Origin of the sequence: Enterobacter pseudoroggenkampii (assembly GCF_026420145.1) — a bacterium.
GTDB lineage: Bacteria > Pseudomonadota > Gammaproteobacteria > Enterobacterales > Enterobacteriaceae > Enterobacter > Enterobacter pseudoroggenkampii.
Genome location: NZ_JAPMLV010000001.1, coordinates 570,177 through 626,870 on the forward strand (window position 1 = coordinate 570,177; position 56,694 = coordinate 626,870).

At 57.2% G+C, this 56,694-nt stretch carries 59 protein-coding genes (2 of these 59 running past the window's edge); 34 read left to right on the plus strand and 25 right to left on the minus strand.

The window, feature by feature from the left end:
- A protein-coding gene (gene dacC / locus OTG14_RS02750) for a serine-type D-Ala-D-Ala carboxypeptidase (protein ID WP_047653218.1) crosses the window boundary here: on the plus strand, positions 1–139 show its 3' portion. The gene continues 1,067 nt to the left of window position 1, outside the view; the window shows 139 of its 1,206 coding nt (coding positions 1,068–1,206); its start codon lies beyond the left edge, outside the window; it ends in the stop codon at positions 137–139.
- 67 nt (positions 140–206) lie between these two features.
- On the opposite strand, the gene deoR is transcribed toward dacC, so the two are convergent.
- From deoR to OTG14_RS02765, 3 genes are all read right to left on the minus strand, one after another.
- Positions 207–965: a DNA-binding transcriptional repressor DeoR gene (gene deoR, locus OTG14_RS02755; RefSeq protein WP_008503427.1), complete on the minus strand. Its 759-nt coding sequence runs from the start codon at positions 963–965 to the stop codon at positions 207–209.
- Between the two features lie 67 nt (positions 966–1,032).
- Positions 1,033–1,641 carry an undecaprenyl-diphosphate phosphatase gene (ybjG, locus tag OTG14_RS02760; RefSeq protein WP_024908675.1) on the minus strand — a complete coding sequence of 203 codons (609 nt, stop codon included), beginning with the start codon at positions 1,639–1,641 and terminating at the stop codon, positions 1,033–1,035.
- 7 nt (positions 1,642–1,648) lie between these two features.
- Positions 1,649–2,377, minus strand: coding sequence for a phosphatase PAP2 family protein (locus OTG14_RS02765; RefSeq protein WP_267214545.1), 729 nt, complete (start codon positions 2,375–2,377; stop codon positions 1,649–1,651).
- Positions 2,378–2,545: 168 nt separating this feature from the next.
- Between OTG14_RS02765 and OTG14_RS02770 the strand changes: the two genes are divergently transcribed.
- Positions 2,546–3,778, plus strand: a complete 1,233-nt coding sequence (locus OTG14_RS02770) for an MFS transporter (RefSeq protein WP_032649341.1) — start codon at positions 2,546–2,548, stop codon at positions 3,776–3,778.
- Between the two features lie 486 nt (positions 3,779–4,264).
- On the opposite strand, the gene OTG14_RS02775 is transcribed toward OTG14_RS02770, so the two are convergent.
- Positions 4,265–5,077 carry a Cof-type HAD-IIB family hydrolase gene (locus tag OTG14_RS02775; RefSeq protein WP_267214546.1) on the minus strand — a complete coding sequence of 271 codons (813 nt, stop codon included), beginning with the start codon at positions 5,075–5,077 and terminating at the stop codon, positions 4,265–4,267.
- A complete protein-coding gene (locus tag OTG14_RS02780; RefSeq protein ID WP_267214547.1) occupies positions 5,067–6,281 on the minus strand; it encodes an MFS transporter in 1,215 nt (404 codons plus the stop codon). The genes OTG14_RS02775 and OTG14_RS02780 overlap by 11 nt, the downstream gene beginning before the upstream one ends.
- Before the next feature lie 81 nt (positions 6,282–6,362).
- Here OTG14_RS02780 and OTG14_RS02785 point away from each other — a divergent pair, with 81 nt between their 5' ends.
- Positions 6,363–6,914: a TetR/AcrR family transcriptional regulator gene (locus OTG14_RS02785; protein WP_267214548.1), complete on the plus strand. Its 552-nt coding sequence runs from the start codon at positions 6,363–6,365 to the stop codon at positions 6,912–6,914.
- Here OTG14_RS02785 and OTG14_RS02790 read toward each other — a convergent pair.
- The 5 genes from OTG14_RS02790 to OTG14_RS02810 all read right to left on the minus strand — a co-directional run bounded on the left by OTG14_RS02790 (position 6,911) and on the right by OTG14_RS02810 (position 11,833).
- Entirely contained in the window at positions 6,911–7,681 is a 771-nt protein-coding gene (locus tag OTG14_RS02790; protein WP_267214549.1) for an SDR family NAD(P)-dependent oxidoreductase, read from the minus strand. The genes OTG14_RS02785 and OTG14_RS02790 overlap by 4 nt on opposite strands.
- A 118-nt stretch (positions 7,682–7,799) precedes the next feature.
- Positions 7,800–8,231 carry a glutaredoxin-dependent arsenate reductase gene (arsC, locus tag OTG14_RS02795; protein WP_267214550.1) on the minus strand — a complete coding sequence of 144 codons (432 nt, stop codon included), beginning with the start codon at positions 8,229–8,231 and terminating at the stop codon, positions 7,800–7,802.
- A 12-nt stretch (positions 8,232–8,243) separates the two neighbouring features.
- Positions 8,244–9,533: an arsenic transporter gene (locus OTG14_RS02800; protein ID WP_267214551.1), complete on the minus strand. Its 1,290-nt coding sequence runs from the start codon at positions 9,531–9,533 to the stop codon at positions 8,244–8,246.
- Positions 9,534–9,573: 40 nt separating this feature from the next.
- Positions 9,574–9,894 (minus strand): metalloregulator ArsR/SmtB family transcription factor, encoded by a 321-nt coding sequence (locus OTG14_RS02805; protein WP_193540338.1) that lies wholly within the window; start codon positions 9,892–9,894, stop codon positions 9,574–9,576.
- A 253-nt stretch (positions 9,895–10,147) separates the two neighbouring features.
- Positions 10,148–11,833, minus strand: coding sequence for an aspartate:alanine antiporter (locus OTG14_RS02810; protein WP_014169303.1), 1,686 nt, complete (start codon positions 11,831–11,833; stop codon positions 10,148–10,150).
- Between the two features lie 273 nt (positions 11,834–12,106).
- On the opposite strand from OTG14_RS02810, the gene OTG14_RS02815 reads away from it, so the two are divergent.
- Positions 12,107–12,481, plus strand: a complete 375-nt coding sequence (locus OTG14_RS02815) for an inner membrane protein YbjM (protein WP_061715676.1) — start codon at positions 12,107–12,109, stop codon at positions 12,479–12,481.
- A 35-nt stretch (positions 12,482–12,516) separates the two neighbouring features.
- Here the strand turns inward: OTG14_RS02815 and OTG14_RS02820 are convergent, their stop codons facing one another.
- On the minus strand, positions 12,517–12,786 hold the full coding sequence (locus OTG14_RS02820) for a GrxA family glutaredoxin (RefSeq protein ID WP_006809455.1): 270 nt from the start codon (positions 12,784–12,786) through the stop codon (positions 12,517–12,519).
- 184 nt (positions 12,787–12,970) lie between these two features.
- On the opposite strand from OTG14_RS02820, the gene nfsA reads away from it, so the two are divergent.
- The 11 genes from nfsA (at position 12,971) to OTG14_RS02875 (ending at position 23,650) form a co-directional block, all read left to right on the plus strand.
- Positions 12,971–13,693: a nitroreductase NfsA gene (gene nfsA, locus OTG14_RS02825; protein ID WP_157188826.1), complete on the plus strand. Its 723-nt coding sequence runs from the start codon at positions 12,971–12,973 to the stop codon at positions 13,691–13,693.
- Positions 13,694–13,762: 69 nt separating this feature from the next.
- The gene (rimK, locus tag OTG14_RS02830; protein WP_024907857.1) at positions 13,763–14,665 is read left to right on the plus strand and encodes a 30S ribosomal protein S6--L-glutamate ligase; all 903 of its coding nucleotides are present in this window, start codon (positions 13,763–13,765) and stop codon (positions 14,663–14,665) included.
- A gap of 63 nt (positions 14,666–14,728) precedes the next feature.
- Positions 14,729–15,205, plus strand: a complete 477-nt coding sequence (locus tag OTG14_RS02835; protein ID WP_003858385.1) for a YbjN domain-containing protein — start codon at positions 14,729–14,731, stop codon at positions 15,203–15,205.
- A gap of 351 nt (positions 15,206–15,556) precedes the next feature.
- Positions 15,557–16,669: a spermidine/putrescine ABC transporter substrate-binding protein PotF gene (gene potF / locus OTG14_RS02840; RefSeq protein WP_024907856.1), complete on the plus strand. Its 1,113-nt coding sequence runs from the start codon at positions 15,557–15,559 to the stop codon at positions 16,667–16,669.
- 102 nt (positions 16,670–16,771) lie between these two features.
- Entirely contained in the window at positions 16,772–17,905 is a 1,134-nt protein-coding gene (gene potG / locus OTG14_RS02845; protein ID WP_148768830.1) for a putrescine ABC transporter ATP-binding subunit PotG, read from the plus strand.
- Between the two features lie 9 nt (positions 17,906–17,914).
- Complete coding sequence (gene potH / locus OTG14_RS02850) at positions 17,915–18,868, plus strand: putrescine ABC transporter permease PotH (protein WP_061715675.1); 954 nt, start codon at positions 17,915–17,917, stop codon at positions 18,866–18,868.
- Entirely contained in the window at positions 18,865–19,710 is an 846-nt protein-coding gene (gene potI, locus OTG14_RS02855) for a putrescine ABC transporter permease PotI (protein ID WP_008503447.1), read from the plus strand. The genes potH and potI overlap by 4 nt, the downstream gene beginning before the upstream one ends.
- A gap of 65 nt (positions 19,711–19,775) precedes the next feature.
- Positions 19,776–20,249: a YbjO family protein gene (locus OTG14_RS02860; RefSeq protein ID WP_024907853.1), complete on the plus strand. Its 474-nt coding sequence runs from the start codon at positions 19,776–19,778 to the stop codon at positions 20,247–20,249.
- Between the two features lie 40 nt (positions 20,250–20,289).
- Positions 20,290–21,417, plus strand: a complete 1,128-nt coding sequence (rlmC, locus tag OTG14_RS02865) for a 23S rRNA (uracil(747)-C(5))-methyltransferase RlmC (RefSeq protein WP_267214552.1) — start codon at positions 20,290–20,292, stop codon at positions 21,415–21,417.
- 72 nt (positions 21,418–21,489) lie between these two features.
- A complete protein-coding gene (locus OTG14_RS02870; RefSeq protein ID WP_024907851.1) occupies positions 21,490–22,197 on the plus strand; it encodes a response regulator transcription factor in 708 nt (235 codons plus the stop codon).
- A complete protein-coding gene (locus OTG14_RS02875; protein WP_267214553.1) occupies positions 22,181–23,650 on the plus strand; it encodes a sensor histidine kinase in 1,470 nt (489 codons plus the stop codon). The genes OTG14_RS02870 and OTG14_RS02875 overlap by 17 nt, the downstream gene beginning before the upstream one ends.
- A 79-nt stretch (positions 23,651–23,729) precedes the next feature.
- Here the strand turns inward: OTG14_RS02875 and artJ are convergent, their stop codons facing one another.
- From artJ to OTG14_RS02905, 6 genes are all read right to left on the minus strand, one after another.
- Positions 23,730–24,461 carry an arginine ABC transporter substrate-binding protein ArtJ gene (gene artJ / locus OTG14_RS02880; RefSeq protein WP_021240923.1) on the minus strand — a complete coding sequence of 244 codons (732 nt, stop codon included), beginning with the start codon at positions 24,459–24,461 and terminating at the stop codon, positions 23,730–23,732.
- A 173-nt stretch (positions 24,462–24,634) separates the two neighbouring features.
- Positions 24,635–25,303 carry an arginine ABC transporter permease ArtM gene (artM, locus tag OTG14_RS02885; protein ID WP_024907847.1) on the minus strand — a complete coding sequence of 223 codons (669 nt, stop codon included), beginning with the start codon at positions 25,301–25,303 and terminating at the stop codon, positions 24,635–24,637.
- Positions 25,303–26,019, minus strand: coding sequence for an arginine ABC transporter permease ArtQ (gene artQ / locus OTG14_RS02890; RefSeq protein WP_024907846.1), 717 nt, complete (start codon positions 26,017–26,019; stop codon positions 25,303–25,305). Before artQ ends, artM begins: the two co-directional genes overlap by 1 nt.
- 6 nt (positions 26,020–26,025) lie before the next feature.
- Positions 26,026–26,757, minus strand: coding sequence for an arginine ABC transporter substrate-binding protein ArtI (artI, locus tag OTG14_RS02895; protein ID WP_048990934.1), 732 nt, complete (start codon positions 26,755–26,757; stop codon positions 26,026–26,028).
- A gap of 19 nt (positions 26,758–26,776) precedes the next feature.
- Complete coding sequence (gene artP / locus OTG14_RS02900) at positions 26,777–27,505, minus strand: arginine ABC transporter ATP-binding protein ArtP (RefSeq protein ID WP_023310942.1); 729 nt, start codon at positions 27,503–27,505, stop codon at positions 26,777–26,779.
- A 226-nt stretch (positions 27,506–27,731) separates the two neighbouring features.
- Positions 27,732–28,250: a lipoprotein gene (locus OTG14_RS02905; protein WP_023335076.1), complete on the minus strand. Its 519-nt coding sequence runs from the start codon at positions 28,248–28,250 to the stop codon at positions 27,732–27,734.
- Between the two features lie 97 nt (positions 28,251–28,347).
- Between OTG14_RS02905 and OTG14_RS02910 the strand changes: the two genes are divergently transcribed.
- The 3 genes from OTG14_RS02910 (at position 28,348) to OTG14_RS02920 (ending at position 30,390) form a co-directional block, all read left to right on the plus strand.
- Entirely contained in the window at positions 28,348–28,671 is a 324-nt protein-coding gene (locus OTG14_RS02910) for a heavy metal-binding domain-containing protein (RefSeq protein WP_023310944.1), read from the plus strand.
- Positions 28,668–29,498: an N-acetylmuramoyl-L-alanine amidase gene (locus OTG14_RS02915; protein WP_267214554.1), complete on the plus strand. Its 831-nt coding sequence runs from the start codon at positions 28,668–28,670 to the stop codon at positions 29,496–29,498. Before OTG14_RS02910 ends, OTG14_RS02915 begins: the two co-directional genes overlap by 4 nt.
- Positions 29,499–29,766: 268 nt before the next feature.
- Complete coding sequence (locus tag OTG14_RS02920) at positions 29,767–30,390, plus strand: helix-turn-helix domain-containing protein (RefSeq protein ID WP_267214555.1); 624 nt, start codon at positions 29,767–29,769, stop codon at positions 30,388–30,390.
- On the opposite strand, the gene OTG14_RS02925 is transcribed toward OTG14_RS02920, so the two are convergent.
- Together OTG14_RS02925 and OTG14_RS02930 are read right to left on the minus strand one after the other, a co-directional pair.
- Entirely contained in the window at positions 30,391–31,020 is a 630-nt protein-coding gene (locus OTG14_RS02925; protein ID WP_267214556.1) for a hypothetical protein, read from the minus strand.
- Positions 31,020–32,570, minus strand: a complete 1,551-nt coding sequence (locus OTG14_RS02930; protein ID WP_267214557.1) for an ExeA family protein — start codon at positions 32,568–32,570, stop codon at positions 31,020–31,022. The genes OTG14_RS02925 and OTG14_RS02930 overlap by 1 nt, the downstream gene beginning before the upstream one ends.
- A gap of 300 nt (positions 32,571–32,870) precedes the next feature.
- On the opposite strand from OTG14_RS02930, the gene gspC reads away from it, so the two are divergent.
- The 15 genes from gspC (at position 32,871) to OTG14_RS03005 (ending at position 49,015) form a co-directional block, all read left to right on the plus strand.
- A complete protein-coding gene (gene gspC, locus OTG14_RS02935) occupies positions 32,871–33,602 on the plus strand; it encodes a type II secretion system protein GspC (protein WP_267214558.1) in 732 nt (243 codons plus the stop codon).
- Positions 33,603–33,615: 13 nt separating this feature from the next.
- Positions 33,616–35,541 (plus strand): type II secretion system secretin GspD, encoded by a 1,926-nt coding sequence (gene gspD, locus OTG14_RS02940; protein WP_267214559.1) that lies wholly within the window; start codon positions 33,616–33,618, stop codon positions 35,539–35,541.
- Between the two features lie 15 nt (positions 35,542–35,556).
- On the plus strand, positions 35,557–37,035 hold the full coding sequence (gene gspE / locus OTG14_RS02945; protein WP_090417574.1) for a type II secretion system ATPase GspE: 1,479 nt from the start codon (positions 35,557–35,559) through the stop codon (positions 37,033–37,035).
- A complete protein-coding gene (gspF, locus tag OTG14_RS02950) occupies positions 37,035–38,243 on the plus strand; it encodes a type II secretion system inner membrane protein GspF (protein WP_090417572.1) in 1,209 nt (402 codons plus the stop codon). Before gspE ends, gspF begins: the two co-directional genes overlap by 1 nt.
- A gap of 3 nt (positions 38,244–38,246) precedes the next feature.
- Entirely contained in the window at positions 38,247–38,696 is a 450-nt protein-coding gene (gspG, locus tag OTG14_RS02955; protein ID WP_024907836.1) for a type II secretion system major pseudopilin GspG, read from the plus strand.
- Complete coding sequence (gspH, locus tag OTG14_RS02960) at positions 38,696–39,181, plus strand: type II secretion system minor pseudopilin GspH (protein ID WP_267214560.1); 486 nt, start codon at positions 38,696–38,698, stop codon at positions 39,179–39,181. The genes gspG and gspH overlap by 1 nt, the downstream gene beginning before the upstream one ends.
- Positions 39,174–39,554, plus strand: a complete 381-nt coding sequence (gene gspI / locus OTG14_RS02965; RefSeq protein WP_048990951.1) for a type II secretion system minor pseudopilin GspI — start codon at positions 39,174–39,176, stop codon at positions 39,552–39,554. The genes gspH and gspI overlap by 8 nt, the downstream gene beginning before the upstream one ends.
- Positions 39,551–40,162 carry a type II secretion system minor pseudopilin GspJ gene (gene gspJ / locus OTG14_RS02970; RefSeq protein WP_267214561.1) on the plus strand — a complete coding sequence of 204 codons (612 nt, stop codon included), beginning with the start codon at positions 39,551–39,553 and terminating at the stop codon, positions 40,160–40,162. The genes gspI and gspJ overlap by 4 nt, the downstream gene beginning before the upstream one ends.
- Positions 40,159–41,169 carry a type II secretion system minor pseudopilin GspK gene (gene gspK, locus OTG14_RS02975; protein ID WP_267214562.1) on the plus strand — a complete coding sequence of 337 codons (1,011 nt, stop codon included), beginning with the start codon at positions 40,159–40,161 and terminating at the stop codon, positions 41,167–41,169. The genes gspJ and gspK overlap by 4 nt, the downstream gene beginning before the upstream one ends.
- Before the next feature lie 15 nt (positions 41,170–41,184).
- Positions 41,185–42,318 (plus strand): type II secretion system protein GspL, encoded by a 1,134-nt coding sequence (gene gspL / locus OTG14_RS02980; protein ID WP_267214563.1) that lies wholly within the window; start codon positions 41,185–41,187, stop codon positions 42,316–42,318.
- Positions 42,315–42,800 (plus strand): type II secretion system protein M, encoded by a 486-nt coding sequence (gspM, locus tag OTG14_RS02985; RefSeq protein WP_267214564.1) that lies wholly within the window; start codon positions 42,315–42,317, stop codon positions 42,798–42,800. The genes gspL and gspM overlap by 4 nt, the downstream gene beginning before the upstream one ends.
- On the plus strand, positions 42,797–43,594 hold the full coding sequence (locus OTG14_RS02990; protein ID WP_267214565.1) for a prepilin peptidase: 798 nt from the start codon (positions 42,797–42,799) through the stop codon (positions 43,592–43,594). The genes gspM and OTG14_RS02990 overlap by 4 nt, the downstream gene beginning before the upstream one ends.
- Before the next feature lie 257 nt (positions 43,595–43,851).
- Positions 43,852–46,545 (plus strand): glycosyl hydrolase family 18 protein, encoded by a 2,694-nt coding sequence (locus OTG14_RS02995; protein WP_267214566.1) that lies wholly within the window; start codon positions 43,852–43,854, stop codon positions 46,543–46,545.
- 105 nt (positions 46,546–46,650) lie between these two features.
- On the plus strand, positions 46,651–47,091 hold the full coding sequence (gene iagB, locus OTG14_RS03000) for a type III secretion system invasion protein IagB (protein WP_024907827.1): 441 nt from the start codon (positions 46,651–46,653) through the stop codon (positions 47,089–47,091).
- A gap of 133 nt (positions 47,092–47,224) precedes the next feature.
- Positions 47,225–49,015: a glycoside hydrolase family 19 protein gene (locus OTG14_RS03005; protein WP_267214567.1), complete on the plus strand. Its 1,791-nt coding sequence runs from the start codon at positions 47,225–47,227 to the stop codon at positions 49,013–49,015.
- A 137-nt stretch (positions 49,016–49,152) separates the two neighbouring features.
- Here OTG14_RS03005 and OTG14_RS03010 read toward each other — a convergent pair whose 3' ends face one another.
- The 4 genes from OTG14_RS03010 to poxB form a co-directional block, all read right to left on the minus strand.
- Positions 49,153–50,166, minus strand: coding sequence for an NAD-dependent epimerase/dehydratase family protein (locus OTG14_RS03010; protein WP_024907825.1), 1,014 nt, complete (start codon positions 50,164–50,166; stop codon positions 49,153–49,155).
- Between the two features lie 92 nt (positions 50,167–50,258).
- On the minus strand, positions 50,259–51,695 hold the full coding sequence (locus OTG14_RS03015) for an SDR family oxidoreductase (RefSeq protein ID WP_267214568.1): 1,437 nt from the start codon (positions 51,693–51,695) through the stop codon (positions 50,259–50,261).
- Between the two features lie 10 nt (positions 51,696–51,705).
- A complete protein-coding gene (gene ltaE, locus OTG14_RS03020) occupies positions 51,706–52,707 on the minus strand; it encodes a low-specificity L-threonine aldolase (protein WP_048990963.1) in 1,002 nt (333 codons plus the stop codon).
- Between the two features lie 38 nt (positions 52,708–52,745).
- Positions 52,746–54,464 carry a ubiquinone-dependent pyruvate dehydrogenase gene (gene poxB / locus OTG14_RS03025; RefSeq protein WP_267214569.1) on the minus strand — a complete coding sequence of 573 codons (1,719 nt, stop codon included), beginning with the start codon at positions 54,462–54,464 and terminating at the stop codon, positions 52,746–52,748.
- Between the two features lie 151 nt (positions 54,465–54,615).
- Here poxB and OTG14_RS03030 point away from each other — a divergent pair, with 151 nt between their 5' ends.
- A complete protein-coding gene (locus tag OTG14_RS03030; protein ID WP_157188846.1) occupies positions 54,616–55,050 on the plus strand; it encodes a DoxX family protein in 435 nt (144 codons plus the stop codon).
- A 59-nt stretch (positions 55,051–55,109) separates the two neighbouring features.
- Here OTG14_RS03030 and hcr read toward each other — a convergent pair whose 3' ends face one another.
- Positions 55,110–56,078, minus strand: coding sequence for an NADH oxidoreductase (hcr, locus tag OTG14_RS03035; RefSeq protein ID WP_048990966.1), 969 nt, complete (start codon positions 56,076–56,078; stop codon positions 55,110–55,112).
- A gap of 10 nt (positions 56,079–56,088) precedes the next feature.
- Positions 56,089–56,694, minus strand: the 3' end of a protein-coding gene (gene hcp / locus OTG14_RS03040) for a hydroxylamine reductase (protein WP_048990967.1). Its footprint extends 1,047 nt past the window's final position; 606 of the gene's 1,653 nt are visible here — the last part of the coding sequence; the start codon falls outside the window, past its right edge; the stop codon is at positions 56,089–56,091.

Sequence of the window (56,694 nt, forward strand, 5' to 3'; positions counted from 1 at the left end):
TTTCCAGCTCAACGGTAAGTCGATTGAACAGCGTCCGCTGATTGTGATGGAAGCGGTGGAAGAGGGCGGCTTCTTCAGCCGGATGTGGGATTTCGTGATGATGAAATTCCACGGGTGGTTTGGCAGCTGGTTTAGCTAACCTCGATGGGTTTTCTCCCTCTCCCTGTGGGAGAGGGCCGGGGTGAGGGCATCAGACCGCACCCCGTTTAATACATCAACTTCACCTGCTGCGCCTTCGCGTGGGCCACGATCTCGTCGTCCGGGCGGCAGTCGCTGACGATGGCATCGAACTGCGCCAGCTCGCCCATTCTTGCCGAACGCACCTTACCAAACTTGCTGTGATCGACCACCAGCACATGGTACTGCGCGGCGCTCAACGCCCAGTGCTTCACCGGCAGCTCTTCCAGATTAAAGCAGGTCGCGCCCTGACGCACGTTGACGCCTGCGGCGGAATAAAACGCGATATCCGGGCAGAGATTGCTGAGCGTGTCCTGCAGGTTAAGCGGCTTAAAGATGGCGTTGCTGGCGTGAAACTCGCCGCCGCAGAGGATCACCCGGCACTCGGGTTTCTCCTGAAGCGCCAGAAAGGTGTTCAGGGAGTAGCAGACGGCGGTGAACGGAATGCTGCTGTCGATGGCCTCGATAATCCACGGCGTAGTGGTACCGCAGTCAAAAAACAGCGTCTGGTGCGGCTGTACCAGTGAGGCTGCAAGCCGCGCGGCTTTGCGTTTCTCTTCCACCAGGCGCGTCTTCTGGTCGCTGATCAGATAATGGCTGGCGCTGCGCGGCTCAAGCACAATATACCCGCCCAGCAGCACGACGGGCGCGCTCTCGCTGTTCAGATCCCGACGAATGGTCATCTCTGAGACGCCGAGGAGGTTGGCGGCTTCCTTAAGATGCAGCTTATCGCTGCGCTTCAGCGCCTGTAGCAGCTGAGCAATGCGGTCATCGCGACGTGTTTCCATAGTTCCTCGGGATAAAAAAGTGAACCCCCGCAGGGCGGGGGTTCAAGTGTAACCTGTCAGGTTGGGGTTAGTCACGTATCCAGCCTTTGCGGATCGGGATAGCGAAAATGGCACGATAGAGCGAAGACAGCGTGCGGTAGAGCGCTTCACCGAAGAGACTCCACAGGATAGCCGCGCTCACGCAGCCAATCAGCCCGACCAGGAAACCGCCCACCATATCCAGCGGCCAGTGAACGCCCAGGTAAATGCGAGACCAGGCGATTGCCAGGGCCGCCACCATCAGGACCGCACCAGACCACAGGCGATGCCAGAATAGGAAAGCCAGTGCGAAGGTGAAGATCACCGTACCGTGATCGCTCGGGAACGAGTCATCCGGCGCGTGGTGCAGGAAGGTATAGCCCACGTGAGCCACAAAAGGACGGGGGTGCGGGAACACATGACCCAGTGCGAAGCTCACCAGAACGCTCACGCCCAGCGCCATCGCCACTTTGATCACCAGCTGGCGGTGCGCTTTCACCTGGCTACGAGGTCCCCACAGCCAGAGGATGGCGGCCAGCGCTGGCACGATACTGATCAGATCTTTTGCCAGGAAGGTGGCAAAGTCGATCGTCCACTCAGGCGAGGCCGGCGTGGCGTTGATCAGATAAAACAGCTGATAATTCAGATTCTCTAACATAGCGTTATCACTCTTTAGCAAACCGGGTGGAAACAAGGCCGTAGACCACCACCTGAGAAAACCAGACCCACCACCCAGCCCACAGGTTGTGAGAGAAAAAATGTGCCCCGCGCATGATCTGGCCGTAGCCCATCACCAGACCTAACACCACGCCCAGCGCGACGAAGCACCAGGCGAGACGCGGACGCTCGCGCCAGAAGGCAAAAAACAGCCCCATCACCATAAAGCCGCTGGAGGCGTGACCGCCGGGGAAGCAGCGCCCCGGACCGTTGTCAGCAGGGACGGCGCTGAACAGGGGATAAGAGACGGCCTTACCGCCATATTCCACCAGATCCCACGGGCAGCTGTGATGGCTCACGCTTTTCAGCACGCCTACCACCAGCGCACCAACGCCCATCAGCAGCGCCGCCGTGACCAGCCTTGCGTTACGCTTGTAAGCGCCGTAAAACAGCGCCACGGCACCTAAGGCGATGGCAATGTACTTCGCCAGACGGTGGTTCAGCAGATCCAGCAGATGGTCTTTCTGCAGCGGGAAGCTCTGCGTTGCCGCGTCATACCAAAAACCGGTGATCCATCTGTCGAGCGCTTCATTGCGTGATAACCACGTGAAAAGCACGGCAAGGACGACCAGTACGAAAAGCTGATAACCATAAAAGCGGCCCGGCAAGCGGTAAAGTCGTTTTGTCTTATTTGTCTGTAAGTTAGACAATTCTGAACGGCTGGAAGTGAGTGCCATAATTTGGGGTCGTTGACGAGTAATGGGGCTATCATAAATCTGTCAACTTAAGGAAACCTTAAACGAAGACGATATGTGCTTTATTTCTGTTTATCCTCGATAAATCACTATCTCGGGCTGCGGCATTTCATTAAACTCGTCGCGATTTTGTCATTATAAAGAGATTGCATGTTAAACCGTTCTTCTTCTGGTTCACGTCTGGGTCGTCAGGCGTTGCTTTTCCCTCTGTGTCTGGTGCTCTACGAATTTTCTACCTATATCGGCAACGATATGATCCAGCCCGGTATGCTGGCCGTAGTGGCGCAGTACAACGCGGGAATCGAGTGGGTACCGACCTCCATGACCGCCTATCTGGCCGGCGGCATGTTTTTGCAGTGGCTGTTAGGTCCGCTGTCGGATCGTATTGGCCGTCGTCCGGTGATGCTGACGGGCGTGGTGTGGTTTATCGTCACCTGTCTTGCCACGCTGCTGGCGCAAAACATTGAACAATTTACCCTGCTGCGCTTCCTGCAGGGGGTGAGCCTGTGCTTTATCGGCGCCGTGGGGTATGCCGCCATTCAGGAGTCGTTTGAAGAGGCGGTGTGCATCAAAATTACCGCGCTGATGGCGAACGTGGCGCTTATCGCCCCCTTACTCGGGCCGCTGGTGGGGGCCGCGTGGGTGCACGTTGCGCCGTGGGAAGGGATGTTTGTGCTCTTTGCGCTTCTCGCCGCCTTCGCGTTCTTTGGCCTGCACCGTGCGATGCCGGAAACGGCCACCCGCATCGGCGAGAAACTCTCGCTGAAAGAGCTGGGGAGGGATTACAAAGAAGTGCTGAAGAATGGCCGCTTTGTGGCGGGCGCGCTGGCGACCGGGTTCGTTAGCCTGCCGCTGCTGGCGTGGATCGCCCAGTCGCCGGTCATTATCATCAGCGGTGAAAAGCTCAGCAGCTATGAGTATGGTCTGCTGCAGGTGCCGATCTTTGGCGCGCTGATTATCGGCAACCTGGTGCTGGCACGTCTGACGTCACGACGCACCGTGCGTTCACTGATTATCATGGGCGGCTGGCCGATTGCCGCAGGGCTGATTCTGGCAGCGGTGGCGACCGTTGCGTCATCACACGCTTATCTGTGGATGACGGCAGGACTCAGCATTTACGCCTTCGGGATTGGCGTGGCGAACGCCGGGCTGGTGCGCCTGACGCTGTTTGCCAGCGAGATGAGTAAAGGCACGGTCTCCGCGGCGATGGGGATGCTGCAGATGCTGATTTTTACCGTCGGTATTGAGGTGAGCAAGCATGCCTACGCGATGGGCGGTAACGGGCTGTTCAGCCTGTTTAACCTCGCCAACGGCGTGCTGTGGGTTGGCCTGATGGTGGTGTTCCTGAAGGACAAACGCGTCGGGAACGCCCTGCAACCGTGATCTTTATTCCCTCTCCTCGTGGGCTGAGGGTTCCTCACAAAATAATGCCTGCACGGGCGACTCCCTCTCCCTTGAGGGAGAGGGCAGGGGTGAGGGGGAACATACGGCTCTGGTGGTCATTCCGTTCACTTTATGTTTCTTGCTACTCTTTAACGACACGACCTGTGAACGTGCCATGGCGGCTCAATCGCCGCCGCCCTGGCGACCCGGGCTCCCGGCGGTAAATCGCCGCTTCGCGGTGCCCTCAGCTTATTCCTTCAGGCTATCGGGTCGGGCATGAGCCTGCATCCCTGCAGGCCACGCCCTCTCGGCGCATCCGTGCGCCTCGCCCCGGCCTTACGGAAACGCTTCGGCGATTTACAGCCGGACCAGGGCGTTGCTGTAAGCCATTTATTTTCCTGAAACTATATTCATCGCTTCCGGTTAAAAAATGACTGGGGATTCCTATCCCTGTGGGAGAGGGTAAAGCCAACAGACCGCACGCGGTCAATTAAACGGCGCCTCCCCGTTCAGCACCTTATCAATCACATCCAGCACGCCTTCATCGTTATTATGCGGTGCTTCAAAACGCGCCGCCGCTTTGATATGCGGTCTGGCATTCGCCATCGCAAAGCTGAACCCGGACTGGCGCAGCATCTCCACGTCGTTGCCGCTGTCGCCGAAGGCCACCACATCGCTGTTCTCTATCCCCCAGCGCTGCTGCAGGATCCGCAGGCCGTTGGCCTTATGCACGCCGGGGATAATCAGGTCGATACTGCCGTGACCGGTGGTGACGGGCACCATGATGTCGCTGAGTTTTTCATGCAGCAGCGCCTGAATCCGCGGAATTTCATCATCGGATACGTTAAGCCCGAACTTGAAGAAAATATCGTTCAGGTTGCCGAAATCGCTGACCATTTCCAGACGGTGATAGTACTTTGCCGCGATGGCCTTAAAGCCCTCGTCATAGCATTTCAGCGTGTAGGCGCTGCTTTTCCCGCAGGCGATGATCTCAATACCCGGCACGTCGCTTAACACGTTCGCGACCGTGTCGAAATGGGCTCTCGACAGTTCACCGTTAAAGACATCTTCTCCTTCGCTCACGACCCAGCCACCGTTCTCGGCGACGAACGCAATTTCATGCGCAATCTCCGGGAAAAAGGAGATTAACTGGTAGTACTGGTTGCCGCTGGCGACCACAAAGCGAATGCCTTGCGCCTTCATGCGGGCGTACTGCGCCAGAAAGCGCGGGCGATTATAGGTCTTGGCATCGCTCAGAAAAGTACCATCCATGTCGACGGCGATCAGTTTAACGCTCATATCCCTTCTCCAGTGTCGTTTGTTTCGTTTCCGGCTTTGCCACCGCGCGCGCCACCAGCGCCGCGATGATGACCAACCCTAACACCACCAGCATGGTGCTGCGCAGTCCGTAGTGCTCACCGAGGAAGCCGAGCAGCGGCGGCCCGACCAGGAAGGCGAGATAGCCCGTGGTTGCCACTACGCTGACGCGCGTCGGGGCATCCGGGCCGGTGTCGCTGGCGGCTGAAATGGTCAGCGGGAAGCCGAGCGACGCACCCAGCCCCCAGAGGATCACCGAGACCCCGGCAATCCAGTCCACATCGACAAAGATGATCATCGCGATGCCCAGACCGCCCAGCAGGGCGCTGGCGCGCACTACCGCCACGCGGCTGTAGCGGTCGATAAACCAGCCGCCGGTGAAGCGTCCGACGGTCATCCCCAGCGTAAACCCGGCGTAGATCAGCGAGCCGGAGGTCGGGCTAAAGCCGTGGCCGTCCACCATCAGCAGCGGCAGCCAGTCGTTGGCAGATCCTTCCGCGAACGCCATCGCCAGCACCACCACGCCGATCAGCATCAGCTGGAAGTCGCGGTAGAAGGGCAGCCCTCTTTCGGCCGAGTGCTGTTCGTCAGCGGAGTTTTTGCCGTTACCGTCCGGGATCGCCCGGATGCCGGTAAGAATGGGAATGATGCACACCAGCGCCGCCAGCAGAATATGCAGATTGGCGCTCACGCCGGTGGCGGTCAGCGCCATCCCCACGCCGGCACCGGCCAGCGTGCCGAGGCTGTAAAAACCGTGCATCATCGGCAACACGGTTTTGTTCATCTCACGTTCGACCGCCGCCCCTTCAACGTTGATGGCAACTTCTGCAGAACCGAAGCTACCGCCAAATACCGTCAGGCCCAGGGCGAAGAGCACCGGTGAGGCAAACCACAGCGCCACGCTCAGCACGATCATCCCGAACACCGCGAAGCACATGGTAGTGCGGATCACCGCCCGCGTACCGAAGCGCTTAACCAGCCAGGCAGAGCAGAGAATGCCGCTCATGGAGCCTATCGACAGGCCAAACAGCACGATGCCCATCTCAGCGGTAGAAACGGACAAAATATCGCGAATGGCGGGGGTGCGCGTGGCCCAGGAGGCCATCAGCAGGCCGGGAATGAAGAAGAACATAAACAGCGCCCACATGCGGAGCTGCAGGGCTTTGCGGGGAGAGGTCAGCGTCATTGGGGTAGCACCAGAAGTACAACAATAGCGACAACACTAGCAAGTTTGTGTACATTTGTACACAAACCACGTGAGGAATTTATGAGCAGACCACCGAACGATCCGCATCGCCGGGAGAAGATCCTGCAGGCAACGCTCGATACCATTGCCGAGCACGGGATCCACGCCGTCACGCACCGTAAAATCGCCACCTGTGCGGGCGTGCCGCTGGGGTCGATGACCTACTATTTCGACGGCATGGAGCCGCTGCTGGAGGAGGCCTTCACGTGGTTTACCCGGCAGATGTCGCAGCAGTACCGGGATTTCTTTGCCGGCGTCACCGGGCCGGAGATGGCGTGCGAATCCATCACTACGCTGATCCACAGCTCGCAGGTGACCACGCCGCACAACATGGCGCTGATGTACCAGCTCTACGCCTTTATGCACCGCAGCGCGGCGCTCAAAACGGTGATGCAGGACTGGATGAAGATGAGCCAGACCACGCTGGAGCAGTGGTTCGACCCGGTCACCACCCGCGCGCTGGATGCGTTTATCGAAGGGATGACGCTGCACTACGTGACCGACCGGACGCCGCTATCCCGCGAGGAGATCCGGGCGATGGTGGGGAGGATTGCGGGCGAGGGCAAAGGCTAGGTTGCGCGCGCGGTCATATTGACGGTAGTTCCCGTGATGGCACCTGCCGCATCTGATACCAGAAACGTAATCGTGTCTGCTACCTGCGCCAGCGTCGGCAGGCGATGCGTCAGGGTACTTTGCGCGGCACCGCCGAGAAATTGCTCAACCGTTATCCCCATCGCCTGCGCCTTGGCGGCGAAAATGGCACCCACATACGAACCCGCCTGCACCGCATCGGCTATCGCGTGCGAACGCAGACACAGCACACGAATATTTTGAGTCCCCAACTCAGCCGCAAGCGCCCGGGTCAAGGCTTCCGTACCCGCGCAGCCGACGATATGCCCGAGGTGGCCTGCCATCGCCATGTTTGCGGCGGGGGCGACGACGGTAATTATGGTCCCGCCATGCTCGCCGCCCATGCGGGATGACACGGCTTTCGCAATGTTAAAGTACGCGGCCAGGAAAGGGTCGAAACCCTGCCTGAACTCGCCGAGCGTTAACGCCTCAAGGCGTTTACCCTGATCGTGCAGAAAGCCTGTGGCGTTGACGACGATATCAATGCGGGCAAGGTCCGGGAGTTGCGAGGACTCCTCAAGCGCATCGAAAATAAACGTGCTGGCAGAACCGCCCGCTGCGCGAATACGGCTGGCGACCTGCTCCAGCTTGGTGTGGTCACGTGCGGCGAGGTATACATCCGCTCCTTCACGCGCCAGAGCGTGCGCAGTTGCGCTGCCGATAGCGCCGCTGCCGCCGAAGATGACGGCGGTTTTGTTTTTAAAGCCCATACCTGCATACCCTCACCAGACTTAACCCTCAACAGTATGTGCCGGGTTTCGGCGGATGCAACTCAACCGTTGGGTGGGGCATGCGGTTGGCAGATCTTACCGTGCCATTATCAATGGGTTACTTTGGCGAGATTTTTTTCCCGCTGGCGTCTACGACGGCTTCGCCATCCTCTTTCGTAAACGCTCCTTTTTGCGCGTCCGGCAGAATATCGAGAACGACTTCAGACGGGCGGCACAGGCGGGTGCCCAGCGGCGTCACCACGATCGGACGATTAATCAGGATCGGGTGCTGCAGCATAAAATCGATAAGCTGGTCGTCGGTGAAGCTATCGTCGGCAAGGCCGAGCTGTTCATAGGGCTCCACGTTTTTACGCAACAGATCCCGCACTGAAATGCCCATCTCGGCAATCAGGGCGGTCAGCTTATCGCGCGACGGCGGGGTTTCCAGATAGAGGATAATCTCTGGCTCCGTGCCGCTGTTGCGGATCATCTCCAGCGTGTTGCGCGAAGTGCCGCAGGCGGGGTTGTGGTAAATGGTGATGTGGCTCATATCAGTGGCTCATTACAGTGTGAAGGAGAGACGTAGCGCCAGCGCGGCGAGCGTCACAAACAGGACCGGCAGCGTCATGATGATGCCCGTCCGGAAATAGTAGCCCCAGGTAATCGTCATGTTTTTCTGCGCCAGCACGTGGAGCCAGAGCAGGGTGGCGAGGCTGCCGATAGGCGTGATTTTCGGCCCCAGATCGCAGCCAATCACGTTGGCGTAAATCATCGCGTCCTTGATCAACCCAGTTGCCGTGCTGCCGTCAATGGAGAGCGCGCCAATCAGCACCGTGGGCATATTGTTCATTATGGAAGACAGGAACGCGGTGATGAACCCTGTTCCCAGCGTGGCGGCCCATAATCCGTGTCCGGCCAGGCTATTCAGTACACCTGAGAGATATTCCGTCAGCCCGGCATTGCGCAGGCCATACACCACCAGATACATCCCCAGCGAGAAGATGACGATCTGCCACGGTGCGCCGCGCAGCACTTTTCCGGTGTTTATTGCATGTCCGCGTTTTGCGACGGCGAACAAAATCAGCGCGCCGACGGTCGCAATGGCGCTGACCGGAATACCCAGAGGCTCCAGCACGAAGAAACCGACGAGCAGAAGCAGCAGGACGATCCAGCCCGTTCTGAACGTGGGGAGATCGTGAATGGCCCGCGCGGGTTCGCGGAGTTTCGCCAGGTCATATTCCGGCGGAATTTCCTTGCGGAAGAACAGATGGAGCATGACCAGCGTTGCGGCAATTGCAGCGACATCAACGGGAATCATCACCGAAGCATATTCACTGAACCCCAGCGTGAAGAAGTCTGCCGAGACGATGTTGACCAGGTTCGACACAATCAGCGGCAGGCTGGCGGTATCGGCGATAAAACCTGCCGCCATCACAAACGCCAGCGTAGCCTGCTTGCTGAACCCCAGCGCCAGCAGCATGGCGATAACGATAGGCGTCAGGATCAGCGCTGCGCCGTCATTGGCAAACAGCGCCGCCACGGCTGCGCCCAGCAGCACGATATAAGTAAACAGCAATCGCCCGCGACCGTTTCCCCAGCGGGCAACGTGCAGCGCCGCCCACTCGAAAAAGCCGGACTCATCCAGCAGCAGGCTGATGATGATGACGGCAATGAACGTTGCCGTGGCGTTCCAGACGATATTCCACACGACCGGAATATCGTTTACGTGGATCACGCCGCTGAACAGCGCCAGCACGGCGCCGATGGTTGCGCTCCAGCCAATACTCAGTCCTTTGGGCTGCCAGATGACCAGTACCAGCGTAAACAGAAAAATAGCCCCTGCCAGAAACATTGTTTACTCCGTTATATCTGTTTTTGTGAATGTGTTTGGGTTAGCACGAGCCCGGAAGTCGGTTTTTCAGCTTCAGACGCGTCTCTTCCCGCAGGCAGTTCCAGCTGGTGTCGATAACGGCTGCCGCCCATGCAGGCATGTTGGGAGAGAGACGGTAATGGACCCATTTCCCCTCGCGACGGTCGATCACCAGCCCGGACTCGCGGAGCAGGGCCATGTGGCGGGAGACCTTTGGCTGAGATTCGGCGGTGGCGGCGCAGAGATCGCAGACGCACAGCTCGCCTGTTTCACGGAGCAGCATGACGATGGCGAGCCGCGTTTCGTCGGAAAGGGTTTTGAAGAGCTGGAGTGGGTGGAGCATGGGTGTTCCTGCAGGCGCGGTTTTTATATGCGTTTAATCATATATGTTTTAATGGCTGGAGAGAAGGTGATATTTGAGCAAAGGGAATTTCAGGCAACAAAAAACCCATCAACCTTGAACCAAAACGGCGGGGTTGATGGGCTCCACAAATTGGGGACATCAAAGAAAAGCAGTGGCACTAGTTATGACTGCCCCCTGATAAAAAAGTTCTGCGCGTAACAAAAATATTTTCCGCCACGCGCATTCTTAGGAGTTATCCGAGTCCTGGCCAGATGATGATAATCAGCGTACCCGCCAGCGTCAGCAGCACGTTAGCGATAGCGTACGTGCCCGCATAGCCCAGCGCCGGAATGTTGCTGCGCGCGGTGTCGCTGATGATTTCCATCGCTGGAGCACAGGTACGCGCCCCCATCATCGCCCCGAAGAGCAGGGCGCGGTTCATGCGCAGCACGTAGGCACCGAACAGGAAACAGATAACGACCGGTACCAGGCTGACGATAAGTCCGGAAACCAACATCTGCCAGCCGACGGCACCGAGGCTGTGACCAATCCCGCTGCCCGCGCTTAAGCCGACGCCTGCCATAAAGACCATCAGACCGAACTCTTTCACCATGTTCAGCGCGCCCTGCGGAATATAGCCGAAGGTCGGGTGGTTGGCTCGCAGGAAGCCCAGCATGATCCCGGCGAACAGCAGACCGGCGGCGTTACCGATGCCGAAACTAAAGTTGCTGAACTGGAAGGTGATCATCCCGATCATCAGGCCAACGATAAAGAAGGCGCAGAAGGCCAGCAGGTCGGTGACCTGGCTGTGAATCGAGATAAAGCCGATGCGGTCGGCCACGGTTTTCACGCGGCGGGCGTCGCCGCTGACCTGCAGCACGTCGCCTTTGTTGAGCACGACGTTATCGTCGATAGGCATCTCAATCTGGCTGCGGATCACACGGTTAAGGAAGCAGCCGTGGTCGGTCAGCTTCAGCTGCGCCAGACGGCGGCCCACGGCGTTATGGTTTTTCACCACGATCTCTTCGGTGACGATACGCATGTCGAGCAGGTCGCGGTCGAACACCTCTTTGCCGTTACGGAAGCTCGGGTCGAGACGGGCGTGGGCGTCCGGGTAACCCACCAGCGCGATGTCGTCACCCATCTGCAGCACCGCGTCGCCGTCCGGGTTCGCCAGAATGCCGTTGCGGCGGATACGTTCGATGTAGCAGCCCGTCTGGCGGTAAATCCCCAGCTCGCGCAGATTTTTGCCGTCAGCCCATGCCACCAGCTCCGGCCCGACGCGATAGGCGCGGATCACCGGGAGATAGACTTTACGTTTGGAGTCGGTATCCAGACCGCGCTCGCGGGCGATTTGCTGGGCGCTGGTCTGCAGATCCTGGTGCTGCAGTTTTGGCAGGTAGCGTGCGCCAACGATCAGGCTCACCAGACCAATCAGATAGGTCAGGGCGTAGCCGAGACTCAGGTGGTCGAGCGCGGTAGAAAGCTGTGCGCCGGCCATGCCGGAATGGCGCAGGGTATCACCGGCACCCACGAGCACGGGGGTGGAGGTCATGGAGCCTGCCAGCATACCGGCCGTTAACCCGATATCCCAGCCAAACAGTTTACCCAGCCCTAACGCGATCAGCAGCGCGCTGCCGACCATCACCAGCGCCAGCATCAGATAATTTTTGCCGTCGCGGAAGAAAATTGAAAAAAAGTTCGGTCCCGCTTCCACGCCAACACAAAAAATAAACAGCATAAAACCTAAGTTGAGCGCGTCCGTGTTAATGCTGAAGTGCTGCTGGCCTAATAATAAGGAGACGACTAAAACGCCAATGGAATTACCAAGTTGAACTGAACCCAGGCGCAATTTACCCAGGCAAAGGCCCAGCGCCAGTACCACAAATAATAACAGGATGTAATTCCCATTTAACAAGTCTGCGACGTTTATATTCACGGAGGCTAACTTCTTGTTTACCAGTAAGTTGTTGAATGAAAGGACTTTTTGGGCTACTGTTTTCTGGGTCAGGGAAAGGCGTTAACGCTCCCTGTTTCCTGCTTTATTCCCTAAAACATTAGCTGGCGTGTAGTTTAATCGCATTAGCTACTGACAGCTACTGATTATCGCATCACCCTGTGCGTACTTTGGCAAGGATTGCCGCATTGCTTTATCTGACTGGGCGTCTACCCGACGAAAGTGTATTTGATAGAGATAAGTCAGGAGGATAGTTTGAACACTAAACGAAACTGGGCGGGGGTGATCAGCTGCTTTTTGCTGTTCACGGTCGTATGCATGTCGCTTGCTTTTAACGTGAAAGGTGCATTCAGGGCGTCGGGTCATCCGGAGCTGGGGCTGCTCTTTTTTACGCTGCCGGGGGCTGCTGCCAGTTTTCTCTCCCGTAAAGGGGAGGTGGTGAAGCCGCTGCTGGGCGCCATGCTGGCCGCGCCGCTCTGTTTGCTGCTGATGCGCTTGCTCTATATATCAACGCGTAGTTTCTGGCAGGAGCTGGCATGGCTGATGAGCGCCGTATTCTGGTGCGCCCTTGGCGCGCTCTGCTACTTATTTGTGCGCAGTCTGCTTCAGCACCGACGGCACCACAAATAAAAACGCCCTCTCGGTGAGGGCGTCCTTTCATTTCATTACTGGGCAGCAAACAGACCCAGATGCTCTTTGGCGTAAGCTTCAAAGTCAGTGCAGCCGCCGATGTGTTTCTGATCGAGGAAGATCTGCGGTACGGTTTCAACCGGCTTGCCGACGGTTTTTTCGAGATCCGCTTTCGTGATGCCTTCCGCGTGGATATCCACGTAGCGGAAGTTGAAGTCATCGCGCTCTTCGGTCAGTTTCTCAGCCAGCTCTTTCGCGCGCACACAGTAAGGGCACCCTGGACGACCAAAAATTACTGCAAACATTTCTCTCTCCTCAAAAAACAAGCCTGACGGCGAATAGGACATATAGTGCCCGATAACCTGCCGCCATTAAAGAAGGTTTCGCCTGTCGCTTTGATACAGTCAGGCTATGTTTCGCCAATTACATCGCGCAGATCATTGCCTATACTGGCTGCAATACGTATTAAGCACGACAAAGAGAGACAAGATGACACCCACGATTGACCTGCTCCGTTCCCACCGTTCCATTCGCCACTTCACCGATGAGCCGATTACCGAGGCGCAGCGTAACGCGATCATCGACAGCGCCAGGGCGACCTCGAGCTCGAGCTTCCTGCAGTGCACCTCCATTATCCGCATCACCGACCCGGTCATGCGCGAGCAGCTGGTGACGCTGACCGGCGGGCAGAAGCATGTGGCGCAGGCAGCGGAGTTCTGGGTGTTCTGCGCCGACTTTAACCGTCATCTGCAGATCTGCCCTGAGGCCGAGCTGGGGCTGGCCGAACAGCTGCTGCTGGGCGTGGTGGATACCGCGCTGATGGCGCAAAACGCCTTCACGGCGGCGGAGTCGCTGGGGTTAGGCGGTGTCTACATCGGCGGCCTGCGTAATAACATCGAAAGCGTGACCGAGCTGCTGAAGCTGCCAAAACACGTGCTGCCGCTGTTTGGCCTGTGCCTCGGCTGGCCGGCGGATAACCCGGATCTGAAGCCGCGCATTCCTGCGGCGATGCTGGTGCACGAAAACCACTACCAGCCGGTCGATCAGGATGTCCTGAATCAATACGATGAAGAGCTGGCGAACTACTACATGACGCGCGGCAGCAATAACCGTCGTGATACCTGGACCGACCATATTCGTCGCACCATCATTAAAGAAAATCGCCCGTTTATTCTTGATTATCTGCACAAACAGGGCTGGGCGACGCGATAGTCCATTTATCCTGTGCCTGCCTGCGTATATGATACGCAGGCTTTTTCCATGTCTTCAGAGAGGTGCAGGGTGAAAATTGCCATATTGTCCCGGGATGGAACGCTCTATTCATGTAAACGCCTGCGTGAGGCGGCGGCGAAACGCGGGCATCAGGTTGAGATCCTCGACCCGATGTCCTGCTACATGAACATCGACCCGGCCGCCTCGTCGATTCACTACAAAGGCCGCAAGCTGCCGCATTTCGATGCGGTCATCCCCCGCATCGGCTCCCAGATTACCTACTACGGCACCGCCGCGCTGCGCCAGTTCGAGATGCTGGGCAGCTATCCTCTCAACGAATCCGTTGCTATTTCCCGCGCCCGCGACAAGCTGCGCTCGCTGCAGCTCCTTGCTCGTCAGGGGATCGATCTCCCCGTCACGGGGATTGCCCATTCACCGGACGACACCAGCGATCTGATCGACATGGTGGGCGGCGCCCCTTTGGTGATCAAGCTGGTGGAAGGCACCCAGGGCATTGGCGTGGTGCTGGCGGAGACGCGTCAGGCAGCGGAGAGCGTGATTGACGCCTTCCGCGGGCTGAATGCCCACATTCTGGTGCAGGAGTATATTGAAGAGGCCAAAGGGCGCGACATCCGCTGCTTCGTCGTGGGAAACGAGGTGGTAGCGGCCATTGAGCGCCAGGCCAAAGAGGGCGACTTCCGCTCTAATCTTCACCGGGGCGGCATTGCAAGAATCGCTGATATCAGCGACCGCGAGCGGGAAATTGCGGTGAAAGCCGCGCAAACCCTGGGGCTGGACGTGGCGGGTGTAGATCTTCTGCGCGCGACGCGCGGGCCGCTGGTCATGGAGGTGAACGCCTCGCCCGGGCTGGAAGGCGTGGAAAAAACCACAGGTGTCGATATTGCGGGTAAAATGATCTCATGGATCGAGCGTCATGCCACGCCGGGCTACTGTCTGAAAACGGGTGGTTAAATGGATTACCGCGCGCTTTTTGAGTACCCTATGCGAAGTTTTTATTAAAGAGGCTGCATCGCGATGGATTTACAGGTCGTACCTACACTGGATACGTTACGTCAATGGCTTGATGATGCCGGAATTACGTTCTTCGAATGCGATTCCTGCCAGGCGCTGCATCTGCCTCATATGCAGAATTTCGACGGCATTTTCGATGCCAAAATCGATCTCATTAACGACGTGATCCTTTTCTCCGCGCTGGCCGAAGTGAAGCCGTCCGCGCTGCTGGCGCTGGCCTCCGACCTGTCGGCCATCAATGCCAGTTCTTTGACGGTGAAGGCATTTCTCGACATACAGGATGATAATCTGCCAAAACTGGTCGTTTGCCAGTCTTTATTCTCCGGGGCAGGGCTGTCGTTCAAGCAGTTCGCCTGGTTTATGCGCTTGAGCGAAGAGCAAATTTCGATGGTTATGATGGAAGCCAATGCACACCATCTGCTGTATAGCGCGGAAGATGATGCAGAGAATAATGATGCATCTCCCAATTTTCTTCACTAAGCCTGTCTGACTTTTGCGCAGTCGCTGCCATGGCGGCTGCAGAAGGCCATTTTTTCTGCTGCTTTTAACCTTTCTTTAAAGAATTATTCACCTCCCTGAAGGCCGTTTCGGCTTATCACGTAGACATAACCTGCATAAAAAATTGATAAAAGGCGTTTTTTCGTCTGGGCTATAGCCGGGGACACGGGCTACAGTTATTCTTGCGATGCTTAAAAAAGCGAGCGGAAACTGCCGGGTAAAGAGGTTTCTTTTTATTTTGGGCAGAGCGACAAACTATGCATGATTATTGCATATCTTCAGATTGCACAGTTTTAGTTCGTTTGTTAACGAGCTTTCAGAAGGAATAACACTATGATCGCCTTGAATAAAAAATGGTTATCGGGTCTGGTTGCGGGTGCTCTGATGGCCGTCTCTGCCGGCACGCTCGCTGCGGAACAAAAAACGCTGCACGTTTATAACTGGTCTGACTATATTGCGCCGGACACGGTGGCAAATTTTGAAAAAGAGACCGGCATTAAAGTGGTCTATGACGTGTTCGATTCCAACGAAGTGCTGGAAGGAAAACTGATGGCGGGCAGCACCGGGTTTGACCTCGTGGTGCCTTCCGCAAGCTTCCTGGAGCGTCAGCTAACGGCAGGCGTCTTCCAGCCGCTGGACAAGAGCAAGTTACCGAACTGGAAAAACCTCGATCCGGAAGTGCTGAAGCTGGTGGCTAAGCATGACCCGGACAACAAATACGCCATGCCTTACCTGTGGGCGACTACCGGTATCGGCTACAACGTTGATAAAGTCAAAGCGGTGCTGGGCCCGGACGTGAAGCTGGACAGCTGGGACGTGGTGCTGAAGCCGGAAAACCTTGAGAAGCTGAAAAGCTGCGGCGTCTCCTTCCTCGATGCGCCGGAAGAGATTTTCGCCACCGTGCTGAACTACCTGGGCAAAGACCCGAACAGCAGTAAAGCCGATGATTACACCGGTCCGGCGACCGATCTGCTGCTGAAGCTGCGTCCAAACATTCGTTACTTCCACTCGTCCCAGTACATTAACGACCTGGCAAACGGCGACATCTGCGTCGCGATCGGCTGGGCAGGGGACGTATGGCAGGCGGCTAACCGCGCGAAAGAGGCGAAAAACGGCGTGAACGTCTCTTACTTCATTCCGAAGGAGGGGGCGCTGGCCTTCTTTGACGTCTTCGCGATGCCGACTGACGCTAAAAATAAAGACGAAGCGTATCAGTTCCTCAACTACCTGATGCGTCCTGACGTGATCGCCCACATCAGCGACCACGTTTACTACGCGAACGGTAACAAGGCCTCCGTGCCGCTGGTGAGCGAAGAAATCCGCAATAACCCGGCTATCTATCCGCCAGCGGATGTGTTCGCCAAGCTCTTCACCCTGAAAGTACAGGATCCAAAAATTGACCGCGTGCGTACCCGCGCGTGGACCAAGGTGAAAAGCGGTAAATAAGTTACCGTGAGTCACAGTCCGGGCAAGCGAAGCGTGTCCGGCAACAGGCGCACCGTTCTGGTGCGCCTGCACCATGATTTGATCTCTACCGGAGAACACCCCGTGAATGACGCGATCCCCCGCCCGCAGGCGAAAGTCCGTAAAGCGCTGACCCCGCTTCTTGAAATACGTAACCTCACCAAATCTTTCGATGGCCAGCATGCCGTGGACGACGTCAGCCTGACGATCTTTAAAGGCGAAATTTTTGCCCTTCTGGGGGCCTCTGGCTGCGGTAAATCGACCCTGCTGCGTATGCTGGCCGGTTTTGAACAGCCCACTGCCGGGCAGATCATGCTTGATGGCGTGGATCTCTCCAGCGTGCCGCCGTATCAGCGCCCGATCAACATGATGTTCCAGTCTTACGCGCTGTTCCCGCACATGACGGTGGAGCAGAACATCGCCTTTGGCCTGAAGCAGGACAAACTGCCGAAAGCGGAAATTACCGCGCGCGTGGCCGAGATGCTGAGCCTGGTGCACATGCAGGAGTTCGCGAAGCGTAAGCCGCACCAGCTCTCCGGCGGCCAGCGCCAGCGCGTGGCCCTGGCCCGCAGTCTGGCAAAACGCCCGAAACTCTTGCTGCTTGATGAACCGATGGGCGCGCTGGATAAAAAACTGCGCGACCGTATGCAGCTCGAAGTGGTCGATATCCTCGAGCGCGTGGGGGTGACCTGCGTGATGGTGACCCACGACCAGGAAGAAGCCATGACCATGGCCGGACGTATCGCGATCATGAACCGCGGCAAGTTCGTGCAGATTGGCGAGCCGGAAGAGATTTATGAGCATCCGACCACCCGCTACAGTGCGGAGTTCATTGGCTCGGTTAACGTCTTCGAAGGGCTGCTGAAAGATCGTCAGGAGGATGGCCTGGTTATCGAATCGCCGGGGCTGCAGCATCCGCTTAAGGTCGATCCTGATAACTCGGTGGTGGATAACGTGCCGGTCTACGTCGCGCTGCGTCCGGAGAAAATCATGCTCTGTGAGGATCCGCCTGCCGATGGCTATAACTTTGCCGTGGGTGAAGTGGTGCACATTGCCTATCTGGGCGATCTGTCCATCTACCACGTGCGCCTGAAAAGCGGGCAGATGCTCAGCGCGCAGCTGCAGAACGAACATCGCTATCGCAAGGGGCAGCCGACCTGGGGCGACGAAGTGCGCCTGTGCTGGGACGCTGACAGTTGCGTCGTGCTGACGGTATAAGGAGCGATCATGAGCACACTTGAACCTCCAGCCCGCGTAGAAAAGCCGGGTGCCATTGCCGGTTTACTGACGCGCATGCAGATGAAACACGGCCGCAAGCTGGTGATCGCCATGCCGTACGTGTGGCTGATCCTGCTGTTCCTGCTGCCGTTCCTGATTGTTTTCAAGATAAGCCTGGCGGAAATGGCGCGGGCGATCCCGCCCTATACTAACCTGCTGGACTGGGCCGACGGGCAGCTGACGCTGACGCTTAATCTCGGCAACTTCCTGCAGCTCACCGACGACCCGCTCTATTTCGAAGCCTATCTGCAGTCACTGCAGGTGGCGGCGATCTCGACGCTCTGCTGTCTGGTGATGGGCTACCCGCTGGCGTGGGCGGTGGCGCACAGCAAGCCGTCGACGCGTAACATCCTGCTGCTGCTGGTGATCCTGCCATCGTGGACCTCGTTCCTGATCCGCGTTTACGCCTGGATGGGGATCCTGAAAAACAACGGCGTGCTGAATAACTTTCTCATGTGGCTGGGAGTTATCGATCAGCCGCTGACGATCCTGCACACCAACCTCGCGGTCTATATCGGCATCGTGTACGCCTATCTGCCGTTTATGGTGCTGCCGATTTACACGGCGCTGACGCGTATTGATTATTCGCTGGTGGAAGCGTCGCTCGATCTCGGCGCGCGCCCGTTAAAAACCTTCTTCAGCGTCATTGTCCCGCTGACCAAAGGCGGCATCATCGCCGGGTCGATGCTGGTCTTTATCCCGGCGGTCGGGGAGTTTGTGATCCCGGAACTGCTCGGCGGCCCGGACAGCATCATGATTGGCCGCGTGCTGTGGCAGGAGTTCTTCAATAACCGCGACTGGCCGGTGGCCTCTGCGGTGGCGATTGTGATGCTCCTGCTGCTGATCGTGCCGATCATGTGGTTCCACAAGCATCAGCAGAAACAGATGGGAGATCACGGATGAACAACTTACCGGTAGTGCGCTCCCCGTGGCGGATAGCGATCCTCGTTATCGGCTTTACCTTCCTGTATGCGCCGATGCTGATGCTGGTGATCTACTCGTTTAACAGCTCCAAGCTGGTGACGGTCTGGGCAGGCTGGTCGACGCGCTGGTACAGCGAGCTGTTCCACGATGATGCGATGATGAGCGCGGTGGGGTTGAGCCTGACCATTGCGGCGCTGGCGGCGACAATGGCCTCCGTGCTGGGCACGATCGCCGCGCTGGTGATGGTGCGCTTCGGGCGTTTTCGCGGCTCGAACGGCTTCGCCTTTATGATCACCGCGCCGCTGGTCATGCCGGACGTGATCACCGGTCTCGCGCTGCTGCTGCTGTTCGTGGCCCTGGCGCACGCCATCGGCTGGCCGGCGGATCGCGGTATGCTCACCATCTGGCTGGCGCACGTCACCTTCTGTACCGCCTATGTCGCGGTGGTGATCGCCTCGCGCCTGCGCGAGCTGGATCGCTCCATTGAAGAGGCGGCGATGGATCTTGGCGCGACGCCGCTGAAGGTCTTTTTCATCATCACCCTGCCGATGATTATGCCGGCGGTGATCTCCGGCTGGCTGCTGGCGTTTACGCTGTCGCTGGACGATCTGGTTATCGCCAGCTTTGTCTCCGGCCCGGGGGCGACGACGCTGCCGATGCTGGTCTTCTCCAGCGTGCGTATGGGGGTCAACCCGGAGATCAATGCCCTGGCCTCTATCATCCTCGGCGTGGTCGGAATTGTCGGATTTATCGCCTGGTATTTGATGGCGCGCGCGGAAAAACAGCGCGTGCGCGATATCCAGCGTGCAAGACGCGGCTGAAGGATTTAAAATTTCCAGTGATGTGCCGCGCATGACGCGGCACTGTTTTTCAGGGAAGTAAAACATTGGGATTATTAAAAAAATCACGTATTACGCACGCGCGTCCTAACGTACCTGCACTGGTTCAGGTGGCGGCGCTCGCCATTATTATGATCCGCTGCCTGGACGTGCTGATGATTCTGAATACCCTGGGCGTGCGCGGCATCGGTGAATTCATTCACCGCAGCGTGCAGACGTGGAATCTGACGCTGGTCTTTTTGAGCAGCCTGGTGCTGGTGTTTATCGAGATCTACTGTGCGTTTTCGCTGGTCAAAGGGCGCAACTGGGCGCGCTGGGTCTATCTGCTGACGCAGATTACCGCGGCGAGCTATCTGTGGGCCGCCTCGCTGGGATACGGCTACCCGGAGCTGTTCAGCATCGCCGGTGAATCCAAACGCGAGATCCTGCGCGCGCTGTTTATGCAAAAACTGCCGGACATGCTGGTGCTCTTTCTACTCTTCGTCCCGGCCTCCAGTCGGCGGTTCTTCCGTCTGCAATAATGTGTATAATCGCAGCCCTCGTGATTCTTAAGGTTTTCATATGCAGTGCGCACTCTATGACGCCGGACGCTGCCGCTCCTGTCAGTGGATAGAACAGCCGGTCTCTCAACAACTCACCGCCAAAATGGCCAACCTGCAACAGCTGCTGGCAGCGCACGCGGTGGGCGAATGGTGCGCACCCGTCAGCGGCCCGGAGCAGGGTTTCCGTAATAAAGCCAAAATGGTGGTCAGCGGCAGCGTGGAAAAACCGCTGCTGGGGATGCTGCACCGCGACGGCACGCCGGAAGACTTAACCGACTGCCCGCTGTATCCCGCCTCCTTTGCGCCGGTCTTTGCGGCGCTTAAGCCGTTTATCGCGCGGGCGGGGTTAACGCCCTACAGCGTGGCCCGCAAGCGCGGCGAGCTGAAGTACCTTCTGTTGACCGAAAGCCAGATCGACGGCGGCATGATGCTGCGCTTTGTGCTGCGCTCTGAAACCAAGCTGGCGCAGCTTCGCGCGGCGCTGCCGTGGCTGCAGGCGCAGCTTCCGCAGCTGAAGGTCATTACGGCGAACATTCAGCCGGTGCATATGGCGATCATGGAAGGGGAAAAAGAGATTTTCTTCACCGACCAGCACGCGCTGGCGGAGAGCTTCAACGGCGTTCCGCTGTGGATCCGCCCGCAAAGCTTCTTCCAGACCAACCCGACCGTGGCAAGCGGCCTGTACGCTACCGCCCGCGACTGGGTTCGAGCGTTGAACGTTCACCACATGTGGGATCTGTTCTGCGGCGTGGGCGGGTTTGGCCTGCATTGCGCCACGCCGGAGATGCAGCTCACCGGGATTGAGATCTCTGCCGAAGCGATTGCCTGCGCGAAACAGTCCGCCGCCGAACTGGGGTTAACGAACCTGCGCTTCCAGGCGCTGGACTCCACGCAGTTCGCGACCGGCCAGGGCAACGTGCCGGAGCTGGTGCTGGTCAACCCGCCGCGCCGCGGCATCGGCAATGCGCTGTGCGACTACCTGAGCCAGATGGCGCCAGAGTACATCATCTATTCCAGCTGCAACGCGCAGACCATGGCGAAAGACATCGCTCAACTGCCGGGCTATCGCATTGAACGCGTTCAGCTTTTTGATATGTTCCCGCATACCGCGCACTATGAAGTGCTGACGTTGCTCGTAAAATCTTAAACAAAATGTGAACTCTTCATCCCGGCGAAATCAGGTAAGCTTACGTCATAAGAAATGAATGAAGGCTTACTCATGAAGCAGATCCTGCTGGTGGAAGACGACCACGATATCGCGGCGCTTCTGCAACTCAATTTAGAAGACGAAGGCTACGCCATCACCCACGAGCCTGACGGGGGCAACGCCCTGCAGCGTCTTGAAAAACAGCCGTGGGATGCGGTGATCCTCGACCTGATGCTTCCCAACGTTGACGGTCTGGAGATTTGCCGCCGCATCCGTCAGATGACGCGCTACCTGCCGGTGATCATCATCAGCGCCCGCAGCAGCGAAACCGACCGCATCACCGGGCTGGAAACCGGCGCCGACGACTATCTGGCTAAGCCGTTCTCCGTGCAGGAGCTGATTGCGCGTATCAAAGCACTGTTTCGTCGCCAGCAGGCGATGGGGCAGGCGCAAACCGACGGACACATTCAGGCGCACGGGCTGACCATCGATCCGCTGGCGCGCAGCGTGCTGCTTCACGGCCAGGTGGTGGACCTCACCCCGCGCGAGTTCGAGCTGCTGTACTTTTTTGCCCGTCATCCCGGCGAGGTGTTTTCCCGTCTGGCGCTGCTGGAGCAGGTCTGGGGCTATCAGCACGAAGGCTATGAGCACACCGTTAACACCCATATCAACCGCCTGCGCATCAAGATTGAGAAGGACGCCGCCGAGCCGGAGATTATTCGCACCGTCTGGGGCAAGGGCTATAAATTTGCGGAGCCAAATCATGATGCGCCGCTTTAGCCTGAGCCAGCGCCTGACGCTGCTCTTCATCCTGCTGATGATGCTCTGCGCCACCGTCGCCTGCGCGGTACAGCTCTACAGCAGCATGCAGTACGGTAACGCGATGGTGCAGCGTTTGTCGGGTGGGCTGGCGCAGCAGATCGTCCAGCGCGAACCGATTCTGGACGCGCAGGGCGGGATCGATCGCAGCGCGCTGAAACCGCTGTTTGGCCGGCTGATGACCTTTAATCCGAGCGTTGAGCTGTACGTTATCTCTCCTGACGGCGATATCCTCGCCGATGCCGCACCGCCGGGCCATATTAAGCGGCAAAAAATCGACCTGGCGCCGGTGCAGAGCTTCCTGAGCGGCACCGCCATGCCGGTACTGGGCGACGATCCGCGCAGTCAAAATCAAAAAGTCTTTAGCGCCACGCCGCTGCGGCAGGACGGCGAGCTAAAAGGCTATCTGTACATTATCTTGCAGGGCGAGGAGTCAAACGCTCTGGCGGAAATGGCCTGGCACAAGGCGCTGTGGAGTACCGTCCTGTGGTCACTGCTGTGGGTCGCGCTGTTTGGGCTGCTGGCAGGGCTGCTGGTCTGGTACTGGGTTACGCGTCCGGTCAAACAGCTGACGGTGGAAGTGGCCGGGCTGGAGCAGGACAGCATAAGCGCAATCAGGCTGCTGGCGGCACAGACGCCGGACGCGGCGGCAAAAGATGAAGTGGCAATCCTGCGCAACAGCTTTATCGAGCTGGCGCGCAAAATCACCCGCCAGTGGGATCAGCTGGCCGACAGCGATCGCCAGCGCCGGGAGTTTATCGCCAATATTTCGCACGATCTCCGCACGCCGCTCACCTCGCTGCTGGGGTATCTGGAAACCCTGTCGCTCAAATCCACCACGCTGACGCCGCAGGAGCACCAGCAGTATCTCGCCACCGCGCTGCGTCAGGGGCAAAAAGTCCGTCATCTTTCGCAGCAGCTGTTTGAGCTGGCGCGCCTTGAACACGGCGGTATTAAACCCCAGCGCGAGCGGTTCGCGATGGCAGAGCTGATTTCCGACGTGGCGCAGAAGTTTGAGCTCACCGCCCGCACGCGAGAGGTCAATCTGCATATTGACGTGCCGGGGCCGCTGCCGCTGGTAAACGCTGATGTGTCGATGATTGAACGCGTGGTGACCAACCTGCTCGATAACGCGATGCGCCATACGCCAGCTGGCGGGGAAATTCGTCTGGCGGTCTGGCAGGAGAATGAACGGCTGCAGGTCGAAGTGGCCGACAGCGGAACGGGCGTGGATGCCTCGCTGCGCGACGATCTGTTCCAGCGGCCGTCGGCGCTCAATACCCAGGCGTCGAGAGAGAATCGCGGCGGGTTAGGGCTGTTAATCGTGAAACGGATGCTGGAGCTGCACGGGGGGGGGATCAGGCTGATGGAGTCGGTAAGCGGGGCGCGGTTCAGGTTCTTTGTGCCGCTTTGAGAAATTGCCGGGTGGCGGCTTCGCCTTACCCGGCCTACAGACTACCACCCCCGTAGGCCAGGTCACCCGGCAAAAAAGGTTACTGCGGGAACCACTGCTCGCTGATTTTCTGGTACGTACCGTCCGCTTTAATCGCTTTCAGCGCGCCGTTCAGTTTTTCCAGCAGGGCTTTGTTATCCGGACGTACCGCGATGCCGAGGCCCGTACCGAAGTACTGTGGATCGGTCACTTTTTCCGTTGCGGTGCCCAGCTGCGGATTGGTTTTCAGCCACTCGTTCACCACGGCGGTATCGCCGAAGACGCCGTCGATACGGCCATTTTTCAGGTCGATAATCGCGTTCTGGTAGCTGTCATAGGCCACGGTTTTCACTTCCGGATGTTTGTCCTGCAGGTATTTCTGATGCGTGGTGCCGTTTTCCATCCCGATGCGTTTGCCTTTCAGCTGATCGAAAGAGGTATAAGCGCCTTTCTTCGCAATCACCACCGCCGAGTTGGCGTAGTACGGGTCGGTGAACGCGACCTGCTTGCTGCGCTCAGGCGTGATGTCCATCCCGGAGATCACCGCATCGTATTTTTTGAACTTCAGCGACGGGATCAGGCTGTCGAAAGCATGGTTGGTAAAGGTGCAGTCGGCCTGCATTTGTTTGCACAGCGCTTTCGCCAGGTCGATATCGAAACCAACGATCTGGTTGCTGGCATCCAGCGATTCAAACGGCGGATAGGTGGCGGAGACGCCGAAATTGATTTTATCCGCAGCGGATGCGCCAGCGGCGAAGGTGGCGAGTAATGCGGCCAGAACTAACTTTTTCATTGTAATGCTCCCGTCTGTCTTATTGATGCGCCGTGTCTGCGGCCTGGATGTACAATGCCAGTTAATGAATTTATATGCAATAAAAATGATTAAGTATTATTTTCATCGCAAAAAAAAGCGGATAACCCATCAGGTTACCCGCTTTATGAATACCGTTTTATGCATTCGCGTGGTTAATTTCTGCGCTCAAACGCCAGCGCTTTACGCTCGATCAGGCGCATCATCAGCGTCAGCAGACCGTTCACCACCAGGTAGACCACACCCGCCGCGCCGAACACCATCACGTCATAGGTGCGTCCATACAGCAGCTGTCCGTGACCCATCACTTCCATCAGGGTGATGGTGTAGGCCAGCGAGGTACTTTTGAACACCAGCACCACTTCGTTGGAATAGGAGGAGAGGGCGCGCTTAAAGGCGTACGGCAGCAGGATCGCCAGCGTGTCTTTCTTGCTCATGCCCAGCGCCCCGCAGGACTGCCACTGGCCTTCCGGGATGGCGCGGATCGCCCCGTAGAACAGCTGGGTGGTATAGGCCGCGCTGTTCAGCGAAAGGGCAATCAGGGCACACAGCCACGGCTCAGAGAGCAGATGCCAGATAACCGGATAGTCCTGCAGCGACGGGAACTGGCCCGGGCCGTAGTAAATCAGGAAGATCTGCACCAGCAGCGGCGTACCGGTAAACAGGGTGATGTAACCGCGCACAATCCACACCAGCACCGGCGTTTTCAGCGTCAGGATGATGGTGAAGATAAGGGCCAGGATCAGCGCCACGATAATGGACGCCACGGTCAGCGTCAGGCTGGTGTGCAGCCCTTTCATCAACTCGGGAAAGTATTCAAGCATCAGCCTGGTCTCCGTTCAAAGCGCGTCGCACGCAGGTCAATACGCTTGAGGATGTACTGACTGAGCAACGTGATCACCAGGTAGATCGCCGCAGCCACAATGTACCAGGTAAACGGCTCCTGGGTACGGGTGGCGATGCTTTTGGTTTGCAGCATCAAATCGTTAACGCTGATCAGGCTCACCAGCGCGGTATCTTTCAGCAGCACCAGCCACTGGTTGCCGAGCCCCGGCAGGGCATGACGCCACATCTGCGGCATCACCAGACGGAAAAAGATGGCGGATTTCGACAACCCTAGCGCCTGACCCGACTCCCATTGCCCCTGCGGCACGGCTTTCAGCGCACCGCGCAGGGTTTGCGACGCGTACGCGGAGTAGAGCAGGGAGAGAGCAATCACGCCGCACAGGAACGGGCTGACGTCGAAGTTATCAATCTGCATCTGCACCGGGATCTGCGCAAAGCCGAGATTGAGGGTGAAGCCGTCAGACAGCGTGAGCAGCAGCTGCGAAGAGCCGAAATAGATAAACAGGACCACCAGAATTTCCGGTAGCCCACGCAGCACGGTGACCAGCGCGGAGCCTGTCCAGGCGACGGGGAACCATTTCGCGGATTCCCACACCGCAAAGAACATCGCCAGCACGAGGCCGATAATCAGTGCGCAAACGGCAAGGCCGACGGTCATCCCGGCGGCACTTGCTAAAGGAAAAATTTCATTCATCAGGAATTACTTCTGGAACCATTTTTTGTAGATGGTTTCGTAGGTGCCGTCTTTCTTCACTTTTTCCAGCGCAGCGTTGAATTTCTGCTGCAGCTCAGTGTTGCCCTGACGAACGGCAATCCCCAGACCGGTACCGAAGTAATCCTTATCGGTCACTTTGTCGCCCACTGGCGCCAGCTTGTCGTTGGCTTTCAGCCACTCGGTCACGACCGCGGTATCACCGAAAACGCCGTCGATACGGCCATTTTGCAGATCCAGCTTCGCGTTCTGGTAGCTGTCATACGGAACGGTGGTGATTTCCGGATGCTTATCCGTAATGAATTTCTGGTGCGTGGTGCCGTTCTGCACGCCGACTTTTTTGCCTTTCAGCTGATCGACAGAGGTGAATTTACCTTTCTGACCAATGAACAGGGCGGAGTTGTCGTAGTAAGGGGTGGTGAACAGCACCTGCTTTTCACGCTCCGGGGTGATATCCATACCGGCCATCACGGCGTCGATACGGCGGAACTTCAGGCTTGGGATCAGGCTGTCAAACGCCTGGTTGCTGAAGGTACAGGTCGCATCAATCTCTTTACACAGGGCGTTAGCCAGGTCCACGTCGAAGCCCACAATTTTGTTGTTCGCGTCGATGGACTCAAACGGAGGGTAAGAGGCTTCCGTGGCAAAACGAATGGTCTGGGCTGCGGTAGCGGAAAGGGTAACGCCAGCAAGCAGCACGGCAAGTAATACTTTTTTCATTATATTTCCCCTGACACAATCAATGAGATAAATAGTTTTTGAAGGCATCGGTTTGCGGGTTCGCGAAGCAGCTCGCATCACCTTGCTCAACGATATAGCCGTTTTCCATGTAGACCACACGGCTGGCGGTTTTACGCGCCACTTCCACTTCGTGGGTGACGATGACCTGCGTAATGTTGGTTTCCGCCAGCTCGCGAATAATGCTCACGATCTGGGCGGTGATTTCCGGATCCAGCGCCGCGGTGGGTTCATCAAACAGCAGCACCGCGGGTTCCATCATCAGCGCACGGGCAATGGCCACACGCTGCTGCTGACCACCAGAAAGATGCAGCGGATAGCGGTCGCTGTAGGGCTTAAGACGCAGGCGGTCCAGCAGCTTTTCGGCACGCGCAATGGCCTGATCCTTGCTTAACCCCAGCACGCGGCACGGGGCTTCAATCAGGTTTTGCAGGACGGTCAGGTGCGGCCAGAGATTGTATTGCTGGAAGACCATGCCGACGTTTTGACGCAGCTCACGAATCGCTTTATCAGACGGCGTCTTCGCGAAATCAAAATGGTTACCGGCAATCGCCAGCGTACCTGAACGGGGCATTTCAAGCAGATTAAGGACACGCAGAAGGGAGCTTTTACCTGCACCGCTTGGGCCAAGCAAAACCAGCGTTTCGCCTTCCGGGCAGTTCAGCGTGATGTCAAACAGCGCCTGGTGTGCGCCGTAGAAGCAGTTAATGCCGTTTAGTTTAATACTCATCGGGGCAGTCTTTACTCATCCAGGCAATCTATAGCAATTGAGGCCGCAGATAGTACCGTTGACAGAATAGTTATGCAATATTTCTGCGTTAAAAGTTAAATATAACCCGTGTTTCCTCTTAAACATAGCACAAAATAGCGAACGGCAAGGTCGGCGAGTATAAATGTCGGCATTCCGCATGAAATGCCGCACATTTTACGGGGGTTACCAGGGAATATCGGCGGATTTAGCGATTCTCAATCGACTGGCGAAGCGTGCCTGCCGGGGCATGAACGCTGCCGCCCACGTAGCGTACGTCGTCCACTGCCCAGCATTGACCTTCACGGATCATCAGCACTTCATCCTGCCAGGTTTGGGTTCCCTGCGTCAGCTTCACGCGCAGCGGAATATTACGGGCGTCCGTATTCGGGATGGTTGACGCGCTCGCCACTTCGGCGCTGTCCGGTAGCGTGGTGCGGCTGGAGAACGGATCGGATTTCAGCAGGGCGTTATGCTGTGGATCGCGGGTGGCGTCGTTAAGCAGTTTTGCCAGGCCATCGCTCAGATACGGGCGTAGCCCGGTGAGGTCGTTGCTGCGGTGCTGAATGCGATAATCATAGAACTGCTGCGCCACGGTGTCCGGGCCGCCCTCTATGCAGGGGCCGCTGCGGGTACCGATATCCTTAAAGGCTGGCGTGACCGTGGTGGTACAGGCGCTGAGCACCAGCGCGCAGGGCACTAAAAGTGTTAAAGCAGAATAGCGCATGTTGATTTCCTTATTTATTAACTATCCTTTCAATCATAGCGTAACGAACCGATAATGCTGTGCCTAAGGCATTGAACGCTAAAGAAGGAGAGAAACCATGCAGTTTTCAACAACGCCAACCCTGGAAGGGCAGACAATAACCGAGTACTGCGGCGTGGTCACCGGCGAAGCGATTCTCGGCGCCAATATCTTCCGTGACTTTTTTGCCGGTATCCGCGATATCGTGGGTGGCCGTTCGGGTGCATACGAAAAAGAGCTGCGCAAAGCGCGCGAAATCGCCTTTAAAGAGCTTGGCGAGCAGGCGGAAGCCCTCGGCGCGGATGCGGTCGTCGGGATTGATATCGACTACGAAACGGTCGGGAAAGATGCCAGCATGCTGATGGTGAGCGTAAGCGGTACGGCGGTGAAAACCCTTCGATGAGGCGTTCGTTTGCCACAATCCTGCTGGCGCTGCTGCTGGCAGGATGTACCGCGGAAAAGGGAATCATCGATAAAGGTGCCTACGAGCTGGATACGCGTCATCAGGCTCAGGCGGCTTACCCTCGCATCAAGGTGCTGGTTATCCACTACACCGCGGATGATTTTGACAGCTCGCTGGCCACGCTGACGGATAAGAACGTCAGCTCTCACTATTTGATCCCGGCTAAACCCCCGGCACCGGACGGTAAGCCGCGCATCTGGCAGCTGGTGCCCGAGAGCGAACTGGCCTGGCATGCGGGCATTAGCTTCTGGCGCGGCACAAACCGCATCAATGATACGTCTGTCGGCATTGAGCTTGAGAACCGCGGCTGGCAAAAAACGTCGGGCGTTAAGCGCTTTACCCCGTTTGAGCCTGCGCAAATTGCGGCGCTGGTGCCGCTCGCCAAAGATATTATTACCCGCTACAACATCAAACCTGAAAACGTGGTGGCCCATTCGGACATCGCGCCGCAGCGCAAAGACGATCCCGGCCCGCTGTTCCCGTGGCGACAGCTTGCTCACCAGGGCATTGGCGCCTGGCCCGATCCGGCGCGCGTTGCGTTCTATATTAACGGGCGTCCGCGCTATCAGCAGGTGGCGACCGGGGCATTACTCGATCTCCTCGCGCGGTATGGCTATGAGGTGCCGGTTGACAGCACCCCTGCGCAGCAAAAGCGCATCATCACGGCGTTCCAGATGCATTTCCGGCCTGACCTGTGGAACGGTATTGCGGACGTCGAAACGATGGCCATTGCCGAAGCGCTTCTGGAGAAGTACGGGCAGGGGTAATCCTTCGGACTACCCCGAATGCCTTAACGCATTCTGATTTTCTTCAGATTAATCTTAAGTACAAACTCAATTCATTTTTAGTTAATTGACTTAAAATTATCCGGATTTAAGATAGACACATAGCTTGCTAATTAATATAGCAAATAAATATATCGCATTTATTCTTTATTTCTCTCATTGAGAATTTCACAGGAACATATTCAGGGCTTAAGGCTTTTTTGCCCTATGCCTGCATTTTTAAATTTCACATCTTAAATCGGGTATAACAATGTTAAGCATCTATGCAAAAAAATTACGTCCGCAATATGAAATGGAAGCCATTATTTCTGCTACATCAGGTTTTGAAGAGAAGATCTTAAAGAAATGGCAGAAACTCTCCACGTCCGATTCACAATATATTCATATTATCGTCAGCGGTGAAGTTGAATTCCGACGCGAATCCGACGAACTGTGTATGTTCACGGTAACGGGCCAGTGCATTTTTGGCCTCTCGTCGATGTACTATAACGCAACCCATATGTACGGCCTCATTCGCGCTAACGCTGTGGTGCGCTCAATCAAAAAAGAGGTCTTCGCGCAGCTGATGACCGATAACAATTTATGGCCTGAACTCACCAAAGTGCTGGCCTGGTACATCTGCATGCTGAGCAAACGTGACGATGTGCTGGTTGCCCGCAGCGCTTATTCTGTAGTGCGCGAGTTTTTATACGAGATTAATGAGCTGATTGTTCATCATCAGCGTGATATTAATATTTATGATTACATTCAGGAGTATACCAATCTGGCGCGCAGTACCATTATTAAAATCCTCTCCGATCTCAAAAAAGGTCAATATATTGTGGTGGAAAAAGGTCGACTCCTTAATCTGACCACATTGCCTGAAAAATACTAACTATTCCAGCCGATCTCCTTTTTCACTCAAAGGAGATCGGGATCCCACGTTATGTTGCACTCTCGTCTGCGAATTATCCTGCGTTTCATCCACCGGTGGCGCGGGAATTTTGCCTTGCGAATAATCTTGCTCCTGTTCTTTTAACGCCTGCTTAAACAACTCGGTTAAAGAAGCATCCTCACTGCCTGTACTGGCGGGCGCGACATCATGCGCTTCGGTGCCGGGTAACGTATCCCGCGACGTATCGTGCGGTTCCGCGCCGTCGGGCGCTTGCTGCCAGTCGGCATCGTCGCTGTTAATCGGCAGATCCTGCATGGCAGGGATGTCTGCCTGCACCGGTGCGGGTTTCGGATGTGGATGCGGGAACGGCTTGCTCACATATACGTAGTGCATATCAGAAAGCTGCGTTTCAGGTTTCGCGACGCTCGCTTTTGTTACCGGTTCCGGCGCAGGATGACGCAGATTCCAGTAAGTATGCGCGTACACGCCCGCCGTCAACATGACGCACAGACCCAATATCCATAAAAAGGCGTTGCCGACGATTTTTCTCAGGCTGGGGAGGCGATACGAAAACCAGACCGCCTCCCCGGTAGCGTAGCTGCGCTGGGCCGCAAGACAGAGGGTAGACATCAGGCTTTCTTCTCCTGCATTTTCGGGGAGGTCTGGATCAGCACGCTCGGCGTGGAATGGGTTTCACGCATTAACTGCATCAATGTATCTTCCCCTGGAATGCCATCCACATGCAGATGCATTTTTTGCTGGAACTCGCGGGTGCGTTTCATCATCTCCGCCGTCCAGGTCCGGGAATGGGTTTCCGGCTGGTTAAGGGCTACGCTCAGCTGCTGGTCAAGCCAACCCATGTCCTTCGCATCGCTGGCGGCGCTGATGATGTCTTTACCTTCCGGCGTCAGGCGGTGCAATTGGGTAAAGTTGCCGGTGGCATGCTGGTTAAACCAGCTGCGGCTTACCTGCCAGGTACGGTTGTTCATCAGCAGGTCGAGTGAGTTATCCCCGACGCGGGCGACCACGGCATAATTGAGGTGGTTGCCGGTTTTCAGTTCACTTACCCACGGATACCCTTCCTGCGCCAGCGCGTCCGGTGAGGCGTTACCCTGCCTGCACATCAGGTTCACCTTCGCGGCGTTTTGACACAGGGCATCGTCCGCTGAGGCGTCATATCCCCACATCAGATAGAGCTGATGCATGGCATCCGGCTGATTGACCATTTCATTGTCGATAACCGGCACCACCGGGGCCTGAACATGTGGCGTCCGCTGTTTCCAGCTAGCAGGCACCGGGAGCTGAACCGGAAGTTTTGCACCGATCGAGGAGGTCAAATACCAGCCGCAGGCGGCAAACAGCACGGATGCGAACAAACCGACGGTAGCCAGGCGCTTACCGTGTTTTTTCGCAGGCAGCGTCTCGCCGGAGGCCAGACGTAAATGACGCGGGCTGACCTGATCCGCACGCTCGGTCCAGGCGGCGAGCATCGACAGGTGGGCCAGCTCGTTCAGCTTGCTGATATTCCCTCTGGTCAGCGCATGCATCTTGCGCACGCGCGCCGGGGTTAACGGTGAGCTCTCGCATCCGTGCTCTTCACACTGCGCCTCAACGTAGCGGAGAGATTCCCGGCAGGTAAGAGGACGCAGGCTGTGACGGGTATGCGCATATTCACGCAGCTCGGGCTGCTGCATCAGGACGGCTTCCCGATCCGCTGCGCCCATCAGCACGATGGAGAGGCAAAACCCCAGCTCCTGGGCGCGCGTCAGTAGCATAGCCAGCACCTCCTGACAGGTGTCCTTCATGGCTTCGGTGTGGCTAATCACCAGCACTTTCGTCCTGGTTTTTTCCCCTTGCCACTGGTGCAGGATGGTATCCACCGCCTGAAGCCGGTTTTTGCTCTCTTTCGTTCCCGGGTTGAGTTTATACAGCAGACTACTGGCACTCAGTTTTGGAAACGCGTTAATGGCAAAAACGTCAGGATTAGCGGATTTCAGGGCGTCGCTGAACTGGCCCAGCAGCGGGGCATCGTCAGCAAAGAGCCCAATAATCCCCGCCTGTTGGGTTTTCTCTTTCAGCAGGTTGAATACGTCCTGATGATAAGGCACCAGAAAATCCCCGGATAACCCGGTTATTTTCCGAAAGGGCGGGTTTTTAAAATTAAAGTGGCTCTGATACATAACGACTTACCGTCTCTGATTAGGAATAGCAACAGGACGAGAAAGTAAAGCAACGCTATAGGGTGGTCAATTTGCGCACAGGGTAAAAATATCCTGCCGGTGAGGAATAACATCTGGATTTTATGCGGTCAATATTTTTCTGCATGAAAGTTAGCGGCAAAGTGAGTGGTCGTTTTTACAGCGGGAAATTACGCTTTGCTCACATATTGGCGCAGCGCGACGCTGCTTATTTTCGCTTTGCTAAAGGCCAGATGAAAAATGAGGTTCTCATTTCTGTCACGGTGGATAACGCCTTGCATTATGTTTGTGCTGTTAATTTTTTGCGGCCAGCAAGGGTATCTGATGTTTAAAGATTATAAAAAAGTTACGAATAAGTTGGCTAACGCTGATGCGCAGCCGCTGAAAACGCGTCGTGATAAAAAGACATTCACCCTTTTCACGGCGGCCGTGCGTCAGGACAACCTGCCAGCCGCCGCGAAAGCCCCGCTGGCAGCGGAGATCGAAGGTATTGTGCGCAGCGATGACGCCTGGCTTTCTTTCGCCGTGATCAAAACGCCGGGTGGTCAGAAGAGCTACCGTGAAGGCGAGCCGCTGACCGGTTTTAACGATGCCTATATTCAGGAAATTAACAAAGACAATGTGGTGTTTAATTACGAAGGTGCTACGCAGGTACTGGCATTAAATAAACCTGATTATTTTAAGGGCGGCGTTGACAGCGGCCCGGTAAGCAAATCGACGAAAGATGCAGGCGCGGAAAGTGTGCATCTGAATGATTATCTGGTGTTAAAGCCGTTAATCGAAAAAGGCCAGCTGGAAGGCTACAACATTAATCCAAGGAATGCCTCTTCCTTCTACAGCCATTCAGGGCTCGAAAAAGGTGATGTGGCGGTAAAAGTGAATTCTGTCGATATGACCGATGAAGCAAAGGCAAAAAGTATTATTGCCAACTGGTCGAAAATGAAAGAGGCGGAGGTCGTCGTCAGACGTCACGCTCACCTTGAAAATATTCGGGTTAATGTTCTAAACAATTAACAAGTGTACAGACATGAAGAAATTTCCCTGGGCGTGCGTGGCGCTGACCGCATTGTCGTTATATTCAAGTTCGCTGCTTGCAGCCAACTTTAGCGCGAGCTTTAAAAATACCGATATCCGCGAGTTTATCGATACGGTAGGCCGCAATCTGAATAAAACCATACTCGTCGATCCGTCCGTGCAGGGCTCGGTGTCGGTGCGAACCTACAACGTGCTGACGGAAGATGAGTATTACCAGTTCTTCCTGAGCGTGCTGGATTTGTACGGCCTGTCGGTGATCCCGATGGACAACGGCATGATTAAAGTAGTGCGTTCCAGCGTGGCCCGTACCGCCGGCGCGCCGCTGGCAGACAGCAAAAACCCGGGTAAAGGTGATGAGATCATCACCCGCGTCGTGCGCATGGAAAATGTGCCGGTACGTGAACTTGCCCCGCTGCTGCGCCAGCTCAACGATGCCACCGGCATCGGCAACGTGGTGCACTTTGAACCGTCCAACGTGCTGCTGTTGACCGGTAAAGCCTCGGTGGTGAACCGCCTGGTGGATCTGGTTCAGCGCGTGGACAAAGACGGGATTCAGCGCCGCGAGATCGTGCCGCTGCGCTTTGCCTCCGCCAAAGAGCTCTCCGACATGTTGAACAACCTCAACAATGAAGAGCAGAAAGGGCAGAACGCGCCGCAGCTGGCCACAAAAGTGGTGGCGGATGACGAAACCAACAGCCTGGTGATCAGCGGCTCGGAAGATGCGCGCATGCGTACCCGCTCTCTGATCCATCAGCTGGACCGCGAGCAGAACAACGAGGGGAATACCCGCGTCTTCTACCTCAAATATGCCAGCGCCACGAAGGTGGTGCCGGTTCTGACCGGGATAGGTGAACAGCTGAAGGACAAGGCCAGTACGCCGAAGGCGAAAACCGCCACCGCGTCCAGCGATCTGAACATTACCGCCGACGAGGCCACCAACTCGCTGGTGATCACCGCCCAGCCTAACGTGATGAACTCCCTTGAGAAGGTGATCGACAAGCTCGACATCCGTCGTCCACAGGTGCTGGTGGAAGCGATCATTGCTGAAGTGCAGGACGGTAACGGCCTGGATCTCGGCGTGCAGTGGACCAGCAAGCACGGCGGCGTGCAGTTCGGCTCCACCGGCCTGCCAATCAGCCAGATTAAAAACGGCACCATGAAGGGGGCGAGCTTCACCGGCCTTGCGACCGGCTTCTTTAACGGCGATTTCGGGGCGCTGATGACCGCGCTCTCTACCGACGGCAAAAACGACATTCTCTCTACCCCAAGCCTGGTCACGCTGGATAACAAAGAGGCGTCGTTCAACGTCGGTCAGGACGTGCCGGTGCTTTCCGGCTCCCAGACCACCAGCGGCGACAACGTCTTTAACTCCGTTGAGCGCAAGACGGTCGGGACCAAGCTGAAAATTGTGCCGCAGATCAACGACGGCGACATGATCCACCTGAAGATTGAGCAGGAAGTCTCCAGCGTCGACAACAGCGCGACGGAAGATGCCAGCCTTGGCCCAACCTTCAACACCCGTACCATCAACAACGAAGTGATGGTGCACAGCGGGCAGACGGTGGTGCTCGGCGGCCTGATGGAGAACGTCACCAAACAGTCGGTCTCCAAAGTGCCGCTGCTGGGCGATATCCCGCTGGTCGGCCAGCTGTTCCGCTATACCTCGCAGGATACGTCGAAACGCAATCTGATGGTGTTTATCCATACCACCGTGCTGCGCGACGACGACAACTACAGCGCGGCGTCGAAAGAGAAATATGACCAGATCCGCGCCCGCCAGCAGCAGCGCGTGGAAGAGAAAAAGCTCGGCATTATCGAACCAACGGATAACGCGGTACTGCCCGCGTTTCCCGTCGACGCCAGCGCCGCGCCGGTAAAAACCAGCGCCAGCACACCGCGCAATCCGTTTAAACACTAAGGCGGCGAGGGCACCGTGGACGAACTGACTAAAACCCTGTGTAGCAGCAGCTACGCAAAAGATAACGGCGTTCTGTTTTACAACAACGACGTCTATATCCGTGATAACACCCCGGCGTTAGCACTGCTGGAAGTGCGCCGGGTGCTGGGACGCGCGTTCGTCCCGGTGACCCTGACATCTGAAGCCTTTGACGAGCTGCTGGCCAAGATTTGGCAGCAGAGCAGCGGCGTTTCGCAGCAGCTGGTGGATGATATGGACGCGGATATCGACCTGATGGCGTTAACCGAGGAGATCCCGGATAACGAAGACCTGCTTGATAACGACGAGAACTCGCCGGTGATCCGCCTGATCAACGCCATTCTCGGCGAGGCGGTGAAGGACGGCGCGTCGGATATTCATATCGAAACCTTCGAGCGCACGCTGAGTATTCGCTTCCGCGTTGACGGCGTGCTGCGCCCGGTGCTGCAACCGGCGCGCAAGCTGGCACCGCTGCTGGTGTCGCGCATCAAGGTCATGTCGAAACTGGACATCGCCGAGAAGCGCCTGCCGCAGGATGGCCGTATCTCTCTGCGCATCGGCCGCAAGGCCATCGACGTGCGCGTCTCGACCATTCCGTCCCAGTACGGCGAGCGCGTGGTCATGCGCCTGCTCGATAAAAGCAACCTGAAGCCCGACATCAACAAGCTGGGCCTGATTGATGAAGAGCTGGAGAAGTTAAAAGGGCTGATTGACCGCCCGCACGGCATTATCCTGGTCACCGGGCCGACAGGTTCCGGTAAAAGTACCACCCTGTACGCCATTCTCTCGGCGCTGAACGGCCATGAGCGCAACATCCTGACCGTTGAAGACCCGATTGAATACGAGCTGGAAGGGGTGGGGCAGACGCAGGTTAACCCGCGCGTGGACATGACCTTTGCCCGCGGGCTGCGCGCCATTCTGCGTCAGGACCCGGACGTGGTGATGATCGGGGAAATTCGCGACGGCGAAACCGCGCAAATTGCGGTACAGGCCTCGCTTACCGGTCACCTGGTCATGTCTACGCTGCACACCAACAGCGCCGCCGGGGCGATTACCCGCCTGCGGGATATGGGGCTGGAGTCGTTTTTAATCGGTTCATCGTTGCTCGGTGTCATTGCCCAGCGTCTGGTGCGTCGGCTGTGTACGCACTGCCGCACCACCAGTCCGCTGGACGCCAATGAAAAAGCGCTATTCAGCTTTATGGAGACGCCGCCGAAAGCGATTTACCGCGCGGTGGGGTGTGAACACTGCCGCCAGAGCGGCTATCAGGGCCGTGCCGGTATTCATGAATTTCTGGTGGTGGACAGCACCATGCGCCGCGCCATCCATGAAGATAAGGACGAAATGTCCATCGAAACGCAGCTCTTTAAGCAGGCCTACAGCCTGCGCGAAAACGGGCTGCTGAAGGTGATTAGCGGCATCACCTCTCTGGAAGAGGTGATGCGCGTCACCGCCGAGCGTGGAGGGGATGAGTAATGGCCTTCTACGCCTGGACGGCAACGGATGCGGCGGGCAAAACCCGGCGCGGCACGCTGCAGGTCGAGGGGCAAAAACAGGTTCGCCAGTGGCTTCGCGAACAAAAGCTAATGCCTGTCAGCATCACCGAAACCCGCGAAGCGGCGGTGTCCGGGAAAGCAAAGACCGGGGCTAAGCTCTCCACGCCGGTGCTGTCGATGTTTACCCGCCAGCTTTCCACGCTGGTCAACGCCGCGCTGCCGCTGGAAAGCGCGCTGAAGGCCATCTCGAAGCAGACGGAAGACAAAAAGCTGGCGGCGATGGTGGTGGAGATCCGTGAAAAGGTGGTGGAAGGGCACACGCTGTTTGACGCCTTCAGCCAGTTCCCGCGCACCTTCGACAAGCTCTACTGCACCCTGGTGATGGCCGGTGAAAAGACCGGTCACCTGGGCGACGTGCTGGAGAAGCTGGCGGAGTACAACGAGCAGCGTCAGAAGATGAAAAGCAAGCTGACGCAGGCGATGGTCTACCCGATTACCCTGACGGTGGTGGCCATCGCGGTGATCGGCATTCTGCTGGTGGCGGTGGTCCCGCAGGTGATCGAGCAGTTCACCCACATGAAGCAGCAGCTGCCGATCACCACCCGCACGCTGATCGCAGTGAGCGATTTCCTGCAGGCGTACGGCATCTATATTGTCGGGATCCTGGCCGGTGGGTTTATCGGCTTTAAGACCTGGCTCAGAAATGCCAAAAACCGCTTTCGCTGGCACAGCTGGCTGGTGAACGGCTCGCCGATTAAAAAGCTGATGTGCGCCATCAACAGCGCCCGCTATATCCGAACCCTGAGCATTCTGCAGGCCAGCAGCGTGCCGCTGCTCGAAGGGATGTATATCGCGATGGACGGTATCGAAAACCTCTACGCCCGGCAGGTGCTGGAGCAGGCCGCCGATACCGTGCGCCAGGGGGCATCTTTATATGCCGCGCTTGAACAGGCGAAATTATTCCCGCCGACCATGCTGTACATGATTGCTTCCGGCGAAGAGAGCGGGGAGCTCGGCAATTTAATGGACCGCGCGGCGGAAAACCAGGAGTCGGCATTACAGCATCGAATTACGTTAACGCTGTCGGTATTTGAACCGGCGCTGGTGGTCTCTATGGCGACGATTGTTTTATTTATCGTGCTGTCAATATTACAGCCGCTTCTGCAACTTAATAATATGGTAGGTTAAATCATGGCTATAAAACGTAAAAACCTGGCTCGCCAGGCGGGCTTCACCTTGCTCGAATTAATGGTGGTGATCGTTATTCTCGGCGTTTTAGCGAGTATGGTGGTACCAAACTTAATGGGTAATAAAGAAAAAGCGGATACGCAAAAAGCGACCAGCGATATTGTCGCGCTCGAAGGCTCGCTGGATATGTATAAGCTCGATAACCACCGCTACCCGACAACAGAGCAGGGCCTGCAGGCGCTGGTGACCAAGCCTGAAATCGCACCCATCCCGAACGGCTACCGCGCTGACGGCTATATTCGCCGCCTGCCGCAGGACCCGTGGGGAAACGATTATCTGCTCGTCAGCCCGGGCGAACACGGCGCCGTAGACGTCTTTTCTGCCGGTCCAGACGGCGAAGCCAATACCGCCGATGATATTACGAACTGGTCTCTGGATAAGAAAGAGAAATAATGAAAAATCAACGCGGCTTTACGTTGCTGGAAATTATTCTGGCGCTGGTGATATTTGCCAACTGCGCCATGATGGTGGTGTCAACAATACCCTCACGCAGCGGTGCGGATATATTTGGCCAGCAATTAAAAGCCCTCGTTGATTATGGTTCAGACCGTGCGGTAATGGACGGAAATATCGTTGGGCTGGTAATCACCACCGATAAATATCAGCTGGTCACGCTAGACGATAAAAATGGCGTGCGTCACTGGGTGCCTTTATCTGCCGGACGAATTACCACCAAAGGCGATTTTCCGCAGGAGATGCATGTATCGCTGTCGCCCCAGCGTCTGGCGGCCACCGTCGAGGCTGATCCGCAGATCCTCTTTCTGCCGGACGGCGAGATTGGCCGCTTTACGCTTACGCTGCAACGCTACGACAAACAGCACCATTTCCGCGTGGTGTCGCAGGGCGCGGCCCCGGTATCGGTAGAGAACGATGACTAAAGGCAAGGTTAAGCAGAACGGGATGACGCTGTTGGAGGTGATGGTCGCGCTGGTCATCTTCTCCACCGCCGCGCTGGCGCTGATGAACTCGGTCTCCCTGAACGTGCGTTTTACCCACGGGCTGGCCGACACGCTGCAGGCCAGTTGGGTGGCCGAGAACCAGCTGGCGGAAGCGCAGCTCGCGAAAACCGACTTCCCGGATGCTGAGGAGCAGGGAACGGAAATCATGGGCGGGCGCGGCTGGAACTGGCGCAAGCAGCGGGTCAAAACCTCCGACAACGGCTGGGCTAACGCGATTCGCGTGTATGCCGAAGGTGACGACAGCCAGCCGGTTATTTCGCTGCAGATCGTTGGGCCAGGAGAGAGCCAGTGAAGAGAACCCGACGCCAGCGCGGTTTTACCCTGCTGGAGATCATGATTGCCCTGACCATCTTTGCGGTGATCGGCACGCTGGCCTGGCAAATTCTGGACGGGGCGATGCGCACCAGTTCGGCCACCGATGCCAGCGCGGCGAAGCTCAATCAGCTGCAGCGCGCATGGAACCTGATGGAGCGTGATTTCTACCAGCTGCAGGCGCGCGCGCCGCGCAACGAGCCGGATCTGTTCCGTCAGGCGGACGATGCGCTTGAGCTGACCACGCTGAACGGCGTGAGCGGCACGGTCCAGCTGGAGCGCGTGCGCTGGCGGCTGGAACAAGGGCGTCTGTATCGCGACGTCTGGCCGGTGATTGACGGCCCGGCGGACGCGAAACCCGACGAGGTGCCGATTGTCAGCGAAGTGAAATCCCTGCAGTGGCGCTTTTACCGTCAGGGCTGGCTGAAAAGCTGGAGCGACCCGGCGCATCTGCCGGACGGCGTGGAGCTGACGTTGACCATGGAAAACGGTGATACCTGGCGCTGGGTCTTTACGACGCCGGGCGATCTGCCTGAAGCGGCTGCACCTGAAAACGCACCCGTACCGCCACCGGAAGCAAAATCATGAGTGCATTGCGCAAACAGAAAGGCGTAGCCCTGCTGGTGGTGCTGATCCTGCTGGTGATGATGTCGGCGCTGGCTGCCAAAATCAGCCAGCAGTTCTGCCGCAACCTGCAAAAAACGCATTACCAGGTAAGCCAGCAGCAGCTGCGCTGGGCGATGCAGGCCCAGGAAAAGGTGGCGAAGGACCGGCTGCAGGCCGACGCCAGCGGGGAAAGCAAAGCGCTCTCCCCCGACGGCGACTGGCATCAGCCGCTGGAAACCCGGGGCGAAGACTACACGGTGGTCGGCCAGGTGGAAGACGCGCAGGACTGCTTTAACGTCAACAACCTGCTGGCGGTCGAGAAAGTTGCCCAGGGGAAAAACCCCCCGGCGGTGCCGGAAAAGCCCCGCAGAGAGCAGATTGTTGAACAGCTTCTGACGCAGAGCGGCCTGAGCCAGACCAACGCGGAAGAGGTGTATCTGCAGCTGGTGGACTATCTCGATGGCGACACGACGACGGCCAAAGAGGGCGCAGAGACCGATGCCTGGGCTGGCGTGGTGCCCGCTCGCCAACCGGCAAACCAGATGATGCGAACCATTGCCGAGATCACGCTGCTGCCCGCATTTCCGGCTGCCGCTTACCCGAAGGTGAGCAAGCTGCTGTGCGCGCTGCCGGACGCCGCCAGCAAGGTGGATGTGAATACCCTGAAACCGGAGCAGGCCGCCTTGCTGGCCGCCCTGTTCCCGGGAAAACTCAATGAAGATGATGCCGTTCGCCTGATTGAATCGCGTCCTGAAACCGGCTGGGAAAGTATGGAAACCTTCAGCAAAGCGCTGGAGCAGGCCTTCCCGCAGTTGAAAGACGACCTTCCGCAGGTGGCCGACTATCTCTCCATTAACAGCCGGTATTTCCGCGTCAATTATACCGGCAATACCGATGAATTAACGCTTCGCGTGGTGAGCCAGCTTCAGGTCAATAACGAAGCCGGTGAGATCGTGACGTGGCAGCGCCGTTACCGAATGATTGAATAAGAAAAGTAGAACGCTATGAAACAGGTCCTTTTTGTGCGTCCCGACAGCCGCGAGGGCGGGAAAATAATGTGGTGTGAATCCGGTAGCCAGCAGGTTGAGACGCTGGATAGCCTGGATGCGCTGATAAACCATCCCCAGGCGGCACGCGTTTGCCTGCTGCTGCCTGCCAGCAACATGATCTTCCGCCACTTTACGCTGCCGAAGAAAGTTGCCTCTCAGGCGACGGCATTCTCGTGGATGGCGGAAGAGACGCTGATTGGTGACGTGGATAATCTTCACTGGACGGTGCTCAACAAAAAGGGCGCCGAGGTCGATGCGGTGGCGATTGATGCCGACCTGCTGCGCGGATGGTTAACCCGTTTTCAGGCCGCCGGAATGAAGGTGATCCAGGCGTTGCCGGATGCCTGGCTACTGCCGGTGGCAGAGGGAGGAAGCGCGCTGGTTAAGCAGGATGAAAGCTACTGGCTGCGTTTATCCCCCCACACCGCCGGGGAGATGGAGGCCAGCCTGCTGCCGCTGCTGATGCAAAAAGCGGGCGAGGGCGAGGTGTGCTGCTACGGCGCGCAGCCTGAAGGGGTTGACGTTGACCTCCTGCAGCCCTGGCAGCATCCGCTGGTACTGATCCAGCCGCAGTGGCAAACCTGCCGCGTGAATATTATGCACGGTGAATTCAGCGCGAAAGCGGGCTCGGGTAAAGCCCCGAAAGGCATCAAAGCGGCAATGGCCGCAGCGGGTCTGCTGTCTCTCGGCCTGTTGCTCGGCCCGCGCGTCGCCATGGCCTGGATGCTGGTGCAGCAGGAGAATGCTAATCAGCAGGAGATTGCTCAGATTTTTCAGCACCATTTTCCGAGTATGCGCCAGAAGACCAACATCAAATACCACTTTGATCAAAACATGAAAAAGCAGACCAAAGGGGTATTTTTGCAGCTTGAAGCGCTGGAGAAGGCCAGGCAGGCCGTGCCGGCGATGGAAATCGATCTGCTGGAATACGACGCCCAACAGAACACGCTGACGCTGAGCGTCAGTGCGCAAAACCAAACCGCGTTGCAGACGTTTGTGGATCAGGCGGGGGAAAATTTTGATTTTACCCTGCAGCCTGTTTCCACCGCTGCACCTTATACCGCCATGATCGCAGGGAAATATAAATGAAAGAGCGAATCGCGCAGCTTAAGTCTCGTTATCAGAATTACAGCGCCAGGGAAAAAGTCATTATAAAAATATGTGCCGTTGCCCTGGCGGGGGCGGCCGTTTATTACGCAGGCGTGATCCCGCTGGATAATATGATTCTGAACAGTAAAGCCACGCTGAGCAGACAAAAAGAGACGCTGAACTGGATGCGCAGTGAAATAGATAAAAACCATCTCCAGGTCCAGATTGTCAAAACGGACAATCCACGCACGGTGGTGGAGAGTAGCGCGCAGGAAATTAATCTTCCCCTGACGGATGTGCGTCAGGATGGACAAACCTTATCGTTCGTCGTGAATCGCGTTAACGTCTACGAATTAAAGAACTGGCTGCGGGAAATTAACCAGACCTCCGGCGTCAGGCTGCAAAAAATGAACCTCACGCCGGTCGATCACCTCAGTGATGTAAAAGCGGAAGTCCAGCTTACCTGGAGCAAAGCCGCATGAACACCTTCGCGCTGATGCGGGAGGTTTACCCGGTGGGGTTCCCGGTGATGAGTGCAATTCTGGGCGGCATTGTGGGGAGCTTTCTGGGCGTCGTCGCCGAGCGCGTACCGGGCATGGTGATGGACGAAGAGGGGGGCGGCAATTTGCTCTTTCCGGCGTCGCACTGCCCGGCCTGTCAGCACACCCTGGCCGTCTGGGAGAATATTCCGATCGTTAGCTGGCTTGTTTTACGCGGACGCTGCAGCCGCTGCGGCACCGCCATCCCGCTACGGATATTTTTAATCGAACTTTTTTCCGCGCTGTTTTTTGGCATCACCGCCTGGTGTATGCCGGACGTCCAGGCATTGTTCTCCCTGTGGCTGCTGGCGGCGTTTTTAATGCCCCTTACGCTGATCGACTGGCGGCAGCTGCTGCTGCCGGACTGCCTGACGCAGCCCCTGCTGTGGGCAGGATTATTGCTGCATGCCTTTGACCATACGCTGCCGCTACGCGATGCGCTGTTCGGCGCTGTGGCGGGCTATCTCTCGCTCTGGCTGCTGTACTGGGCGTTTCGCCTGACCTCCGGGCGGGAAGGGTTGGGGTATGGTGATTTTAAGCTGCTGGCGGCTTTAGGTGCCTGGTGCGGCTGGCAGGCGCTACCCACGCTGGAATTAATCGCCGCGCTGAGCGGTATTATCGGCTATTTCGCGTTAAATAATTTAAATAAAAATAACCTCACTATTTCTTTCGGTCCCTACCTCTCATTTGCTGGAATAGTGGTGTTTATTGGGCAGCAGTTTGCTTTCATATTTTAAATATTCAGGTCAATTTTTTTTTATAAGTTTTTTCGACGGTGTAAGAGCAGGACGTCTCTTTGCGCTCAGTGTATCGTAAGGGATATAAGCTATACGGAATTTTGGCTTGTATCTTTTTATGGAGGAATACAACGCAGCAAAATATTTTCTTGTCACGGTTGTAAGGTCAGTTAAATACGCATTATGCAAATAGATTCCATGCTCTCAAGGAAGACATGGATTATTAACGTAACGAATAAATTTATCAGGAAATAAAAATGAAATTTATGAAGCCTAAATATCTGGCGCTCTTCATTGCGGCGGCATCCGGCTCCGCATTTGCAGCAGCACCGGGTACACCGACTATCAGCAGCGGCAATGATAAATTTGCGCTGGTAGAGGTAGACCAGGCGGCTCAGGACTACAACAGCCTTGTCAAAGTGCATAAAGATGGCGTGGATGTGAAAGTTGAGTGGAATGTCTGGAGTGGCGCTGCGCCAACGTCTGCAAAAGTTCTGCTTGATGGCACCCCTGTCTGGACCGGGGCCGGTAGCGCTTCCGGCTCCGCGACGTTTAAAGTGAAAAAAGGTGGCCGTTACCAGGAACAGGTTGAGTTGTGTAACGCCAGCGGCTGTACCAAAAGTGCCAGCAAGCTGATTATTGTGGCGGACACCGACGGTAGCCATCTGCTGCCGCTGAATACAACCATGAAAGAGAACAATAAAACCTTCTCTGAGCATACCGATAAGGTCGTCGGGGCCTATTTCCCTGAGTGGGGCGTATACGGCCGTAACTTCCCGGTTGATAAAATCCCTGCCGCTAACCTGAACCACATCCTCTACGGCTTTATTCCAATCTGCGGTGGCGATGGCATCAACGATGGTCTAAAAACCGTTGAAGGTGGTAACAGCTTCGCCGTATTGCAGCGTGATTGTGCAGGCCGCCCGGACTATACCGTGGCTATCCACGATCCATGGGCAGCCCTGCAAAAACCGCAGGCTGGCGTGTCTGGATGGGATGACCCCTACAAAGGGAACTTCGGCCAGCTGATGGCGCTGAAAAAAGCGCATCCCGGCCTGAAAGTCCTGCCATCCATCGGTGGCTGGACCTTGTCCGATCCGTTCTTCCACATGGGCGATCCTGCGATCCGCGCTCGCTTTGTATCGTCTGTAAAAGATTTCCTGCAAACCTGGAAGTTCTTTGACGGTGTGGATATCGACTGGGAATTCCCTGGCGGCGGCGGTGTGAATGAAAACCTCGGTAATCCGCAGCAGGATAAAGCGACCTACACTGCGCTGATGCACGATCTCCGTGCGATGCTCAATGAACTGTCAAGCGAAACGGGCCGTTCCTACGAGCTGACCAGCGCCATTGGCGCTGGTAAAGATAAAGTTGAGGATGTGGATTACACCACCGCTCAGCAGTATCTCGATCATATCTTCCTGATGAGCTATGACTTCTACGGCGGCTGGAGCAACACCGACCTGGGCCACCAGGCCGCACTGCGTGCACCGTCATGGCGACCAGATACCAACTACACCACCGAAAACGGCGTGAATGCGCTGCTTCAGCAGGGTGTACAGCCAGGTAAGATCGTCGTGGGTACAGGTATGTATGGCCGTGGCTGGACCGGCGTGCACGGCTACACCGGCGATAATCCATTCACCGGTACTGCAACCGGTATGGTGAAAGGCACCTGGGAACCGGGTGTTGTCGACTATCGCCAGATCGTAAATGAGTACAAAGGCAAGCCGGGTTGGGAGTATGGCTACGACGCGACTGCAGAAGCGCCTTACGTCTTCAACAAATCAACGGGCGATCTGATCTCCTATGAAGATGCCCGCTCCGCGGCCGCGAAAGGCAAATACGTCCTGGCCAACAAACTGGGTGGTCTGTTCTCCTGGTCTATTGATGCTGACAACGGCGATATCCTGAACGCGATGAACGAAAGCCTGCTGGGCAGCGCTACCCCGGTTGATCCGGTGGTGACTAACCATGCGCCAATCGCGTCATCTTCCGATCAGAACGTCTCAGGCCCGGCAACCGTTACGCTGGATGGCTCTGCCTCTACCGACCCGGATGGCGATGCTATCACCTACAAGTGGACCCAGATTTCTGGTCCATCGGTGACCCTCACCAACAGCACCAAAGCCAAAGCGACCTTCAACGTTGCGGCCGTGACCAGCGACCAGACCCTGGCGTTCCGCCTGACGGTAACGGATGCGAAAGGCCTGAGCAACGCAATTGATGTGCAGGTCGTGAACAAAGCGCCAAAAGCGAACCAGGCGCCGGTAGTCAATCAGATGGAAGCGGTAACGCTGCAGGCGGGAGAAACCTATGCTCTGCATGCGCAGGCGGCGGATCCTGACGGCGACGCGCTGACCTACGCCTGGAGCATTCCGGCGGATATGCACGCAACCGGAACCGATAGCGCGAACGTGACCATCACTGCGCCAGAGGTGACTTCAACGTCTACTTACACGCTGAGCGTCGTTGTCGGTGATGGTAAAACCAGCGTGCAGTCTAACGTCCAGGTTACCGTGAATCCGAAACCGGCTGATGAGGTGACCCCACCTGCTGACGAGGTTACCCCTCCGGCTGATGAGGTGACTCCGCCATCTGATGAAGGCTCTGCAGCCGGTAGCTGCGACGCGCCTGTCGATGCTAACGCCAGCAAATATGCCGCGTGGGATGCCAGCAAAATCTACAACAATGGCGATACCGTAAGCTTCGACCATCTGGTGTGGAAAGCGAAGTACTGGACCCAGGGCAACCAGCCTGGCTTCGGTGTGGATGCCTGGGAGCTGGTCAGCAACGTGAAGATGAACTGGCGATCTGACCTGGTCTACAACGGCGGCGAAACCACAACCTACCAGGGCAAAGTTTACCGTGCCAAATGGTGGACCCGCGGTGATAACCCGGCTAAGAGCGATGTATGGGTGAAAGAAGGCCCATCAACAGACTGCAAATAATATAGCCCAGTAATCACTCACCACCCTTTTGGGGTGGTGAGTGATTCAAAATTCATTTTACAGGATGTTCTAAGGAGAAATCACAGACGCTTACAGCAGGTAAATATGAAAAAGGTAATGTTGTTGTTATTGATAATAAGCCAAAGCGCGCTGGCAAACTGTTGGGATAAAGCGGCGCATTATTATCATGTCGATCCGTACTTATTATATGCCATCGCCAACGTTGAATCCGGCATGAACCCGTACGCGGTTGGTCAAAACCATGACGGCACGCGTGATGTCGGGCTAATGCAAATTAACAGCTCCCATTTTGCGCAGCTTGAGAGCAGGGGGATCGATGAATACCGGCTGATGACCGAACCCTGTACCTCCATCATGGTCGGCGCTTCCATCCTGTCCGGGATGATTAAGGTTTATGGCTATAACTGGGAGGCGGTAGGCGCGTATAACGCCGGGTTAAAAAAAGAGAATTATCCGCAACGCATGAAATATGCCCATAAAGTCTGGGCGAAATATCAGCAATTGAAATTAGCGGCACGTTATTAAGGTTTTTTATTTTTGAAGAATTCCCGAGGGTGTTCTTCGAAAAGTGAAAACAGCCGTCTGTGGTTTATTTATTAACGGATTAATACATAAGCCGGGATTTTATAATTTAACTTCTATTAACAGGAATACAGAAATGAACAAAAGGACGTTACTGAGTGTACTCGTTGCCGGCGCATGCGTCGCCCCGTTTATGGCGCAGGCTGCCTCGCTGCAAGCGACCCCCAGTGAGCCGTACACCATGAAAGCCAGCGATCTGGCGAAAAAGGAAAAAGAACTGACCAGCTTCCCGCTGATGGCCTCGGTGAAAGAGACCATCCAGAAGCTGGACAACGCTCAGGTAGAAATGATTGAGCCAGGCCGCGCGGCAAACCCTGAAAACGTGAAGCGCGTGGAAGGGATCGTGAAGGCCAGCGACTGGGAATATCTCTTCCCACTGCGCGCGCAGGCGTACACCTACAGCAACTTCCTGAAGGCGGTAGGTAAATTCCCGGCGCTGTGTAAGACCTACAATGACGGTCGCGACAGCGACGCCATCTGCCGCAAAGAGCTGGCTACCATGTTTGCCCACTTTGCCCAGGAAACCGGCGGCCACGAGAGCTGGCGTCCGGAGGCCGAATGGCGTCAGGCGCTGGTTCACGTGCGTGAAATGGGCTGGAGCGAAGGCCAGAAGGGCGGCTATAACGGCGAATGTAACCCTGACGTCTGGCAGGGGCAGACCTGGCCATGCGGTAAAGATAAAGACGGCGACTTCCTGAGCTACTTCGGTCGCGGTGCGAAGCAGCTGTCCTACAACTACAACTACGGTCCGTTCTCTGAGGCGATGTACGGCGACGTGCGTACCCTGCTCGATAAACCTGAGCTGGTGGCGGACACCTGGCTGAACCTGGCGAGCGCGATCTTCTTCTTCGCCTACCCGCAGCCGCCAAAACCAAGCATGCTGCAGGTTATCGACGGCACCTGGCAGCCGAACGCTCACGATAAAGCCAACGGTCTGGTCCCTGGCTTCGGCGTGACCACCCAGATCATCAACGGTGGCGTAGAGTGCGGCGGCCCGACTGAAATTGCCCAGTCGCAAAACCGTATCAAGTACTACAAAGAGTTCGCGAACTACCTGAAAGTGCCCGTTCCGGCGAACGAAGTGCTGGGCTGCGCTAACATGAAGCAGTTCGATGAAGGCGGTGCTGGTGCCCTGAAGATTTACTGGGAACAGGACTGGGGATGGAGCGCGGATACCCCAACCGGCCAGACCTACTCCTGCCAGCTGGTGGGTTACCAGACGCCGTTCAGCGCCTTTAAAGAGGGTGACTACAGCAAGTGCGTGCAGAAGTTCTTTAACGTCAACATCGTGAACGACGATGGCTCTGCCACCACCCCGGACGAAACCCCGGTAACGCCAGCGCCGACGCCGGATGAAACCCCGGCTGAGCCGGTGGCGGTGAACCACGCCCCGGTCGCGCATATTGCGGGTCCAGTCGGCGCCGTTGAAGCCGGTGCGCAGGTCTCTCTGAGCGCGGAAGGATCCACAGACGCCGACGGTAACAAGCTGACCTACACCTGGCGTTCACAGGATGGTCAGACCGTGACCGGTCAGGACAAAGCGGTTGTGACCTTCAGGGCGCCAGAATCCGCCACAGCACAGCAGATTGAAGTGAGTCTGACCGTTAGCGATGGCGAACTGAGCAGCACCACCTCTTACCTTCTGAACGTGAAGGCGAAAGCGGCACCGTCTCAGGACGAAGGCACTTCCGGCTCTTACGCCGCGTGGAGCGCGAACAGCAAGTACAAGGCAGGTGATATCGTGAACAACCACGGTAAACTGTTCCAGTGCAAACCGTTCCCGTACAGCGGCTGGTGTAACAACGCCCCGGCATACTACGAGCCAGGCGCAGGTCTGGCATGGGCTGATGCCTGGACGGCACTGTAAAAGCAAACGGCAACCGAAAGGTTGCCGTTTTAGTGTTTGCTCTTTCCCCTCACCCTAACCCTCTCCCCAAAGGGGCGAGGGAACAATACGGTGCAGTTGTAGGCCCGGTAAGGCGAAGCCGCCACCGGGCAAAAAGGCTAGCGATGAAGCTTCCCGTGATCCCGCAGCCACGCCGCGGTGCGCATGATCCCTTCATCCAGCGTCACAACCGGTTTATACCCCAGCTCATTCTCCGCCCGCGAAATATCCAGCGTGAAGTCAAAGTTGAGTTTAGAGACGCCGTAATGCGTCAGCGCAGGCTCTTTGGCCGATTTACTGCCAAAACGCTCCATGCTGCGGGCAATCATATCCAGCATCGGGTAGGGCACGGAACGGATACGGCAGTCGATCTGCAACTCGTCGATCAGCCGCTGCACAATGCTGCGCAGCGTGCACGGTTCGCCGTTAGTGATGTTGTAGGCGCGACCGGAGATCAGCTTATCGCAGTCCGGCTGGCTTGCCAGCCACATAGCGTGAACGGCGTTTTCGTAATAGGTCATATCCACCAGCGCATCGCCGCCGCGCGGCAGCAGCACGCTGCCGTAGTGGTGCATCATCTGCGCCAGACGGGGAATAAACACCTTGTCGTGCGGCCCGAACAGGCTCTGCGGACGCAGGACCGTAAAGCGGGTATGCGGGTTTGACTGCGCCAGCAGGTCAATCACCTCTTCGCTGGCCGCCTTGCTGCGGGCAAATTCACAGGCAAAACGGGCAGGGCGGAAATCTTCCTGCACGTCACGATGGTGGTGATAGTCGAAATAGAGTGACGGTGACGAGATATGAATAAAGTTACGCACGCCCCAGGCAACGGCCCATTCACCCAGACGACGGGTGGCGCGCACGTTGGCGAGATCGAAGGCTTCCTGGGTCCCCCACGGGGAGGTAAAACTGGAACAGTGCCATAGCGTGTCGATACCGGCGAGCATCACCTTTGCCTGAGAGGAGACCAGCTCCGTCAGGTCAGCATGGACGAACTCTGCGCCCATTTTTTGCAGCAGTTTACCCATCGCTTCGTTGCGACCGGTAGCCCTGACGCTGATGCCTTTATTGCGCAGAAATTCGACCGCATTTCGGCCTAAGCCGCTGGTCGCCCCGGTAACCAGTACCTTCATAGCTATCCACTGTGTTGAAAAGAATTTCGTGCGCATTCTTTCGTGAATTACGGCGCTATGCAATGGGAAAGGTGAAAGAAAGAGAGTTTTATTTATATCTTTTCCGTCTTTTGTTCTGCCCGTTGCGCAATGCGTTTCGCCATTCCGCGGAAGATAAACAGGTGGGCAGGAATCATCAACAGCCAGTAGAACAGCCCCGGCATTCCGTGCGGATGCCACCAGGCGCGGACGTCCAGCTCACGGTGATCGCCTTTGTCTTTCAGGGTAAAGCAGAGCCGGCCTAGCCCCGGGGCCTTCATACCGAACAGCAGCGCCAGCTGTTTTTCAGGCTCGACGATGATCACCTTCCAGCTGTCGACCGCATCGCCCACCTCAAGATACGGGCGTGTCGGGCGGCCTTTTGCCAGCCTGTGCCCCACCAGCAGATCCATTGCCCCGCGCGTTTGCCAGAGGATATTGCCGAAGAAATAACCGTCTTTGCCGCCAATCTGGTTCACCACCTCCCACAGATCTGCGAGGCTGGCAGAAGTCTTCACCGTGCAGCCCGCTTGTTTCGGGTAATAGCCGTACTCCGGGCGCCAGCGGGCAAACGCCTGGGCGTCGTAGCCCCAGTCGCTGGAGTTCACCAGCTGCTCTTCCTCTTTCAGCGTATTACGCACGGCATCGTCAAAGCGGATCAGGTCCTGGGGAATGAGCGCCCGCAGCGCGCGATCGTCCGCCAGCAGATCGTGCTTCAGCCCCTGGATCAGCGCTTTGGCGGTCGTCGGCGGCACGGAGGTGATCACATTCAAAAACCACACCGAGATCCAGCGGGTTGGAAAGGGGATGGGGATCAGCCAGCGGCGGCGGCCGCTGACGCGCATGAAATGTTCGAACTGCTCCTGATAGCTCAGGACTTCAGGCCCGGCGGCCTCCAGCACGCGGTGCTGGTCGGTTGGGTGATCCAGCAATGCCACCAGATAATGCAGCAGGTTCTCCAGCGCAATCGGTGTGGTGCGCGAACGGACCCAGCGCGGCGGCGTGAGCACCGGCAGGTTATACACCATATCACGCATCACTTCGAAGGCGGCGGAGCCTGCGCCGACGATAATTCCGGCGCGCAGTTCGGTGACGGGAATAGCAGCGCCGCGCAGGGTTTCAGCCGTCAGCTGGCGGGCGCGCAGGTGATCGGATTGCTCATGTTCGGGCGCCTGGAGCGAGCTTAAAAAAATCACCTGCTTCACCGGCGTTTGCAGCAGCGCATCGCGGACGTTCATCGCCACCTGACGCTCGTGGGCGATAAAATCCCCGCCTTCGCCCATGCTGTGCACCAGATAGTAAAGCGTGTCGACCCCTTCCAGCAGCGCGGGAAGCTCCTTCGGCCAGTTGAGATCAACGTTGTGGCAGGTGACGCCAGGTAAACTGAGCTTTTGCAGGCGCTCCGTGTTGCGTGCCGTTGCCAGCACCCGGTGTCCCTGCTGGCTTAGCGCCGCGGTGAGGTGCTGACCGATATATCCGCTGGCGCCGAGCACCAGAATGCGTTGCGGCACGTGATGCTCCTTATCGCTGTAAAAACGCCTGCCAGTGTTTCACTACGTCCGCCAGCTGCTCGCGGCTGACGTCAAGATGCATGACCAGACGCACGACGGGTGAGGCGTTGATCAGCACGCCACGGGCTTTCATAAATTCCCCCAGCGCTGCGGCGCGATCCTCGCCCACGCGGACGAACAGCATGTTGGTGTCGTGGCGCATCACGTCGGCGCCAATCTCGCGCAGCTGAGCCGCCATCCACGCGGCGTTGTCGTGATCGTCCTTCAGGCGCGCCACGTTGTTTTTCAGAGCATACAGCCCCGCTGCCGCCAGAATACCCGCCTGACGCATGCCGCCGCCGGTCATTTTGCGCCAGCGGTTCGCGCGTTTGATGTAGTCCGCATTGCCCACCAGCAGGGAACCCACTGGCGTGCCCAGCCCTTTAGAGAGGCAGATGGTGAACGAGTCGCAGTATTGCGTAATCTCTTTCAGCTCGCAGCCGTACGCCACCACGGCGTTGAAGATGCGCGCGCCGTCCACGTGCAGGCCGAGCCTGCGCTCGCGGGTAAACTCCCATGCGGCTTTCAGGTATTCGCGCGGCAGCACTTTGCCGTTGTGGGTGTTTTCAAGGCTGAGCAGCCGGGTGCGGGCGAAGTGAATATCGTCGGCTTTGATTTTCGCCGCGACCTTATCGAGCGGCAGGGTGCCGTCCGGCGCGGCGTCAATCGGCTGCGGCTGAATGCTGCCGAGCACCGCGGCACCGCCGGCTTCGTAGAGGTAGTTATGCGCGCCCTGGCCCACGATGTACTCTTCACCGCGCTCGCAGTGGCTGAGCAGCGCCACGAGGTTAGCCTGCGTACCGGTTGGCAGGAACAGGGCGGCCTCTTTTCCGCTGAGCTCTGCGGCATAGCGCTGCAGTTCGTTTACCGTCGGATCGTCACCGTAGACGTCGTCCCCGACCGGGGCGGCCATCATCTCTTCGAGCATGGCGCGGCTCGGGCGGGTTACGGTATCACTGCGTAAATCGATCATGGCATGTCCTTATTATTAAAAAGGCGATGCCAGATGTTTTACCTGAGCCAGTTGGTTTTTGCCAGTTCGATCACCTCGTCACCACGCCCGCTGATGATCGCGCGCAGCATATAGAGGCTAAAGCCTTTGGCCTGCTCAAGCTTGATCTGCGGCGGGATCGCCAGCTCCTCTTTGGCGACGACGACATCCACCAGCACCGGACCGTCGATGGAAAAGGCGCGCTGCAGGGCTTCATCCACCTCGGAGGCTTTCTCCACGCGAATACCGGTGATGTCGCAGGCCTCGGCGATACGCGCGAAGTTGGTATCGTGCAGCTCGGTGCCGTCCGTCAGATATCCGCCAGCCTTCATCTCCATCGCCACGAAGCCCAGCACGCTGTTGTTGAAGACCACAATTTTCAGCGGGAGCTTCATCTGCACCACCGACAGGAAATCCCCCATCAGCATGCTGAACCCGCCGTCGCCGCACATCGCCACCACCTGACGCTCCGGTGCTGTCGCTTTTGCGCCCAGCGCCTGCGGCATGGCGTTAGCCATCGAGCCGTGGTTGAACGAGCCGAGCAGGCGGCGCTTGCCGTTCATCTTCAGGTAGCGCGCGGCCCAGACCGTTGGCGTGCCCACGTCGCAGGTGAAGATGGCATCGTCGTCGGCGAAATGGCTGATCTGCTGCGCCAGATACTGCGGGTGAATGGCTTTGTCGCTCGGTTTGGCGAGATCGTCCAGCCCCTTGCGCGCATCGCGATAGTCACTTAGCGCTTTATCGAGGAACTTGCGATCGGTTTTCTCTTCCAGCAGCGGCAGCAGGGCGGCAAGGGTGGATTTGATGTCGCCCACCAGCGCCATATCGACCTTGCTGTGCGCGCCGATGCTGGCCGGGTTGATATCAATCTGGATGATTTTCGCATCCGTCGGGTAGAACGCGCGGTACGGGAACTGGGTGCCGAGCAGGATCAGCGTGTCGGCGTTCATCATGGTGTGGAAGCCGCTGGAAAAACCGATCAGACCGGTCATGCCCACGTCGTAAGGGTTGTCGTACTCGACGTGCTCTTTGCCGCGCAGGGCGTGGACAATCGGGGATTTCAGCTTACCGGCAAATTCAAGCAGCTCCTTGTGCGCCCCCGCGCAGCCGCTGCCGCACATCAGGGCGATATTGCTGGAGTAACGCAGCAGCTGTGCCAGCTTTTTCAGCTCCTCCTCGGCTGGCGTCACCACCGGCTGCGGAGCGTGATACCAGTGGGTGCTGGCACCTTCCGGTGCGGCCTTGAGGGCCACATCGCCCGGGATAACGACCACCGAAACGCCGCGGTTCAGCACGGCCTTGCGCATGGCGATCGCCAGCACCTGCGGGATCTGCTCCGGGGATGAAACCAGCTCGCAATAGTGGCTGCATTCACGGAAAAGCTCCTGCGGATGCGTCTCCTGAAAATAGCCGCTGCCGATTTCGGAAGAGGGGATATGAGCGGCAATCGCCAGCACCGGGACGTGATTGCGGTGACAGTCGAACAGCCCGTTGATCAGATGCAGGTTACCCGGCCCGCAGGATCCGGCGCAGACGGCCAGTTCACCGGTAAGCTGTGCTTCAGCGCCTGCGGCGAAGGCGGCAACCTCTTCATGGCGGGTGGGCATCCATTCGATGGTCTTCATCTTGTTGAGGCTGTCGCTAAGTCCGTTCAGGGAATCGCCGGTTACGCCCCAGATACGTTTCACGCCAGCCTGTTCGAGCGTTTTCGCAATATATGCAGCCACGGTTTGTTTCATGGTTGTCCGTCTCCTTTTTGTGATATCGCTTACAAGCTTAGAAGAAAGTCTCCGTATTGCCCGTCATCTCCCCCTAATTAAAAGGTGCTTTTCACGCGCAATTATTCGGCATAATCTGGCAATACCTCGGTGAAAACAGGAATCATTTCAAATGGTTAAATCATTGTTAATTGCTGTTAATGAAAAGCTATCGTGCGACGATCTTGGCAAATTCTTGTTACGACTTGCCGTCGGCGGGCTGATGCTTTTTCACGGTCTGCACAAACTGTTTGGCGGCGTGGGCTTTATCAGCGGCATGCTGGTGGAAAAAGGGCTGCCGGGATTTATCGCCTACGGCGTGTTGGTTGGCGAAGTGGTGGCGCCGATCCTGATTATTGTTGGGCTCTTTACGCGCCCGGCCGCGCTGGTGCTGGCGTTTACGATGATCGTAGCGTGGCTGATGGTGGGAATGGGGGAAACGCTCGCCCTCGATAAGGTAGGCGCATGGGCGATTGAAAGCCTGGTGTACTTCTTTATCGGCTCGCTGGCTGTCGCGTTTTTAGGGGCAGGGCGCTTTGCGGTAGGGAAAGGTCCGGCGTGGCGGTGAGGATAACAAAAGCCCGGTGGCGCTGACGCTTACCGGGCCTACGATCTAACATTTAACGTTTATGCGAGGACGAGATTGCCCTGTGGATGGCACGAACATGCCAGCACGTAACCCTCGGCAATTTCCGCGTCGGACAGCGTCATGGTGCTGGTGACGGTATACTCTCCCGAAACCACCTTCGTCTTACAGCAACCGCACACGCCCGCACGACAGGCAGCCACTACCGGCACCTTATTGCTTTCCAGCGCCTCCAGCAGCGTGGTCCCCACGCGGCCAAAGAAGGTCTGCGCAGGCTGCAGTTTGGTGAACTTAACGCCGCTGGTTGCCGCTTCCGCCACCGGCGTGAAGAACTGCTCTTTGAAGAAGCGGGTCACGCCAAGCGCTTTCACCTCTTTTTCCACGTTATCCATGTACGGCGCCGGGCCGCAGGTCATCACGGTGCGGTTCGCCATATCCGGCACGCTTTGCAGCAGCTCGCGGCTCAGGCGACCGGGCACAAAGCCGTGGGTCGCGTTGTGCTCAGCCACCAGCGTTACCGGATAATTCCGCCACTCATCGGCAAAAATCACATCTTCCGGAGAGCGCACGCTGAAGATCGCCTGCACGTCTGCCTGCGGACGGTTCTTCGCCAGCCAGCGGCGCATCGACATAATCGGCGTTACGCCACAGCCCGCCGCCAGCAGCAGGAATTTATCGTCTGCTTTGTCGTCACAGGTGAATTCCCCCTGTGCGTCAGACAGCCAGATATAATCCCCGCGCTTCACGTCCCGCGTCAGCCACTGCGAGCCCGCGCCGTCATCAATACGGCGGACGGTAAGCGTGATGTACTCGCTCACGCCCGGCGTGGAAGAAAGGGTGTAGGCGCGCAGGGTGTCTGCCGAATGGCGAACGCTAACCAGCGCATACTGACCCGCACGGTACGGATAGTAGTCATGGCACAGCAGCGACAGCGTCCACACATCCGGCGTCTCCTGATGGATGTGATGAACCTGCATCCGCCACGGACATTGTGGGGTTGGCATGGTCATGAGTTACTCCTTACGCGCTCAGCAGCTGCTTCATATCATCTTCAACGTTGGTCACGGAACGTAGACCGAATTTCTCGTTCAGCACCGCCAGCAGGTCCGGCGTCAGGAAGCCAGGCGCGGTCGGGCCGGTCACGATGTTGGTGACGCCGAGAGAGAGCAGGGTCAGCAGGATGACAATCGCCTTCTGCTCAAACCATGACAGCACCAGCGACAGCGGCAGGTCGTTCACGCCGCAGCCCAGTTTCTCCGCCAGCGTGACCGCCAGAATGATGGCCGAGTAAGCATCGTTACACTGGCCCGCATCGATCAGGCGCGGCAGGCCTTCGATGTCGCCGAAGTCCAGCTTGTTGAAACGGTATTTGCCGCACGCCAGGGTCAGGATCAGGCAGTCTTCCGGCACGCGGGTGGCGAAATCGGTGAAGTAGTTACGCTCGCCGCGCGCGCCGTCGCAGCCGCCAACGAGGAAGATGTGGCGCAGCTTTTCACGGCTGACGAGGTCGATCAGCGAATCAGCGGCACCCAGTAGGGTTTCACGACCAAAGCCGACGGTGATCAGGTGCGGGATCTCGCTGTACGGGAAGCCCGCCATCTGCTGCGCCTGGGCGATAACCGGACC

Bases quoted from the DNA above. Each gene is read 5' to 3' on its own strand.
- OTG14_RS02790 (WP_267214549.1), bottom strand. From the start codon at position 7,681: ATGGGCTTTAAAAACAAAACCGCCGTCATCTTCGGCGGCAGCGGCGCT.
- OTG14_RS02785 (WP_267214548.1), top strand. From the start codon at position 6,363: ATGAGCAGACCACCGAACGATCCGCATCGCCGGGAGAAGATCCTGCAG.
- artQ (WP_024907846.1), bottom strand. From the start codon at position 26,019: ATGAATGAAATTTTTCCTTTAGCAAGTGCCGCCGGGATGACCGTCGGC.
- gspF (WP_090417572.1), top strand. From the start codon at position 37,035: ATGGCCTTCTACGCCTGGACGGCAACGGATGCGGCGGGCAAAACCCGG.
- OTG14_RS02915 (WP_267214554.1), top strand. From the start codon at position 28,668: ATGAGGCGTTCGTTTGCCACAATCCTGCTGGCGCTGCTGCTGGCAGGA.
- gspH (WP_267214560.1), top strand. From the start codon at position 38,696: ATGAAAAATCAACGCGGCTTTACGTTGCTGGAAATTATTCTGGCGCTG.
- potH (WP_061715675.1), top strand. From the start codon at position 17,915: ATGAGCACACTTGAACCTCCAGCCCGCGTAGAAAAGCCGGGTGCCATT.
- OTG14_RS02875 (WP_267214553.1), top strand. From the start codon at position 22,181: ATGATGCGCCGCTTTAGCCTGAGCCAGCGCCTGACGCTGCTCTTCATC.
- gspL (WP_267214563.1), top strand. From the start codon at position 41,185: ATGAAACAGGTCCTTTTTGTGCGTCCCGACAGCCGCGAGGGCGGGAAA.
- artI (WP_048990934.1), bottom strand. From the start codon at position 26,757: ATGAAAAAAGTATTACTTGCCGTGCTGCTTGCTGGCGTTACCCTTTCC.
- iagB (WP_024907827.1), top strand. From the start codon at position 46,651: ATGAAAAAGGTAATGTTGTTGTTATTGATAATAAGCCAAAGCGCGCTG.
- rlmC (WP_267214552.1), top strand. From the start codon at position 20,290: ATGCAGTGCGCACTCTATGACGCCGGACGCTGCCGCTCCTGTCAGTGG.
- OTG14_RS02780 (WP_267214547.1), bottom strand. From the start codon at position 6,281: ATGACGCTGACCTCTCCCCGCAAAGCCCTGCAGCTCCGCATGTGGGCG.
- arsC (WP_267214550.1), bottom strand. From the start codon at position 8,231: ATGAGCCACATCACCATTTACCACAACCCCGCCTGCGGCACTTCGCGC.
- OTG14_RS02910 (WP_023310944.1), top strand. From the start codon at position 28,348: ATGCAGTTTTCAACAACGCCAACCCTGGAAGGGCAGACAATAACCGAG.
- ybjG (WP_024908675.1), bottom strand. From the start codon at position 1,641: ATGTTAGAGAATCTGAATTATCAGCTGTTTTATCTGATCAACGCCACG.
- gspK (WP_267214562.1), top strand. From the start codon at position 40,159: ATGAGTGCATTGCGCAAACAGAAAGGCGTAGCCCTGCTGGTGGTGCTG.
- hcr (WP_048990966.1), bottom strand. From the start codon at position 56,078: ATGACCATGCCAACCCCACAATGTCCGTGGCGGATGCAGGTTCATCAC.
- OTG14_RS02995 (WP_267214566.1), top strand. From the start codon at position 43,852: ATGAAATTTATGAAGCCTAAATATCTGGCGCTCTTCATTGCGGCGGCA.
- gspI (WP_048990951.1), top strand. From the start codon at position 39,174: ATGACTAAAGGCAAGGTTAAGCAGAACGGGATGACGCTGTTGGAGGTG.
- gspD (WP_267214559.1), top strand. From the start codon at position 33,616: ATGAAGAAATTTCCCTGGGCGTGCGTGGCGCTGACCGCATTGTCGTTA.
- nfsA (WP_157188826.1), top strand. From the start codon at position 12,971: ATGACACCCACGATTGACCTGCTCCGTTCCCACCGTTCCATTCGCCAC.
- OTG14_RS02870 (WP_024907851.1), top strand. From the start codon at position 21,490: ATGAAGCAGATCCTGCTGGTGGAAGACGACCACGATATCGCGGCGCTT.
- artJ (WP_021240923.1), bottom strand. From the start codon at position 24,461: ATGAAAAAGTTAGTTCTGGCCGCATTACTCGCCACCTTCGCCGCTGGC.
- OTG14_RS02925 (WP_267214556.1), bottom strand. From the start codon at position 31,020: ATGTCTACCCTCTGTCTTGCGGCCCAGCGCAGCTACGCTACCGGGGAG.
- OTG14_RS02835 (WP_003858385.1), top strand. From the start codon at position 14,729: ATGGATTTACAGGTCGTACCTACACTGGATACGTTACGTCAATGGCTT.
- OTG14_RS02905 (WP_023335076.1), bottom strand. From the start codon at position 28,250: ATGCGCTATTCTGCTTTAACACTTTTAGTGCCCTGCGCGCTGGTGCTC.
- deoR (WP_008503427.1), bottom strand. From the start codon at position 965: ATGGAAACACGTCGCGATGACCGCATTGCTCAGCTGCTACAGGCGCTG.
- OTG14_RS03005 (WP_267214567.1), top strand. From the start codon at position 47,225: ATGAACAAAAGGACGTTACTGAGTGTACTCGTTGCCGGCGCATGCGTC.
- gspG (WP_024907836.1), top strand. From the start codon at position 38,247: ATGGCTATAAAACGTAAAAACCTGGCTCGCCAGGCGGGCTTCACCTTG.
- artM (WP_024907847.1), bottom strand. From the start codon at position 25,303: ATGCTTGAATACTTTCCCGAGTTGATGAAAGGGCTGCACACCAGCCTG.
- OTG14_RS02920 (WP_267214555.1), top strand. From the start codon at position 29,767: ATGTTAAGCATCTATGCAAAAAAATTACGTCCGCAATATGAAATGGAA.
- artP (WP_023310942.1), bottom strand. From the start codon at position 27,505: ATGAGTATTAAACTAAACGGCATTAACTGCTTCTACGGCGCACACCAG.
- potF (WP_024907856.1), top strand. From the start codon at position 15,557: ATGATCGCCTTGAATAAAAAATGGTTATCGGGTCTGGTTGCGGGTGCT.
- gspM (WP_267214564.1), top strand. From the start codon at position 42,315: ATGAAAGAGCGAATCGCGCAGCTTAAGTCTCGTTATCAGAATTACAGC.
- poxB (WP_267214569.1), bottom strand. From the start codon at position 54,464: ATGAAACAAACCGTGGCTGCATATATTGCGAAAACGCTCGAACAGGCT.
- potI (WP_008503447.1), top strand. From the start codon at position 18,865: ATGAACAACTTACCGGTAGTGCGCTCCCCGTGGCGGATAGCGATCCTC.
- OTG14_RS03030 (WP_157188846.1), top strand. From the start codon at position 54,616: ATGGTTAAATCATTGTTAATTGCTGTTAATGAAAAGCTATCGTGCGAC.
- OTG14_RS02765 (WP_267214545.1), bottom strand. From the start codon at position 2,377: ATGGCACTCACTTCCAGCCGTTCAGAATTGTCTAACTTACAGACAAAT.
- OTG14_RS02990 (WP_267214565.1), top strand. From the start codon at position 42,797: ATGAACACCTTCGCGCTGATGCGGGAGGTTTACCCGGTGGGGTTCCCG.
- OTG14_RS03010 (WP_024907825.1), bottom strand. From the start codon at position 50,166: ATGAAGGTACTGGTTACCGGGGCGACCAGCGGCTTAGGCCGAAATGCG.
- OTG14_RS02930 (WP_267214557.1), bottom strand. From the start codon at position 32,570: ATGTATCAGAGCCACTTTAATTTTAAAAACCCGCCCTTTCGGAAAATA.
- OTG14_RS02805 (WP_193540338.1), bottom strand. From the start codon at position 9,894: ATGCTCCACCCACTCCAGCTCTTCAAAACCCTTTCCGACGAAACGCGG.
- OTG14_RS02770 (WP_032649341.1), top strand. From the start codon at position 2,546: ATGTTAAACCGTTCTTCTTCTGGTTCACGTCTGGGTCGTCAGGCGTTG.
- OTG14_RS02775 (WP_267214546.1), bottom strand. From the start codon at position 5,077: ATGAGCGTTAAACTGATCGCCGTCGACATGGATGGTACTTTTCTGAGC.
- ltaE (WP_048990963.1), bottom strand. From the start codon at position 52,707: ATGATCGATTTACGCAGTGATACCGTAACCCGCCCGAGCCGCGCCATG.
- gspC (WP_267214558.1), top strand. From the start codon at position 32,871: ATGTTTGTGCTGTTAATTTTTTGCGGCCAGCAAGGGTATCTGATGTTT.
- OTG14_RS02800 (WP_267214551.1), bottom strand. From the start codon at position 9,533: ATGTTTCTGGCAGGGGCTATTTTTCTGTTTACGCTGGTACTGGTCATC.
- OTG14_RS02820 (WP_006809455.1), bottom strand. From the start codon at position 12,786: ATGTTTGCAGTAATTTTTGGTCGTCCAGGGTGCCCTTACTGTGTGCGC.